This is a genomic window from Actinomadura darangshiensis, from assembly GCF_004349235.1.
Classification (GTDB): Bacteria; Actinomycetota; Actinomycetes; order Streptosporangiales; family Streptosporangiaceae; genus Spirillospora; species Spirillospora darangshiensis.
Window position 1 is genome coordinate 1 of sequence record NZ_SMKY01000050.1, and the last position, 40,831, is coordinate 40,831.

The 40,831-nt window shown below is 71.3% G+C and carries 38 protein-coding genes; 16 read left to right on the forward strand and 22 right to left on the reverse strand.

Going from position 1 to position 40,831, the window contains the following annotated elements; all coding sequences use genetic code 11:
• Window positions 1-393 precede the first annotated feature (393 nt).
• From E1293_RS13930 to E1293_RS13995, 14 genes are all read right to left on the reverse strand, one after another.
• Window positions 394-1,044, reverse strand: coding sequence for a GntR family transcriptional regulator (locus tag E1293_RS13930; protein WP_132197729.1), 651 nt, complete (start codon window positions 1,042-1,044; stop codon window positions 394-396).
• Window positions 1,041-3,236 (reverse strand): penicillin acylase family protein, encoded by a 2,196-nt coding sequence (locus E1293_RS13935; RefSeq protein ID WP_165978206.1) that lies wholly within the window; start codon window positions 3,234-3,236, stop codon window positions 1,041-1,043. The genes E1293_RS13930 and E1293_RS13935 overlap by 4 nt, the downstream gene beginning before the upstream one ends.
• Window positions 3,233-4,192: an ABC transporter ATP-binding protein gene (locus E1293_RS13940; protein WP_132197733.1), complete on the reverse strand. Its 960-nt coding sequence runs from the start codon at window positions 4,190-4,192 to the stop codon at window positions 3,233-3,235. Before E1293_RS13940 ends, E1293_RS13935 begins: the two co-directional genes overlap by 4 nt.
• Entirely contained in the window at window positions 4,189-5,157 is a 969-nt protein-coding gene (locus tag E1293_RS13945) for an ABC transporter ATP-binding protein (protein ID WP_132197735.1), read from the reverse strand. The genes E1293_RS13940 and E1293_RS13945 overlap by 4 nt, the downstream gene beginning before the upstream one ends.
• Entirely contained in the window at window positions 5,150-6,016 is an 867-nt protein-coding gene (locus E1293_RS13950) for a polysaccharide deacetylase family protein (RefSeq protein ID WP_132197737.1), read from the reverse strand. Before E1293_RS13950 ends, E1293_RS13945 begins: the two co-directional genes overlap by 8 nt.
• Window positions 6,013-6,789 carry an SDR family NAD(P)-dependent oxidoreductase gene (locus tag E1293_RS13955; protein WP_132197739.1) on the reverse strand — a complete coding sequence of 259 codons (777 nt, stop codon included), beginning with the start codon at window positions 6,787-6,789 and terminating at the stop codon, window positions 6,013-6,015. Before E1293_RS13955 ends, E1293_RS13950 begins: the two co-directional genes overlap by 4 nt.
• A complete protein-coding gene (locus tag E1293_RS13960; RefSeq protein ID WP_207938841.1) occupies window positions 6,786-7,646 on the reverse strand; it encodes an ABC transporter permease in 861 nt (286 codons plus the stop codon). The genes E1293_RS13955 and E1293_RS13960 overlap by 4 nt, the downstream gene beginning before the upstream one ends.
• Window positions 7,643-8,620, reverse strand: coding sequence for an ABC transporter permease (locus E1293_RS13965; RefSeq protein WP_132197741.1), 978 nt, complete (start codon window positions 8,618-8,620; stop codon window positions 7,643-7,645). The genes E1293_RS13960 and E1293_RS13965 overlap by 4 nt, the downstream gene beginning before the upstream one ends.
• 1 nt (window position 8,621) lies before the next feature.
• Entirely contained in the window at window positions 8,622-10,133 is a 1,512-nt protein-coding gene (locus tag E1293_RS13970; protein WP_132197743.1) for an ABC transporter substrate-binding protein, read from the reverse strand.
• A gap of 88 nt (window positions 10,134-10,221) precedes the next feature.
• On the reverse strand, window positions 10,222-11,439 hold the full coding sequence (locus E1293_RS13975; protein WP_132197745.1) for a threonine synthase: 1,218 nt from the start codon (window positions 11,437-11,439) through the stop codon (window positions 10,222-10,224).
• 614 nt (window positions 11,440-12,053) lie between these two features.
• Complete coding sequence (locus E1293_RS13980) at window positions 12,054-13,592, reverse strand: serine/threonine-protein kinase (RefSeq protein ID WP_132197747.1); 1,539 nt, start codon at window positions 13,590-13,592, stop codon at window positions 12,054-12,056.
• A gap of 91 nt (window positions 13,593-13,683) precedes the next feature.
• Window positions 13,684-14,160 (reverse strand): nuclear transport factor 2 family protein, encoded by a 477-nt coding sequence (locus tag E1293_RS13985; RefSeq protein WP_132197749.1) that lies wholly within the window; start codon window positions 14,158-14,160, stop codon window positions 13,684-13,686.
• Between the two features lie 77 nt (window positions 14,161-14,237).
• The gene (locus E1293_RS13990) at window positions 14,238-14,489 is read right to left on the reverse strand and encodes a DUF4873 domain-containing protein (protein ID WP_132197751.1); all 252 of its coding nucleotides are present in this window, start codon (window positions 14,487-14,489) and stop codon (window positions 14,238-14,240) included.
• An 88-nt stretch (window positions 14,490-14,577) separates the two neighbouring features.
• Window positions 14,578-15,798, reverse strand: a complete 1,221-nt coding sequence (locus tag E1293_RS13995) for a N(5)-(carboxyethyl)ornithine synthase (RefSeq protein ID WP_132197753.1) — start codon at window positions 15,796-15,798, stop codon at window positions 14,578-14,580.
• A 648-nt stretch (window positions 15,799-16,446) separates the two neighbouring features.
• On the opposite strand from E1293_RS13995, the gene E1293_RS14000 reads away from it, so the two are divergent.
• The 5 genes from E1293_RS14000 (at window position 16,447) to E1293_RS14015 (ending at window position 22,816) form a co-directional block, all read left to right on the forward strand.
• A complete protein-coding gene (locus tag E1293_RS14000) occupies window positions 16,447-18,894 on the forward strand; it encodes a hypothetical protein (RefSeq protein WP_132197755.1) in 2,448 nt (815 codons plus the stop codon).
• A 151-nt stretch (window positions 18,895-19,045) separates the two neighbouring features.
• Entirely contained in the window at window positions 19,046-20,074 is a 1,029-nt protein-coding gene (locus tag E1293_RS14005) for a permease (protein WP_243716214.1), read from the forward strand.
• Complete coding sequence (locus E1293_RS14010; RefSeq protein WP_132197757.1) at window positions 20,071-20,808, forward strand: TIGR03943 family putative permease subunit; 738 nt, start codon at window positions 20,071-20,073, stop codon at window positions 20,806-20,808. Before E1293_RS14005 ends, E1293_RS14010 begins: the two co-directional genes overlap by 4 nt.
• A 384-nt stretch (window positions 20,809-21,192) precedes the next feature.
• Entirely contained in the window at window positions 21,193-21,366 is a 174-nt protein-coding gene (locus tag E1293_RS47410; RefSeq protein ID WP_165978207.1) for a hypothetical protein, read from the forward strand.
• Complete coding sequence (locus tag E1293_RS14015; RefSeq protein ID WP_132197759.1) at window positions 21,356-22,816, forward strand: acyl-CoA dehydrogenase family protein; 1,461 nt, start codon at window positions 21,356-21,358, stop codon at window positions 22,814-22,816. Before E1293_RS47410 ends, E1293_RS14015 begins: the two co-directional genes overlap by 11 nt.
• 8 nt (window positions 22,817-22,824) lie before the next feature.
• On the opposite strand, the gene E1293_RS14020 is transcribed toward E1293_RS14015, so the two are convergent.
• The 5 genes from E1293_RS14020 to E1293_RS14040 form a co-directional block, all read right to left on the reverse strand.
• Entirely contained in the window at window positions 22,825-23,409 is a 585-nt protein-coding gene (locus E1293_RS14020; protein WP_243716215.1) for a GAF domain-containing protein, read from the reverse strand.
• A gap of 46 nt (window positions 23,410-23,455) precedes the next feature.
• On the reverse strand, window positions 23,456-24,040 hold the full coding sequence (locus E1293_RS14025) for a GTP-binding protein (RefSeq protein WP_132197761.1): 585 nt from the start codon (window positions 24,038-24,040) through the stop codon (window positions 23,456-23,458).
• Window positions 24,021-24,395: a DUF742 domain-containing protein gene (locus tag E1293_RS14030; RefSeq protein WP_132197763.1), complete on the reverse strand. Its 375-nt coding sequence runs from the start codon at window positions 24,393-24,395 to the stop codon at window positions 24,021-24,023. The genes E1293_RS14025 and E1293_RS14030 overlap by 20 nt, the downstream gene beginning before the upstream one ends.
• Window positions 24,392-24,781, reverse strand: a complete 390-nt coding sequence (locus tag E1293_RS14035; RefSeq protein WP_243716216.1) for a roadblock/LC7 domain-containing protein — start codon at window positions 24,779-24,781, stop codon at window positions 24,392-24,394. The genes E1293_RS14030 and E1293_RS14035 overlap by 4 nt, the downstream gene beginning before the upstream one ends.
• A 74-nt stretch (window positions 24,782-24,855) precedes the next feature.
• Window positions 24,856-26,298, reverse strand: coding sequence for a sensor histidine kinase (locus E1293_RS14040; protein WP_165978208.1), 1,443 nt, complete (start codon window positions 26,296-26,298; stop codon window positions 24,856-24,858).
• 729 nt (window positions 26,299-27,027) lie between these two features.
• Between E1293_RS14040 and E1293_RS14045 the strand changes: the two genes are divergently transcribed.
• Window positions 27,028-28,281: an alpha/beta hydrolase family protein gene (locus E1293_RS14045; RefSeq protein ID WP_207938843.1), complete on the forward strand. Its 1,254-nt coding sequence runs from the start codon at window positions 27,028-27,030 to the stop codon at window positions 28,279-28,281.
• Between the two features lie 27 nt (window positions 28,282-28,308).
• On the opposite strand, the gene E1293_RS14050 is transcribed toward E1293_RS14045, so the two are convergent.
• Window positions 28,309-29,073, reverse strand: coding sequence for an SDR family oxidoreductase (locus tag E1293_RS14050; RefSeq protein ID WP_132197769.1), 765 nt, complete (start codon window positions 29,071-29,073; stop codon window positions 28,309-28,311).
• Between the two features lie 196 nt (window positions 29,074-29,269).
• Between E1293_RS14050 and E1293_RS14055 the strand changes: the two genes are divergently transcribed.
• From E1293_RS14055 to E1293_RS14085, 7 genes are all read left to right on the forward strand, one after another.
• Window positions 29,270-29,863 carry a TetR/AcrR family transcriptional regulator gene (locus E1293_RS14055; protein ID WP_132197771.1) on the forward strand — a complete coding sequence of 198 codons (594 nt, stop codon included), beginning with the start codon at window positions 29,270-29,272 and terminating at the stop codon, window positions 29,861-29,863.
• A complete protein-coding gene (locus E1293_RS14060; protein ID WP_132197773.1) occupies window positions 29,860-31,044 on the forward strand; it encodes an FAD-dependent monooxygenase in 1,185 nt (394 codons plus the stop codon). The genes E1293_RS14055 and E1293_RS14060 overlap by 4 nt, the downstream gene beginning before the upstream one ends.
• A gap of 3 nt (window positions 31,045-31,047) precedes the next feature.
• Window positions 31,048-31,539, forward strand: coding sequence for a nitroreductase family deazaflavin-dependent oxidoreductase (locus E1293_RS14065; RefSeq protein ID WP_132197775.1), 492 nt, complete (start codon window positions 31,048-31,050; stop codon window positions 31,537-31,539).
• Between the two features lie 106 nt (window positions 31,540-31,645).
• On the forward strand, window positions 31,646-33,400 hold the full coding sequence (locus E1293_RS14070) for a SpoIIE family protein phosphatase (protein ID WP_165978209.1): 1,755 nt from the start codon (window positions 31,646-31,648) through the stop codon (window positions 33,398-33,400).
• A gap of 226 nt (window positions 33,401-33,626) precedes the next feature.
• Window positions 33,627-34,076 carry an STAS domain-containing protein gene (locus tag E1293_RS14075; protein ID WP_165978210.1) on the forward strand — a complete coding sequence of 150 codons (450 nt, stop codon included), beginning with the start codon at window positions 33,627-33,629 and terminating at the stop codon, window positions 34,074-34,076.
• Window positions 34,077-34,421: 345 nt separating this feature from the next.
• Entirely contained in the window at window positions 34,422-34,907 is a 486-nt protein-coding gene (locus tag E1293_RS14080; protein WP_132197781.1) for a DUF5994 family protein, read from the forward strand.
• A 125-nt stretch (window positions 34,908-35,032) separates the two neighbouring features.
• Entirely contained in the window at window positions 35,033-35,434 is a 402-nt protein-coding gene (locus tag E1293_RS14085) for an arsenate reductase ArsC (RefSeq protein WP_132197783.1), read from the forward strand.
• A gap of 306 nt (window positions 35,435-35,740) precedes the next feature.
• Here E1293_RS14085 and E1293_RS14095 read toward each other — a convergent pair whose 3' ends face one another.
• On the reverse strand, window positions 35,741-36,109 hold the full coding sequence (locus E1293_RS14095) for a metalloregulator ArsR/SmtB family transcription factor (RefSeq protein WP_165978211.1): 369 nt from the start codon (window positions 36,107-36,109) through the stop codon (window positions 35,741-35,743).
• 155 nt (window positions 36,110-36,264) lie between these two features.
• Here E1293_RS14095 and E1293_RS14100 point away from each other — a divergent pair, with 155 nt between their 5' ends.
• Entirely contained in the window at window positions 36,265-37,905 is a 1,641-nt protein-coding gene (locus E1293_RS14100) for an FAD-dependent oxidoreductase (RefSeq protein ID WP_243716217.1), read from the forward strand.
• Entirely contained in the window at window positions 37,898-39,232 is a 1,335-nt protein-coding gene (locus tag E1293_RS14105; protein WP_132197785.1) for an MFS transporter, read from the forward strand. Before E1293_RS14100 ends, E1293_RS14105 begins: the two co-directional genes overlap by 8 nt.
• A 37-nt stretch (window positions 39,233-39,269) precedes the next feature.
• On the opposite strand, the gene E1293_RS14110 is transcribed toward E1293_RS14105, so the two are convergent.
• Window positions 39,270-39,986, reverse strand: a complete 717-nt coding sequence (locus tag E1293_RS14110) for a TetR/AcrR family transcriptional regulator C-terminal domain-containing protein (protein ID WP_132197787.1) — start codon at window positions 39,984-39,986, stop codon at window positions 39,270-39,272.
• A gap of 127 nt (window positions 39,987-40,113) precedes the next feature.
• Here E1293_RS14110 and E1293_RS14115 point away from each other — a divergent pair.
• A partial coding sequence (locus E1293_RS14115) for a CPBP family intramembrane glutamic endopeptidase (RefSeq protein ID WP_132197789.1) occupies window positions 40,114-40,831 on the forward strand: 718 nt, incomplete at its 3' end.

Genomic DNA, 40,831 nt, shown 5'->3' on the forward strand with positions numbered 1-40,831 from the left:
TTGAGATCGCCGTAGCACAGCGTCCGCAGGGGCGTTTCGCGGCCGCGGAGCCCGAACTGCCGGAAGGCCACGGCCGAGACCTGGTTAGCGGCGGTGTTGACTCGGTGCAGGGTGTCGGTCAGCGCCGTCGCCTGGTCGGGCGTCGGCAGCAGCTTCACCTGCACCACCAGCTTCACAGTACGTGACCATATCATTACACTTCAAAGCGGGTCCGGAACCCGGCCCGGCGGCACTGACGCGCCGCGTAATCGGAGAAGCGATTCCTTCCAGCCTGAAGGACTGAGACTCCTTCACGCACGGTCCGGGGGAAAAGCACACGAGCGTAGGTGCTCCATCGTGGCGGACGAGTGACATTCCGCTACTTTTCCCCGATTTCTGACCCCGGCCCGGGTGTCAGGCGGGGAGTGCCGACTCCAAGGCGCGGATCACCTGGGCGACGTGGCGGCGGGTCGCCTGCTCGGCGGCGGCCGTGTCGCCGGCCGCCAGCGCGTCCAGGATCTCCGCGTGCTCGTCGAGGCTCGCCTCCGGCCTGCCCGGCACCGTTATGGTCACGTTCTGGCCCAGTTGCAGCTGGGCGCCGAGCAGGTCCGCGATCCCGAGGAGCCTGCGGTTCGCCGAGCCCTGCCAGATCGCCGTGTGGAACGCCCGGTCCAGGTCGGCGTACCGCGTGACATCGCCGGCCGCCAGGGCCGCCCGCTGCCCGGCCAGCGACGCGCCGAGCCGGTCCAGGAGCCCGGCCGGCCGGGTCCGGGCCACGTCGCGGGCGGCGAGCGCGTCCATCGCCGAGCGCAGCTCGTAGATGTCGCGCATGTCGGCGGCCGTCAGCTCCGCCACGAAGTACCCGGCGTGCTGGCGCCCCACCAGGAAGCCCTCGTGCTCCAGGATCGCCAGCGCGATCTTGATCGGGGTCGGCGAGATGCCGAGCTTCTCGGCGAAGGGGCGCACGGTGACCCGCTGCCCCGGGCGCAGCCGCCGGGTCAGCACGGACTCGCGGACGGCGTCGTAGGCGGAGCGGACGAGATTGTCGCCGGTCTGCTCGCTCACCTGCACGGGTCGCCCTCCGGATGCATCGGGACGAGCGCGTGCCGCTGCCAGGCGCTCAGCTGGTCAGCGTAATGGGCCGAGGCGGGCCGGCCGGACGCTCCGCCGGGAACGACCCAACCGGATCCGGCCAGGTCCGCGAAGTCGAGCACCTGCCGGTACACCGACAGGTTGGTGATGCCGAACGGCGTGCCCGGCGTCCAGCCGTAGGCGCCGTTCTGGATCGTCTCGTTGTCGCCGCCGATCCCGGCCGAGGGCGGGTCGAGCTCGGTGCCGGCCACGGGGTGCAGGGGATGCCGGGCGGCAGTACGGTGCACCTCGCCCCACGGCTTCCACCCGGCCTCCCCGGCCTGCCGCCAGGCGGCGGCGAGCGCCTCCGCGAGCAGCTCGTCCGGCAACCGCCGGGCGGGCCACTCGCCGTCGCGCGGCCAGGTCAGGGACGCGAACCAGCGGCGCAGCACGACCGGCGTTCCGGGCAGGCCGGACGCCATCAGCCACGCCCGGGTGCCGGAGCCGAACTCGCGGTCGAGCAGCCGGCGCGCCACCTCCCGCCGGAAGCCCGCGTGCACCAGGCCGACGGTGCCGCCGGGTCCGAGGTCTCCCTTGCCCGTGGCGAGCAGGAGGCGTGCCTCCTCGGCGTCCCCTTCGAACGGTCCTCGTTCGTCCAGCAGCCGCCCCCACCGCCTGGCCGCGACCGACACGGTGTCGCCCTGCCAGGCGCGCATGTCGGCGGCCGTGGCCGGGCCCGCCTCCGCCGCCAGCTCGTGGATGCGCTCCACCCGGTAGCAGTCGTTGAGCGCGTGCGAGACGAACGGCCGGTCGGCGGCGGTCACGGTGTTGTTGGCCGTGACGAACAGCCCTTCGGGCGGGTCCTCGCCGCGCGGCATCGCGGAGAAGGGCACCAGGCCCGTCCACTGGTGCTCGCGCCGCCATCCGGGCACCGGCACCTGGGTCGCGGCGAGGCTCGCGCGCTCGGGCAGCGTCCCGCGCAGCAGGTAGCCGATGTGCCCGGACGTGTCGGCGGCGACGATGTTGTTGAGCGGGTCGATCCAGCCGTCCTGCGCGTCGAGCAGGTCGCCCACACTGCTCGCGAGCAGCATCCGGCGCAGGACGCCGAACTGCTCGCACGGCCGGTCGGTGGCCGTCCAGCGCAGGGACAGGGCCATGCCGGTGGCGGGATCGCCGTGCACGACCGGGCCGTTCGGGGTCAGGTGGCAGGGTTCGAGGTGGTCTTCGGCACCGCGGACGACGATGCGCTCCTCGCGTACGTCCACGGGGGCCCAGCCGTCCGGGGTGCGCACCTCGCCACCACCGCTGCCACCGCGGAACCGCTCGACGAACAGGTCCTGGGCGTCGCCCGCCGCGTTCGTGATCGCCCAGCCCACCTGCCCGTTGTGGCCGAAGTGCGGGAAGCCGGGGAGCCCCGGGAAGGTGCCCCCGGCGACCGTGAACTCGGGGCAGCGCAGCCGCGCCTGCCAGTAGGCGTTCGGCGCGTCCAATGCGCGGTGCGAGTCGTTGACCAGCAGCGGCTTCCCGGTGGCGGTGCGGTCCGGGCCGAGCACCCAGGCGTTCGAGCCGCCCTCGGCCTCGGCGAGGAACCCGAGGTGCTCGGCCGCCGCCTCCACGTCGGCGCGGGCCGCTTCGAGCAGCCGGGCGCGCGGGTCGCCGTCCGGGATCCGGTCCAGCGGCGGCACCGTGACCCGCATGCCCGGCAGCGGCCGGGGGTCCAGCTTCGCGGCCGCCGCCGCGCCCGCGGTCGCGCGCAGCACCGCCCTGGCGATCTTGTACTGCCACACGCCCATCAGCACGTGCCGGATCTTGAACGCCAGGACGGAGTCCACCGGCGTCCAGCCCTGCCAGGACGTGCCGGCGTGCTCGAACTCGTCCGGGAGGCCGTGCTCGGCGACGTGGGCGTTCACGCCCGCCGCGTACCGGTCGAACGTGCGCCGGGTGCGGTCGTCCATCGCGGCGACGTCCCGCTCGGCGGCGTCGGTGAGCCGCAGGCGGCGGGCGAGCCGGTCCGCGGGCAGCGCGGACGGTCCCACGACCTCCGCCCACCGGCCGCTCGCGCGCCGCCGGTCGTACTCCATCTGCATCAGGCGGTCCTCGGCGCAGGCGCGGCCCAGCTCGAACCATGCCTCGTCCTCCGTCGGCGCCACCACCGACGGGATGCCGTACGCGTCGCGGGTGATCACGCGGGGACCGCCTCGGCCGTCTCGGCGTAGTGGCAGGCCGCGGACCGTCCCCCGGGCAGCGGGCGCAGCTTCGGGTCCTCGGTCCGGCACCGGTCGGTCGCCAGCGGGCAGCGCGGGGCGAACGCGCAGCCGGTGCGCTCCGCCAGCGCCCCGCCCGCCTCGCCGAGCCGCTGCAGCGGGGCTCGGTTCTCCCGCACCCGGGGACGGGGCGCGGCGGCCAGCAGCAGCTGCGTGTAGGGATGCCGCGGGTCCGCGAACAGCTCCGCGGTGTCGCCCTCCTCGACGATCCTGCCCAGGTACATCACCGCGACCCGGTGCGCCAGGTGCCGCACCAGCGCGAGGTCGTGGCTGATGAACAGGTACGTCAGGCCGCGCTCGTCCTGGAGGCGCCGCAGCAGGTTCACCACCTGCGCCTGCACCGAGACGTCCAGCGCGGACACCGGCTCGTCGCACACCAGGAACTCCGGCTCCAGCGCGATGGCCCGCGCGATCGCGACGCGCTGGCGCTGGCCGCCGGACAGCTCGTGCGGGTAGCGGCCGGCGAGGTCGGGGGAGAGCGTGACCGTCTTCAGCAGCTCCCGCACCTTCGCCTTGGCGTCGCCCTCGACCCGGTGGACGCGCAGCGGCTCCGCGATGATCTGCCCGACGGTCATCCGCCCGTTGAGGGAGTCGTACGGGTCCTGGAACACCGGCTGCATCCGGCGCCGCAGCGCCCGCAGCCCGCGCTTGCCCAGCGCGTGCACGGACTCCCCGCCGACCTCGACCGTGCCCTCGTCGGGACGCTCCAGCCCCAGCAGCAGCCGCCCCGTCGTCGACTTGCCGCAGCCGGACTCGCCCACCAGCGCCAGCGCGGTGCCCTGCTCGATGCGGAGCCCGGCGCCGTCCACGGCCGCGACCGTGCCGCCCCGTACCGCGTACCGCTTGACCAGTCCTTCGGCGACCACCAGTTCACTCATCGCGCGTCCTCCGCCCCTGCTTCGGTTTGTGCGTCGGTGTGCGGATGCCAGCACGCCACCCCTGCCTCCAAGACGGGCGCGGTGGTGCACGCGTCGTCGGCGCGCGGGCAGCGCGGCGAGAACGGGCAGCCCTCGACCACCTCTCCGACGGCGGGGACCTGGCCGGGGATCGACGGCAGCTCGCCGGAGACCGGCCGGTCCGGGTCGGGAACCGAGCGCAGCAGCGCCGCGGTGTAGGGGTGCTGCGGCTTTTCCAGCACCTCCCGGACGGTCCCGGTCTCGACCACCCGTCCCGCGTACATGACGGCGACCCGGTCGGCGATCTCCGCGACCACGCCCATGTCGTGGGTGATGAACAGCACGGCGGTGTCGCGGGTGCGCTCCCGCAGCAGCGCGAGCACCTGCGCCTGGACGGTGACGTCGAGCGCGGTCGTCGGCTCGTCCGCGATGAGCAGGTCCGGCCGCGCGGCCAGCGCCATCGAGATCATCACGCGCTGCCGCATGCCGCCCGACAGCTCGTGCGGCATCTGCCGCGCCCGCTCCGGCGCGTCGGTGATGCCCACCGACTCCATCAGCTCGACCGCCGCGCGGAACCTGGCGGAGCGGCGCATCGGCGTGTGGATCGCCAGCATCTCGGCGATCTGCGTGCCCACCCGGGTGGTCGGGTTCAGCGAGCTCATCGGGTCCTGGAAGATGATCGACACGCGGTCGCCGCGGATGCCGCGCAGCTCCCGCTCGCCGAGGCCGACCAGCTCGGCGCCGTCCAGGCGGGCGGAGCCGGACACCCGCGCCCCGTCCGGCGCGAGCCCCAGCAGGGCGAGCGCGGTCAGGCTCTTGCCGCAGCCGGATTCGCCGACCACGGCGACCGTCTCGCCGCGCCCGACGCGCAGGTCGACCCCGCGCACGGCCTCCCGGCCGGTCCCGAAGTCGACGCGCAGGTCCTCGATGTCCAGCAGTTCAGTCATGGTCCGGCCTGCCCAGGTCGTCGAGGGAGATGTCGAAGCCGTCGAGGGAGATGCCGGAGCCGCCGGCCCGCTCGCGGTGGTGCTCGGCGAGCGCGCCGGCGGTGGCCGTGCACAGCGCGGGATCCGCGACGACGGGGGCGAGCAGGGATTCCAGCGCGTCCACCCGCGCCGGCCGCCCGGACAGCCACGGATGCACGGTGATCATGCACAGGCTGCCGTGCCGCCCGGCGGCCTCGATCTCGGCGGCCCAGCCGCCCCGCAGCGCGGGCGCCGTCGCGGGCGGGCGCGGGTCGCCGCCGACGTAGCGGTAGTAGGGCGCGTCGTCGGTCGCCCAGTCCACCGGCACCTCGACCAGGCCGTCCACGAGGTAGGGACGGTCGTCGCCCATCAGCGAGCTGTCGTAGCCGATGCCCAGCTCGTGCAGCACGCCGAAGATCGTCTGGTTCATGTCCCAGCTCGGCGACCGGTACCCGGCCGGACGGACGCCGGAGATGCCGGCGAGCGTGTCGGCCGCCCTGCCGAGGGTCCGCGCGAGATCGGACCGGTCGAGCGTGGTCGGCGGCTCGTGGCACCAGCCGTGCAGGGCGAGTTCGTGGCCGCGCTCGGCGATCTCGCGGACCTGCCAGGGATAGCGGTCGGCGATCCAGCCGGGCACGAACACCGTCGCCCGCAGGTCCAGGTTGTCCATCATGGACAGCAGGTTCGCCAGGCCGCGCCGCGGACCGTACCGGCGCTGCTCCAGCTCGCCCACGGCCTCGCCCGGCTGGTTCCTGGTGCGCCACAGGTGCGGCGACTCACCGTCGAAGTCGATGGTGAAGCACACGGCCGCGCGTGCGCCCGCGGGCCAGGGGTAGCTCATGGCGTGCCTTTCGCCGGGGTGAAGTCGCCCGCCGTCCGGCCGCCGTCCACGTCCAGGGTCGTGCCGGTGACGAACGACGCCGCGCTCGAACACAGCCAGAGGATCGCCGACGGCGCGTCCCCCGGGCCCGAGGTGCGGTGCAGCGGGATCGCGGCGGTCATCTTCGCGACATGCTCCGCGGGCAGGGCGCTGACCTCGCTGCCCGGCGCGAACCCGGGGCCGACGGCGTTGACCCGGATGCCCGCCTCGCCGCTCTCCAGCGCGAGCCAGCGGGTCAGCATCTCCAGCGCCGCCTTGGTCGCCGAGTACACGCCGCCGGTGCGGGTGGGACGCTTCGCCGCGCCCGAGGAGAGGTTCACGACGCTCCCGGCCGCCCCGGCCGCGGTCATCGTGCCGATCACGTGCCGGGCGAGCTGGTACGGCGCGATGACGTTGACGTCGAACAGCCGCTCCACCTCGGCCCGCTCCGTCTCGGGCAGCGGGGTGCGCGGATAGATGCCCGCGTTGTTGACCAGGATGTCGGCGGTGGGCCAGCGGGCGTCGATCGCCTCGGTCAGGGCCGTCACGCCGTCCCCGGTGGACAGGTCGGCGGGGACGGCGTGCGCGTCCAGCCGTCCCGCCAGCTCGGCCACGGCGCCCGGCCGGCCGTCGGTCAGCAGCAGGTCGGCGCCCTCGGCGGCGAACGCCTCCGCGGTCCAGGTGCCGATGACGCCCGCCGCCCCGGTGATCACCACCCGCTTGCCGGCGAACTCGCCGCGATAGTCCGGAATCATGCCGGTTGCCTCCGTGCCTGCCGCCGCGTTCCGCGGCGGGCTTTCGGTATCTCGGTGCGTTTTGCCGGGTCCAGCCGGTCGCGCGCGGCGTCGCCGAGCAGGTTCGCCGCGAGGACCAGGACGAACAGTGCGATGCCGGGGAAGGCCGCCAGCCACCACGCCGAGGCGATGTACTGCTGCCCGTCCGACAGGATCGAGCCCCACGACGCGGTCGGCGGCTGCACGCCCAGCCCGAGGAACGACAGCGACGCCTCGTAGATGACCATCAGCCCGAGTTCCAGCGTGCCGACCACGATCGCCACCGGCAGCACCTCCGGCAGGACGTGCCGCAGCACGATCCACCACGCGGGCGCGCCGGTCGCGGTGGCGGCCGTGACGAACCCCCTGCCGCGCGCCTGCAGCGTCGCGGAGTGCGCGACCCGCGCGTAGCGCGGCCAGCGCACCAGCGCGAGGCAGACCACCACGTTCAGCAGGCTCGGCCCGAGGACCGCCACGACGAGGATCGCCAGCAGGAAGAACGGGACCGACAGCACGACGTCGACCAGCCGCATGATGACCGCGCCGATCCGGCCGCCGCGCCAGCCCGCGATGACGCCGACCGCGACGCCGAAGACGCCGCCGGTCAGCACCGCGCCCGCGGCGACGAGCAGCGAGATCCGGGTGCCGAAGATGACGCGGGAGAGCACGTCGCGGCCCAGCGCGTCGGTGCCGAGCAGATGGCCGCCGCCCGGTGGCAGCAGCCGCCGCGCCAGCGTGACCGCGTTCGGGTCGTCCGGTGCCAGCAGCGGCGCGAAGACCGCCGCGACCACGTACATCACCAGCACCGCCAGCGGGATGAGCATCGTTCGCCGGTTCACGCCGCACCTCCGACCGTCACGCGCCGGTCGATCACGCCGTAGAGCAGATCGGTCAGCAGGTTGATCCCGATATAGACGGCGGACGCGAACACCACGATCGCCTGCACGACGGGGAAGTCGCGCGCGGACACCGACTGGATGGTCAGCTGGCCGAGCCCCGGCCAGGCGAAGATCACCTCGGTGACCACCGCGCCGCCGAGCAGGTTCGCCAGCTCCAGGCCGGCCACGGTCAGGACGGGGATCGCGCTGTTGCGCGCCAGGTGGCGCAGCACGATCCGGCCGGTACCCGCGCCCTTCGCCCGGGCCGTCCGCACGTAGTCCCGCGACAGCTGCTCCAGGACCGACCCCCTGGTCACCCGGGCGATCGCCGCGGCCGACAGGGAGGCGAGCGTGACGCTCGGCAGCAGCAGCGACAGCGGCCCGTCGTAGCCGGTGGACGGCAGCCAGCGCAGGCCCACCGAGAACACCAGGATCAGCAGCAGGCCCGTCCAGAACGCCGGCATCGCCTGCCCGACCAGGACGACCGGCATCAGCGCCCGCTCCTGCCAGCGACCGCGTTTCAGCGCGGTGACCACGCCGACCGTCACCCCGAAGACGATCGACAGGAGCAGCGCCGCGACGGCGAGGTTCGCGGTGTAGGGCAGCCGTTCGGCGATGAGCTCGGTCGCGGGCCGGTTCTGCACGTAGGAGAAGCCGAGATCGCCGTGCACCGCGCCGCCGAGGAACGACAGGTACTGCCGCCACAGCGGATCGGTGAGGCCCAGCTGCTCGCGCACGCGCTCGATGTCCGCGGCGCTCGCGCCCTCCGGCACCAGCAGCCGGGCCGGGTCCCCGGACAGGCGCAGCGCGAAGAAGACGATCGTCGTCACACCGAACAGCGCGAGGACGGCCTGACCGAGGCGGCCCGCGAGGTAGCGGGGACCGGCCGGGAGGGCGCGGACCCGCCGCCGCGCGCTGATCGCGATGGCCGCCATCTCAGCTCACCTTCATCTGGTCGAGGAACAGGCTCTCCACCGCGTCGGGCGTCCACCGCAGCCGCGTGTTCGCGCCGTAGATCGCGTACGTCTGGAACAGCCCGACGCCCGGCAGGTCGCGGGCGAGCACGTCGAACGCCTGCCGGTACAGCGCCTTGCGCCGCTCGGGGTCGGTGGTCTCCCGGCCCTGCTGGACGATCCGGTCGAAGTCGCGGCTGCTGTAGGAGCTCCAGATCTCGCCGGTGTGGAACAGCGGATACAGGACGCCGTCGGCGTCCAGGCACGAGCACGACCATCTGCCGAACCGGATGGAGCCCCAGTCCCGCGACGGGTCCTGGACCTTCTTCAGATAGGTGGCCTGGTCGCTGTTCCGGATCTCCACGCGCAGGCCCACCGCGGACAGGTCGGCCTGGATGGCCTGCACGATCTGCGGGTCGAACGACGGCGAGGTGGCCATCACCAGCTTCGCCCCCGCGGCGTCCGCCTCGCGCAGCAGCTGCTTCGCGTGCGCCGGATCGTGCCGGTACCCGGGCCGGGACGTGTCGTAGCCGAAGGCCAGCGGGGTGACCAGCGAGTTGATCGGCTTGGCGTAGCCGCGCTGCAGGTTAGCGATGAGCGCGCGGTAGTCGATCGCTTCACTGATGGCCCGGCGCACCCGCGGGTCGTTGGACGGGCCGCCCTTGATGGTGTTGAACGCGAGGTAGGCGACGCGTTCGGTGGGCGTCGACCGGATGGCGAGGTTCTTGTCGCGCCGGATCTGGTCGGCCGCGTCCGGGGTCAGGCCGGTGGCCAGGTCGGCGCGGCGCGACTGCAGGTCGGCGACCCGGCTCGCCACGTTGGGGACGGACCGGAAGACGGCGGTCCGGATCTGCGTGCGCGGGCCCCACCAGCGCGGGTTGGCGCGCAGCACCACCTCCGACCCCGAGGTCGCCTCCTGCAGCGTGTACGCGCCGGAGCCGACCGGCTTGACCGCGAACTGCTTGTCCCCGACCCGCCGCACATAGGCCTCGGGGACGACCGACAGCGTCGTGAGGTAGCTGAGCAGCGTGGGGGAGGGGACCTTGGTGCGCACCACCAGGTCGCCGCCCTCCGCGGTGGCCTTGGTGATGACGGAGAAGTTCGCGTACTGCTGGCTGCCGTAGTCCTTGTCGAGGATGCGGTTGATCGAGTACGCCGCGTCCCCGGCCGTCAGCGGGCTGCCGTCGCTGAACGTCACGCCGCGCCGCATGGTGAACCGCCACGTGGTCGGCTCGGTCTGCTTCCAGTCCGTGGCCAGCCAGGGGACGACCTTGTTCGTCTTCGGGTCGCGGCGCAGCAGCTGGTCGAAGATGTTGCGGTACACCGAGTAGGTGTCGGTGTCGTACTGCTTGCCCGGGTCGAGGGTGGACGGGTAGTTGGCGGTGTCGATCACGATCGTGCCGGGGCCGCGCTGCGCGGTCGCCGGCTGGATGCCGCACGCGGTGGCGCCCAGGCACAGCGCGGCGGCCACGAGCGCCAGGCTTCGTTGAATCATGGTCACTCTCGTCCGTTCCACTCGATTGGACCGAGCCCAGCAGATCAGATCTAATCCGATCTGCCAAGGGGTGCGCGGCAGAGTTTGCTCAGTCGGACGGGATGGGCTCCGTCCTGGCGAGCAGCGGCGCGTCGAGGTCGACCGTCTCCGGGTACTTGATCCCGGCGCCGGTGTTGAGCACCACGACCTCGTCCTCTTCGCCCAGCCAGTTCGACTCGCGCAGCTTGCCGAGCGCGGCGAAGCAGGCCGCCCCCTCGGGGCAGATGAACGCGCCCTCCAGCCGCGCGAGCTCACGCTGAGCGTCCAGCAATTCCTCGTCGGTGACCGCCACCGCGGTGCCCTCGGTCGCGTAGACCGCGTCCAGGACGAGGAAGTCGCCCAGCGCCTTGGGGACCGTGATGCCGAAGGCGACCGTCCGGGCGTCCGCCGGCGGCACGCTCTCGCGGGCACCCCGCTCGAACGCGTCCACGATCGGGGCGCACCCCGTGGCCTGCACGGCGACCAGCCGCGGCAGCTTCGGGCCGAGCCAGCCCAGCTCCTGCATCTCCAGGATGGCCTTGTAGATCCCGATGATCCCGACGCCGCCGCCGGTCGGGTACAGGATCACGTCCGGGACGCGCCAGCCCAGCTGCTCGGCGATCTCGTAGCCCATGGTCTTCTTGCCCTCAAGGCGGTAGGGCTCCTTGAGGGTGGACACCTCCTGGTAGCCGTTCCGCTCCGGGACGGCGGCCGCGACGAGCTTGCCCGCGTCGCCGATCAGGCCGTCCACCCGGTACAGGTCGGCGCCGCTGACCTGGCATTCCTTCATCGTGATCGGCGGCGCGTCCGCGGGCATCGCGATGAGGCCGGCCAGCCCGGCGCGGGCCGCGTACAGCGCCCAGGCCGCCCCCGCGTTGCCGTTGGTGGGCATGGCGATGCCGCGCACGCCCAGCTCCGCGGCGCGCGAAACGCCGACGGCGGCGCCGCGCGCCTTGAACGAGCCGGTCGGGATCAGGCCCTCGTCCTTCATCAGCAGGCGCGGCACTCCCGCGCGCCCGCCGTAGTTCCGCATCGGCAGCAGCGGCGTCATGCCTTCGCCGAGGGTCACCACATGCTCCGGCGAGCGCACGGGCAGAACCTCGTGGTACCGCCAGAGGTCCGGCGGCCGCGCGGCGATGTCGCCGGGCGTCACCGCGCCCCGGACCCGCTCCAGGTCGTAGCGTGCCAGCAGGGGCGCACCTTCGGGCGACGTGCCCGACACCGCGTCGGCGTCGAACCGCGCCCCCGTCCGGGAGCACTCGAGATGGCTGAGGAACGAGAACGGCATGCGGCCTCCAGTTCGGGCTGACGAATGCCGCAATTTTGGATCCAAAATCCCCCGACCGTCAACCGCGCCTCCACTGGCCGGCGGCTGCCGAACGGGGCGCCCTGCTGCGCGCGGACACCTTCACCGGCCCCGCCGACTGGAGCCGCGTCCTCTCCCGCGACCCGGCGACGGCTACGGCCCTGCTGGCGCCCCTCTGCGCCGGCGCAGCCCTGCCAGGCCTGCTGCTCAGCCCTTCCACGGCGCAGCCGCCCGGTGACGTCCTGCCGGCCACGGCGCTGGGCAACGCCCTCCGCGCGGGGGAAATGCGCGCAGGGGAATCCTACGGTCTCAGCACGTCGGCCTCTGGCGGCCATCGCTTACAAGGGGGCGGTCATCTCGGCGGAGAAGGAGCTCTTCCGGCGCATGTCCACGCTGCTGGAGGGTGGCATGGTCCGCCTGCCCCAGGGAAACTCCGCGGCATTCTCGCCTTCGGTAAGCGTCCGACCTCGTCCCCAACGATGCCAATGGCCATGGCGACGCCTTCATCGCCACCCGAGGGTGAGGCCTGAGAGCGACTGACGAAGGCGGCCCGCACGCACACGATGTGCGGGCCGCCGGCGCCCGTGACCGTTCGCTCAGCGGCGGGAGAACTCGGCTCTGAGCCTGCTCGACCAGATGAACGCCTGGGTGCCGAGCCAGATCAGGCCCAGGAGCATGAGCGGGGCGATGAGGGGGCCGTTGTGGTCCGAGTCCAGGTCCAGGCCCGACCCTGCCAGCTCGTAGACGGGCACGACCCAGACCAGGGCCACCAGGCCTTCGACGAGGACGGCCATGGCGAGCAGGGCATGGCGGGCGGACGGGACCGCCACCCGGCCGGCGAGCGACGGGTTCGCCGCGGTGAAAGCGAACATCAACGCGAGCGCGCCCAGCACCCAGGAGATCTCGAATCCGACGTTGGGCTCGATGACCGGGATGCCGCCGGACCGGTGGTGCGCGTACACGCTGAGGGTTTCCAAGTGGAGGCCGCCGAGGATCGCGAACACGAGGATGAGGACGAGCGCCGGCCTGTGCGGCAGGAACCACAGCCCGCACATGACGATGAACGCCACGACCGCGGGCAGCAGCAGAATGATCGATTCTTCCGAGAGCAGCTCGATGGGAGGTGTCGTCTTGGTGTCCTTCCACGGCCCGGCCAGAAAGGCGACGACGGCGAGCGCGGCCCACAGGAGGGCGGCCCTGACCAGGGCCGTTCGGTGGCGCCGGAGCGGGATGTCGCTGGTGGGCGGATGAAGGAGCGCGGTGCGGGGCGGCCGGTGGGGGACGGGCGGCCCGACATCGGCCGCGGTCTCGGCGGTGGGATGCAGGACGGCGTTGAGCAGGTCGCGGACCTGGGCGGGGGAGAGCCGCTCGTCCGGGTCCTTGCGCAGCAGGCCGTTCAGGGCCTCCGCCAGCGGGCCGCCGCACCGGGGCGCGGGCGGCCGCCGGGTGGCGATCGCGACGAAGACGGCTCCATGGCTGGGCCCGTCGAACGGGCGGCGGCCCTCGACCGCCGCGTACAGGCTGGCGGCCAGTGACCACAGGTCCGAAGCCGGGGTGACGGACTTGCCCTCCACCTGTTCGGGCGACATGTAGGCGGGCGTGCCCAGCACCATGCCCGAACGGGTGATGGTGACGTCGCCCTCCAGTGCGGCGATGCCGAAGTCGGTGAGCAGGACCCGGTCGCCTTCGAGGAGCACGTTCGCGGGCTTGACGTCGCGGTGGACGATGCCCTGCGCGTGGGCGGCCGACAGGGCGTCCAGCATCGCGAGCCCGATCGCGGCGACCTGGCTCGGGGGAAGCGTCTTCCGCTCGGCCAGCAGCTGGTCGAGGGAACGGCCGCGGACCAGCTCCATGACGATCCAGGGACGGCCGTCGTCGCCCATCACCCGGTCGTAGATGGTGACGATGCCGGTGTGCCGCAGGCGGGCGGCCGCGCGGGCTTCGCGTTCCATCCGGGCGTACCAGACGCGCCGCTCCTGGTCGGCGACCTGTGCGGGCACCCGGAGCTCCTTGACGGCGACCTCGCGGTCGAGGTCGATGTCATGGGCCCGCCACACCGCGCCCATGCCGCCCTGGCCGATCAGGCCGAGATTCCGGTACCGGCCCGCCAGTACCCCGTCACCGTCCCAGCCCATGATCGAAATCTATCGGTGCCGACCCTCCGGAAGAAGGGGATCCGGACAACTGGCAGACATCCATGTCTGTTTGGTCGCCCGGTGCCGCAGGTCAGGTTGCCGGGGCCCAGCGGTCTGCCATCAGCCTGAAGCTGGGCACGTCATCGAGCGACACCGAGTACTCGTAGGTCCTTTCGTAGCCGATGCTGCTGATTCGCCACTTGCCGTCCGTACAGCGCCGGTACGCCTCCTCGTAGAAGGCCGATCCACGGATCATCACCCGGAACTCCTTGGCGATGACGGTGTCCTCCAGGCACCAGATGCCCTCGGCCTCGTCGCCGTCGACTCGGATCTCGGGCTGGCCCGCGAAATGCACGGTGATGATCTCGGGCCCGAGGTTGGTGCGCATGTAGTCGACGATGGCATCACGGCCGTCCAGGCGCAGTGGCTCGCCGACCGCACGGGTCCCGTAGGCGCCCACGGCGTCCTCGGTGAGGGTGTCGGCGAACTCGTCCCAGTCCTTCAGGTCCAGGCAGCGCAGGTAGCGGTACTTGGCCTGACGGATCTCTTCCAGGGCGTCCAGGTCCATGCGACGTAGCTTGCTCGCCGCCGCCCCCAATGACAAGAACGTGTTCTAATTTCTCTGGCGAGAGGCCGGGGGTCTGCTCAGGCGAAGGGCGGTGGACCGCTTCCGACCAGCGTGATGACGTCGGACCAGACCGCCGAATCACCGAGCGTGACCTGCGCCTCGCGCCCGTCCGGAAGTCGCAGCGTCCGGTCGTGGGGGCCGTCGGCATCGAAGTCGCCGACGGTCACGGTCCCGGACCACTCCCGCTGCTTGGCGCGCAGATCGACGTAGACCTCGGCTTCGGCTCCGCCGCTGCTGATCAGGGTGGCGGGTCCCCGGTAGCGGCTCACGCCTGGGCCTTCTCAGCAGTGCCGGCATGGAGTGTGCTCATGAAGACGCACCATAGCGTCCAGGTCGGACGGCGCAGCCGGGCGCTGGTCACCGCAGATCGCGGGGGACGGCCGTCGTCGTGTGCGGATGCTCGGGGGAGCGGTGCTGGAACGACAGGACGGCGGGGTTCTGGACGACGCCGTCGCGGATCTCGACGGCCCGCCGGACCGTGTTGTCGGTGTCCCAGGCGGCGGGGCCCGTGAGGACCGTCGACAGGTGCGGTATCAGGGCTTGGCCGATCTCCCAGGTCGCGGAGTCCCACAGGTAGGAGGGGCTGTGGTCGACACCGTAGTGGTGGATGTTGTGGCCGACGGTGAACATGGGGTGGGTGAACGTGGTCGGACGCGCCCATTCGAAGCCCATTCCAGCGTCGCATGAGACGTCGACGATGAGGGTGCCGGGGGAGAAGCGCCGCAGGTCGTCGTTCGTGGCGAACATCAGCGGTGCGGCGGTGTCCTGCAGGACGCAGTTGACGACGATGTCGTGCCGGGCGAGGAAGGCGGCCGTCGTGATCGGGCCGTCATCGGTGAGGACGCGGGTCTGAGCGGGGGCCCCGGGGTCACGTTCGAAGTGGACGATCTGTGCCGAGTGGATGGGCGAGCCAACGGCGCTGACGCCCCGGTGGGTCAGGACGTGGACGTCGTGGATCCCATGGGCGTTGAGGGCGGTGACCGCTCCGCGTGCGGTGGCCCCGAAGCTGATGACGGCGGCGCTGCGCCGCCGCCCGTAGGCGCCGGTGGATCCGGTGAGGGCGAGCGCGTGCAGGACGGAGCAGTAGCCGGCGAGCTCGTTGTTCTTGTGGAAGACGTGCAGGTTGAACCCGCCGTCCGCAGCCCAGTGGTTCATCGCCTCGAACGCGATCAGTGTGAGCCGCCCGTCGATGGCGGCCTGGGTGAGTTCCCGGTCCTGGACGCAGTGGGGCCAGCCCCACAGGATCTGGCCGGGGTGCAGCTCCTTGAGGTCGTGGGGCTGCGGCTTGAGCAGCAGGACGACATCGCAGCGGGCGATGAGCCGGTCGCGGGGGAGCAGCCCGGCGACCTGGGGGGCGAGTTCCTCGTCCGGGATGCCGAAGCGTTCGCCGTAGCCCTGTTCGAGGTAGATGCGCGACCGCAGGCCAGGGGCGATCCGCTGGAGGTGCAGCGGATGTATCGGCTGCCGCTGCTCGTTCTCCTTGGCCGTATGCGCCAGGACGCCGAGGGTCAGGCGGGGCTCGGGGTTCGGTTGCGCGGCGGTGGCGCCGGAACGATGAGGTTCATTAAAGACCGACAAGATGTCCCCTCTCGGGGGGAGATGCCGGTGGGGCGGGTCAGCCTCGGGGCTGGATATCGCAGTTCCCCGGCTTATACGACCCTACTCTGGAGATGTCCTCCAAAAGCCTCTGGGGACAGCCGGACGTCGGACCACCTGGAGCACGGGCTCGCGGTACGTGGTTCCGTACGGAGGAGGATGATGGACCCGCGGCGCATCGCCCTCAACCGGCGGCACAGCCAGGAGATGGGTTCGCTGTTCGCGAGATTCCTGGACGCTCGTCCAGATGTCGAGTCCGAAGTTCACGGGGCCCGGATGACCGACGAGCAGGAGGCCGCGTGGACGCGGTTCAGTGCCGGACTCCTTCGTCGTCATCAGTCCGAGCGCTCGGCTCTCGCGGATGTACTCGAAGCCGAACGGCGCCTACGCGAGGTCCGCGACCCCGTTCACGGTCAATGACGCGGCGGCGCAGCAGGTCTGGGTGGTCCATCGGGCTGGGCGCCGCCGGATCGGCCGGGGGGTTGACGGTGCCGATGGGGCCTTTTACGCTCCAGAAAGCGCTCTCTGGAAGCGCTTTCTGAGGAGGTTCGCGGAGGAAAGCGCACTGTTCGGCCTCTCGATGATCACAGCACCGGATCGAGTCTCGATCGGCAGCAAAGGAGCAAGGACATGGAGACGGGACGGCGCGCGTTCCTCGCGGGGACGCTGGGAGCGGCGGTGGCGGGCGCGGTGCCCGTATGGGCGGCGCCCGCATGGGCCGCGCAAGGACGGACGACCGGAACGCTCCGGCTGGACTTCGGCGGGGCGACACCGGCACCGGCGCCGGGCTACGTGCGGGCGGGGACCGAGACCTACACCGAGGCGCGAGGATACGGCTGGGTCTCGGCGGCCGGGCTTAAAGTCCGCGACCGGGGCGGCGATGCTCCGCAGCGCGACTTCGTGTTCGGCACCGATGCGCGCGTGTTCCGGATCGGGGGACTGGCACCGGGCCGCCACCGCCTGCGCGTCCTGTCCGGCGACCTGACGTTCGCCGACCACTTCACCCGGCTGACGGTGCCAGGGGTGGACGGCGGCGAGCCGCTGCCGGTGCTGCATCCGAGCTACGCGCAGTTCGCCGAGCTCACCGCGACACTCGTCGTGCCGGAGGGCGGCACGAGGATCGACGTCACCTTGGACTCGCCCGCGGGCAACTGGGTCGTCAACGCGCTGGTCCTGGAGCCGGCGCCGGATCCGGAGCCGGTCCGGGTCGCCTTCACTGATGCCCCGATCCGGAGCACCTGGGGGCCGATCCTGGACTCGCCGGATCCGACGGCGCCGCTGCTCGACGGCCACCGGTCGCGGTCCGCGGGCGGTCGGGTCCGCCCCACCGGTCTCCGCCGGAGCGACTACCTGCGGCTGATCACGAGCGAGGTGGACTTCTGGAAGGCCGAGCAGGACGCCGACGGCGCGATCATCGATCCCTACCGGAACCGCGAGTTCCAGTACAGCACGCCCGCCTTCGCCCACGCCGCGGCGGCCCTGGTCGCCTACGCCGGACGCAGGGACCTCCTGAAAGCGGCCGCGCTCGCGCTGGACTGGTCGGCCCGGGAACTCGCGGAGCGCACCGCAGCGGACTCTCACGAGGACTTCTACGCGCCGATGCTCGCCCATGCGATCCGGCTCCTGGAGCCGCATGTACCCGCGACGCGCTCGGCAGCCTGGAAGCATGACATCGGCCGGTTCGAGCCGTTCCTCACCTACCGTTCGGCCGTCGGGAACAACAACTGGAACATCGTCGCCGCTAGTGGCGAGGCGCTGTTCCAGAAGATGGGTCTTCGGGTGGCGTCCGACCGTTATCCCGAGGCGAGCTTCGCCGCGCAGGGCAGGCATTTCGACACCTCCTACGGGCTTTACCTGGAAGGCCCGATGCCCTACGACCACTTCCCCCGCCTCTGGCTCGGAGACCTCATCGCGCGGGGTTACACCGGGCCGTACCGCGCCGAACTGGCCGAGGCACTGCGCCGTGCCGCCATCACCAGCCTGTTCATGCAGTCGCCGAACGGCGAACTGCCCGCCGGTGGCAGGTCGGCGCACCACCAGTGGAACGAGGCGGAGCAGTGCGTGACGTACGAGGTCTTCGCGGCACGCGCGCTGGCCGCCGGTGACAGGGAAATGGCGGCGTTCTTCAAGCGGGGTGCGCACCTCGCGTTGCGCTCCATGTTCCGCTGGGTACGTCCGAGCGGGGAGATGCAGGTCGTCAAGAACTGGATGGATCCGGCGCAGAGTTTCGGATACGAGTCCTACTCCGGCCATTCCCAGTACAACCTGCTGCCGATGTCGATGCTCGCCATCGCGTACGAACACGCCGCCACGACCGAGGACGTCAAGGAACGTCCCGCCCCCGCGGACACCGGCGGCTACCTCCTGCACATCGAGCCGCTGCACAAGGTCTTCGCGAACGCCGGCGGCGGTTACGTGGAGATCGACACCGCCGGCGACCACCACTACGACGCGACCGGCTTCATCCGGGCGCACTTCTCGGGCCACTCACCGCAGCTCGGGTCGAGCGACTCGTTGCTGGCCGCACCGAGTTATCGGGTGCCGGACGGCCCCAAACCGCCGACGACCGGAATGGGCGTGGCGTGGTTGGTCGGCCCCGGCCAATGGCGCCACTTCGGTGAGCTCGAACCGAGCCTGACCCAGGACGTCGTCGTACATCCGACACGGCTGCGCGGCGACGACGTCAGGTTCACGGTCCGCTACGACGGCGATTTCGGCGGCGGCGTCACGGCGGTCGAGGAGCGCTTCACCGTCACGCCGCGCGAGACCCGGGTCACCACGATCCTCCACGGCTACGACGGGCCGGTGCGGCGCGTGGTGCCGGTGCTGTCCCACGACGGACGCACTCCCGGCACGATCCAGGTCCAGCGGAACGAGGTGCGTGTCTGGCAGCAGGGCGAGCACGGCACCTCCAAGCTCGCCTACGGCATGCCCGGCGCCACGTCATTGCAGGTCGGCAGCGACGAGTACGGCAACCACAACGGCCTGATGCGACTCGCCGCCGGCGAATATCCCGAAGGCGCCGGCACCGCAGGCGTCACCCTCGTCGTCGCCCCGCACGGCGACGGACGGCTCTAACGCCGGCCGCCGATGACCTGACCGTCGAACTTCAGCAGCGGGCGTACCGCGTAGCGGTTGTGTCGACGGGCGGCACGGGCTTGCAGGATGGAGACCGCGCCGAGGGGCGCGGCCACGTCCGGCGGCCCGGGTTCTCTGGGACGATGTCGGCGTGAGTGACCACGCCGGCCTCCGGGAGGCCGAGGACGATCTGCTGCCTCCGGCCGAGTGGGGGCGGGAGCCCGCCTCACCGGGGAGCCGCGCCGCCTGGATGTTCGGTGTGCTGGCGGTCGTGCTCGTCGGCGGACGGATCTGGCTGGCGCCGCACGTGAGCGCACGCGCGCTGGACGCCTGGTCGACGATCTTCGTTGCGGTGTGCGTGCAGGCGTTGCCGTTCCTGGTGTTCGGCGTCGCGCTGTCGGCGGCGATCACCGTGTTCGTCCCGGCGTCGGTGTGGCGGCGGGTGCTGCCGCGCAGGACCGGGGCCGCGGTGCCGGTCGCGGGGATGATGGGGGCCGTCCTGCCGGGTTGCGAGTGCGCGTCCGTGCCGGTCGCGGGCGGGCTGATGGCCCGCGGGGTGGCGCCCGCCGCCGCGCTCACCTTCCTGCTCGCCGCCCCGGCGATCAACCCGGTCGTGCTGGTCGCCACGGCGGTGGCGTTTCCCGGCAGCCCGGAGATGGTGGCCGGCCGGTTCGCCGCCTCACTGATCGTGGCCGTGCTGGCCGGGTGGACGTGGCTGCTGGTGGGCAAGGGCGAATGGATCAAGGCCCCGTCCCGGCCGCGGGCCGACCCGGCCGCCGGGCGGCTGGAGGCGTTCGGCCAGGCGATGCGGCACGACGTCATGCACGCCGGCGGGTTCCTGGTGGTGGGCGCTGCCGCGGCCGCCACGATCAACGTGGCGATCCCCGCGGACCGGGTCGACGCCGTCGCCGGGATCCCCGTGGCGTCGGTGCTGCTGCTGGCACTGCTGGCGGTGCTGATGTCGATCTGCTCGGAGGCCGACGCCTTCGTCGCGGCCAGCCTGTCGCAGTTCTCGACCACGGCGCGGCTGGCGTTCCTGGTGGTCGGCCCGATGGTCGACCTGAAGCTCATCGCGCTGCAGGCGGGGTTCTTCGGGCGCCGGTTCGCCGTCCGGTTCGTCCCGCTGACGTTCGTCCTCGCGGTCTCGGTCAGCGCACTGGTGGGAGGGGTGCTGTCGTGAGCAGGGCCGCGCAGAGCATGCTGCTGGTGCTCATCGGCGCCGCGGTGCTGTGGATCACTGTGGGCAGTGGCGAGTACGTCAACTACGTGCGGCCCGGCTTCCGGTACCTGCTGGCTCCCGCCGCGATCGTGCTGCTGGTGCTCGGTGCCGCCGGTGTCCGCCGGGAGTGGCGCGGCACCCGGGATGACGATCACCCCGCCGAGCACGGCCATGATCACTCGCGCGGGCCGCGGGTGGCCTGGCTGCTGTGCCTGCCGGTGCTGGCGCTGTTCCTGATCGCTCCTCCCGCGCTCGGCTCGTTCACCGCCGCACGCGGCACCGGGCGGACGGCGCCGCCCCCGGCCGCGCCGACGGAGGGATTCCGCCCCCTGCCCCGGACCGGGGCGCCGGTGGCGATGAGCATGGGGGAGTTCATCGGCCGCGGGTACCTGGCGCAGACCGGTGACCCGGCGAGTCTGCAGGGCGTCCCGGTGCGCCTCACCGGGTTCGTCGCCCCCGGCGTGAAGGGGGAGGGCGGCTGGCGGATCGTCCGCCTCAAGATCGCCTGCTGCGCGGGCGACGCGGTCCCGTTCCCGGTGACGGTGCGCGGGCTGCCCCGGCCGCCGTCCGACACCTGGGTCCAGGTCGTGGGCGTCTGGACGCCGCCGGCGACCGGACGCTCCAGGACGGTCGTCCAGGCGGTGCGCGGCCGGTCCCTGCAAAAGATCGAGAAACCCCGCACCCCCTACGAATGATCAGGCGTCCGACCGGTCTTATGCTCAGGTCGGCATCGGCATCTTACGATTGGGCCATGATTTCTGCGGCCGGCCCGCTTTGTTTTCGGGCATCAGGACACGTGGGCCGCGACCGTCCGTGACCACGGGGATCAGATGAAATGGTCCAAGGGGCTGACCTTGTTTTCCTGGGAATGAACGGCCGATTCGGCGATCTCGTCGGTGTAGATCAGGGCGCTGTCCGGCGACCGGGCCTCCGTGCGCGGTAGCCTTGATCGGTATTACGATCGGTTCGGGTGCATGATCCGTCGGCGGCGCAAGCTTGCTGTCCGTAACTGTGTGCAGGTCACAAAGGCGTGAACGCTTTCGCGTCCAATACGGTAAGCATGATGTTCCTTGCGCTTGATGACCGACCGGCTGACCATGACGTATGCCCCGGATCCGGATGATTTGAAAGGCGGTACGTGGCCTGCTGTTTCAGCAGAAGTGAATACCAGCGTGCTCTTGATCGCCGGAACCTGGCAGCGTCCCCCCTTGCCCCTGGCAGGCCGACCCGTGAGCGGACACCATGACGAATGATCTCCTGCCAACGAATGATCTGCTGTCCTTGTCGACGGACGAGTTCATCGCCGGCATCGACACGGTCGCGTCCAAGTTCGACTCCGCGACCTATCCGCAGCAGATCCTTCCCCCCGACAGCTGGGCGCTTCTGGTGCGGGCCGGGGTTCGGCTTCCGACTCTGCCCAAGCAGTACGGCGGACGCGACAGCAGCGTCGAGATGTGCCGGATCGTCGAGACCACATCCGAGTGGAACCTGGCGCTCGGCGTACACGTGATAGTCAACACGGCACTCGCGCTCTTACCCGTCGTGAAGTGGGCCGGAGAAGAGGCCAAACGGGAGATGCTGCCGCGGTTCGCAGGCGGCGATCCGCTGATGGCCGGCCTCGCCGCCACCGAACCAGGTGCCGGCTCGGCCCTGTCGGCCATGGCGACCACGTTCGAGGAGGTGGACGGAGGCTACCGGATCCGCGGGCGCAAGCACTGGCAGGCACTCAGCTCCTCCGCACACTGGTGGCTGGTCCTCGCGAAGAACGCCCACCGCCGTCGCGAGTACGGTTACTTCGTCGTCAAGCGCAGCGAGGGATTCCGCACCGTCGAACTGTACGAGGCGCTCGGCCTTAAGCTGATCGACTACGGAGTCAACGACATCGATGTGACCGTCCCCCGGCACCGGCGGATCAACGCCGAGGAACCGGGCCTGAACTCGGTGGACATGTTCCTGGCGTCGCGGGCGCTGCTCGCGGCGGCGGGATCTGGATTCCTGCGCCGCATCAGCCGCGAGGCCCACACGTACGCCGATGGCCGCCAGATCGGGCGGAAGCCGCAATCCAAGATCGGGTTCGTCAGATACAGGCTCGCGGCCATCGACACCTCCGCCACCATCTGCGAGGCGCTCAACCACTACCTGCAGACGATGCTGGACTTCAAGCGCGACATGACCCCCGCGTTTCCGGCCGTGCAGGCCCTCAAGACCGTCGCCACCGAGCGGGTGATCAGCGCGGCGCAGCACTACCAGCAGCTGACCGGCGCCGAAGGGTACCGCTGCGGATCGCCCACCAATATCGCCGGTCAGGCGTTCCTGGACACCCGGGTCTTCAGCATTTTCGACGGCAACAACGACATGCTCAGCCAGCAGCTCGCCGCCTACTGCCTGACCCGGCGGTCCGGCCGGCCCCTCAGCCGGTTCCTGGCCGACTGGCCGCTCACGGCGCCCGCCGTCAGGGCGCTCCAGGCCGACCTGAGCTTCCTCGACCAGCGCCTGGGCCAGGCACATCAGGTCCTGGCCGGCCGCGTCGTCGGCTACCTGTTCGCGATCGCCCAGGTCGTCAAGTGGGCCGCCGAGACGGGTGCCGACCCGAGACGGGCCCGGCCCGCCATCGAGTTCCTCAGAAATGACATCGCCGGTGTCGCCGCGGAATTCCGCCTGCTGGCCACCGGAGTACTCGACGCCTATGGAGCAGGGCGGTAGGCCGGCGATCAGCCTGGCCGGCCCTCGCGGCGCTGGATCCGGCCGACCAGGTCGGCCGCCCGCTGCTTCATGAGATCCAGTCCGGCCTTGCCCCACGGGCGCGGCTCGTTGTCCACGACGCAGACCGTGCCGAGAACCGTGCCCGTGCGGTCCGTCAGCGGAGCTCCGGCGTAGCTCCGGACCATGAGCTTGTCGACGATCGGATTGCCGGCGAAACGCGGATAGTCGAGAACGTCGTCCAGAATCAGCGCCTTGCGCCGGACGACGACGTGCGGGCAGTAGCCGGCATTGAGGGGTATTCTCGCCCCGAGAATACCGTCCACGATTTCGGCGGCGGCCGGCGGTGTGTAGACACCGCACACGAACTGATCGTCGCCGACGAGGTTCACGAAGGCCACCGGTGTGCTGGGAAGCCCCACGAGCTTTTGTGCGTCCATCGCGACCTGGTGAGCGAACTCATCGAATTCGCTCTCCCGTGCCTGCCCCAGGCCGAGTTCCCGCAGCCGCGCCACGCGCTGGGACGCTTCATGGTCAGGCGGTATCAAGGGACGGGTCGGGAGTTCGTATGCCTGGTCATTGGGCGGATACGTCACGGGGACCTCCAGGTATGGCCGGGTGTGAAAGTCGGCATGAGTATTGTCAGATGGAGACGGCAGGGGCGGCTGTCAGCAGATGCCGGATCAGGGCACGCAGGGCCGCAAGGGCGGAGGAATGGTCCCGCGCGTCGCATACGACGATGGGGACGCGCGGGTCGAGGTTGAGGGCCGTCCGGACCTCGTCGGATCCGTAACGGAACGCGTTGTCGAACTCGTTGACCGCGACGAGGAACCGGGTCCCCCGATTCTCGAAGAAGTCGACGGCCTCGAAGCAGTCCTCCAGGCGGCGGGTGTCGGCGAGCACGATGGCGCCCAGCGCCCCGGCGCACAACTCGTCCCACAGGAACCAGAAGCGTCGCTGGCCCGGCGTCCCGAACAGGTAGAGGACGATCCCGTGCTGCTCGATCGTGATTCTTCCGAAGTCGAGCGCCACGGTGGTGGTGGACTTGCGCTCCACCCCGTCGAGGTCGTCGATGCCGACGCTGGCCGAGGTGATGAGTTCCTCGGTGCTCAGCGGCTCGATCTCGCTCACCGCACCGACGAATGTCGTCTTCCCCACGCCGAAACCGCCCGCAATGAGGATCTTGACCTGGGTGGGGAGCGCCTCGTCAGGCTCGTTGTAGGCCATCGAGCAGCTTCTCCAAAAGGGCTCGGTCGGTGGGATCGGCCGCTGTTCGCGGCGCGTGCGCGTTCATCGCCCGGCCGTCCACCAGATCGGAGATGAGGACCTTGGTGACCACCACGGGAAGCCGCAGATGCGCCGCGACCTCCGCGACCGAGGTCGGCGTGCGGCACAACTCGAGTGCCTTCGCATGCTCCAGATCCAGGGCGGGGGGACGCCGGCCGGCCGCCACCACCAGGGACAGCAGGTCGAGGTCGACGGTCGGATGGGTGCGGCCGGCGGTCACCGTGTACGGGCGCACGAGCAGTCCGGCGTCGTCGTCGAGCCAGACCTCGTCGTCTCCATCGCCTGCGGTGGTCAAGTCGCTGGGTCTCGCTTGCTCGTCGCGGCCGCCGGCCGTGCCGCGGTGTGCAGGAAGGGCCGGACGGCCTTGATCAGCCGGGCCGTCTCGAAGCCGACCACGGCCGGATCGGCCTCCGCCCGCGCCAGCACCGCGAGCACGGAATTGGAACCGGCCCAGGAGATGTACAACTGGCTGGACCTGAGTTCCGCGACGACCTGCCGCACGTCGTTGCTGTCGTCGAACTTCGTCCCGGCGCTGCGGGCCATGGAGAAGAGACCCGAGGCGAGCGCGGCGAGCTGCTCCGCACTGGTGCGGTCGAATCCGTCGGAGGCTTTCAGCATGCCGTCGGACGACAGCAGCACGCTGCCGCGAATGTCTGGAACCTCCTCGCTCAGCGCCCGCAACAGCCAAGCCAGGTCCTGAGGTCGGTTCGGGGAGACGCCACTCAATGGACACTCCTAATCATGGGTAAGTCCCCTCAGTTCGCACTGTCGGGATCATCAGCGGGGGCGTCGTCCTCGTCGGCACGGCGCAGACCCTGCTGGAATGCCGCCATGAAGCCGGGATCGTGTTCGACGTCCTGAACGTCCTGCTGGGGAGCGGGCGCATTGGCCAGTTCGGGCGCCAGGCTGGCCTGGGCCTGGCGTTGCGGCAATGGCGGCCGCTCACCGGCACCGTCCGGAAGGCCGGGCCCGGAGCCGGAGACACGTGCCGGTGGCGGAGCCGGAACGCTGACGGCCGGTGGCGGCGCGGGAAGGCTCACGTCCGGTGGTGCCGCGACGGCGTTCACCGGTTCCGCCCGCGGCGGCGTCTCGGCCGCCTCCGCTTCCATGCCGTCCAGTTCCTCCGGTACGACGACGATGGCCTGCGTACCGCCGTAGACATTGCCCTGGAGTTGGACGCGGACTTTGTGACGGCGAGCGAGCGCTGAGACCACGACGAGCCCGATGCGCCCGTCCTTCAGCAGCTCCTCGGTGTCGGCCCGCTCGGTGTCGGTGAGCAGCTCGTTCAGCCGCCGCTGGTCTCCCCGCGGGATACCGAGGCCGCGGTCTTCGACCTCGATGACCATGCCCGCGGTGACCCTCTCGAAGCGAATGAGCACCTGCGTGTGCGGCGGGGAGAACTTGGTGGCGTTCTCGATGAGCTCGGCCAGCAGGTGGACGATGTCCGCGACCGCGCCGCCGTGCAGGCTCCCGTCGACCGGCGGCACCACCTTGACCCGTTTGTAGTGCTCCACCTCGGCGATGGCCGAGCGCAGCACCTCGTACAGGGTCACCGGCCTGGTCCACCGGCGGCGCGGCGCGGCGCCGCCGATCACGGCGAGGCTCTCGGCCTGGCGGCGCATGCGGGTGCTGAGGTGGTCGACCCTGAACAGCCCCTTGAGGAGGTCCGGATCCTCGACCTGGTTCTCCAGCTCGTCGAGCCCCAGGATGGCCCGGTGGGACAGTGACTGCATTCGCCGGGCCAGGTTGACGAAGACGGCGACCCGCTGGCTGCCGCCACCGGCTTCGCGGCTCGCGGCGCCGATCATGGCGTTCCAGGCCGCGCTCTGCGCCTTGCGTAGTTCGTGGGCGAGCCGCAGGTAGGGGTCGGCGGTGTCGGGGGCCGGAAAGTCCTTCCTGCTCGGGGCGGCGGTCTCACCGGTACCGAGCCTCTCGGCCAGCCGCTGCAGGTCCCGCTGGCCGCGGGCGACCAGGAGCCCGAGCTCACCGAGCCGCCGCTGCGCGTTCTCCTGATCGTGGACGGCCGACTCGGTGCGCTGCCGGTGCATCCGGCGGGTCGCCACGTCCGCCGCCAGGATGGCGGCTCCGAGAGTGATCGCGACCCCGAACGCCGCCGTGGCCAGCACCAGCCGCGCCCCCTGGGACGCGGCGTCGCCGCTGTACAGGACCGCGGCGGCGGCGAACCCGAGAACCGCCACTATGGCCGTGGGGAGCACGGAAATGGACAGGTGGAGAGCGCGTATTTCGCTTTTCCGATGCATACCACGGGTCGCTGGCCTGCCGATTCGCCGAACATCCTGGTATTCGGCGCCGGCAGCGGATTCGAAGGAGTCAGGCATCGGCGTCCTCTGTGGATCAACAGCAGATCACGATGGTGAGTAATACGTGCCCTCGTATGGGCACACCCATATATAGGCTGGCACAACGCCTTGAGAAGGAGGCAAGGATTGCCGAGATTGCTGCGGGTCCGGGTCTGCTATCGAGGCGTCTATCCTAGGATGTCCACTTTTTCATAAAATGTAATATTTTCGCGAATCGACCCGCGTTCACCAGCACAGCCGCCGCGCTTTTCGTGGAGCGGACGGCTGAAAAGTCGAAAACGGGCGGCCGATAACCCGGGCCTTGCGTTGAGAGCGGCGATCGCTACTTCTGATCCGTGATCATATGGCCTGTCGAGTACCCGATGGTGGTGAGGGAAATAAGCACTTCCCCGGTGAACAGCGCAAGTCCGGGACGCCAAGAAGTGCGCCATGAGCGGTTCCGGCATGGTGCCGGCCAGATAACCCCTGCCGCGGTCGATCGGGTTTCGGTATGACCCGGTCATACCGAGGTGCCAGCCGAAAACGGCTACCGGTGTGGGACGCGGGACGAGCCGTCGGGTCACCAGTCTGGAGACGCGACGCCCGCCGAGCGACCGAGGAGCCCTGTTGCGTTTCCGCCGTTCCAGCCTGCCCGTCCTTCTGCTGGCCGCGACGGCCGCGGGAGGATGCGCCACCACGTCGGTCGCCCGGGAGGTGTCCGGCGGCCGGCCGGCGGCCGGGCAGGTGTCGCTGCCGCGTCCGACCGGGCCCTTCAAGGTCGGCACGACGTCCCTGCATCTGGTCGACCAGAGCCGCCGCGACCCGTGGACGCCGTCGCGGGCCCGCGAGCTGATGGTCAGCGTCTGGTATCCCGCGAGCGCCCCGGGGAAAGAGGACGTCCCGCACATGACGGCGAAGGCCGCGGCGCACTTCGGTTCGGAGCAGGGCGCGGCGACGCTCAACCTGGGGATGCCGCCCGGCAGGGCGGACTGGGGCGCCGTGCGCACGCACGCCACGGCGGACGCGCCCGTCGCCCGGAAGGCCGGACGGCTGCCCGTCGTGCTCTACTCGTCCGGGCTCGCCGACCCGCGGACGTGGAACACCACCCTGGTGGAGGACCTGGCCAGCCGCGGCTACGCCGTGATCACCGTCGACCACACCGGCGAGGCGTCCGAGGTGGAGTTCCCCGGCGGGAGGCTCGTCACCGGCCGGTTGGCCGAAGGCACTCCGCCGACCTCCCCCGCCGAGGTCACCGCCCTGCTGAAGAAGGCCATGGCCGCGCGCGTCGCCGACGCCCGGTTCGTCCTGGACCGGCTGCCCGGCATCGGCCGGGGCCGCTTCGGCGGAGCCCTCGACGCCGGCCGCGTGGGCATGGTGGGGCAGTCGGCCGGCGGGTTCACGGCCGCGCAGACGATGCACGACGACCGCCGTGTCCGCGCGGGCGTCAACATGGACGGCCAGATGGACTACACGGGCGGCAAGCCTGACGGCAGCGAGCTCAGCACCGTCGCACGTGACGGCCTCGACCGTCCGCTGCTGCTCATGGGCACCGAGTCGGAAGGCTCCGGCGACCACACCGAGCAGCCGTCCTGGGACGCCTTCTGGCGCAACACCCGGGGCTGGAAGGGCGACGTGACGCTGGCGGGCTCACGGCACGCCACCTACACCGACGCCGAAGCGCTGCTCCCGCCGCTGGCCGAGCAGGGCATCGCCCCGAAGGGCGGCCTGACCGGCGCGGTCGGCACCGTCCGGCCCGCGCGGGCGATCGCGGCGGAACGCGCCTACGTCACCTCCTTCTTCGACCGCTGGCTGCGTGGACGAGACGACCACCTGCTGGACGGCCCGTCCTCACGCTTCCCCGAAATGCGCTTCACCGCCTGACACATCCGCGTCGATGCCGGCCGATCGCTACCAGGGCAGTGGGCCTTCCTCGCTGAAGAACCCGCCGGTCGGGCCGTCCTCGCCGAGGGTGGCCAGGTGCACCACCACGGCCGCGCCCTGCGCCGGGGTGAGGAAGCCGCTGTGGCCGTTGATGTCGGTATCGACGTAACCGGGGGCGGCGGCGTTGACCAGGATGCCCTCTTTGCGTAGCTCGTTCGCGTACTGCAGGGTCAGCGCGTTCAACGCGGTCTTGGACGGTGAGTAGGCCGCCGACGTCAGCCCCGACAGGGGCCCGTCGACCTCGGCGGTCATCGCCAGCGAAGCGGCGTGGCTGGAGAGGTTGACGATCCGGGCGGCCGGGGACCGCCGCAGCAGCGGGAGCACCGCGTTGGTCATGGTGATCACTCCGAAGACGTTGGTTTCGAACACTTCGCGGACCAGTTCCACGTCGACGGCGCTGGGGATGCGGTCGAGGGCGTCCTGGGGTGCGGCCTGTCCTGATCCGGTGATGCCGGCGTTGTTGACCAGTACGTCCAGGCGGCCGAGGCGGTCGTCGATCCAGGAGGCGGCCGCCTGGACGGTGGACGGGTCGGTGACGTCCAGTGCGACCGCATGCGCGTCGCCTCCGGTGGCGCGTATCGCCGCCGCGGTCTCCTCGCCGCGCCGCGGGTCACGGGCGCCGATCAGGACGGTCGCCCCCTGTGCGGCCAGTAGTTCGGCGACCGCGCGGCCGATCCCCTTGTTCGCGCCGGTGATCAGGACCGTCCTCGGCTGCGACGTGTACTCGTTCATGGGTTGGATTCCCCTTCCGTTCAGGGCGTGTGATGTATCGCGAGCGTTTGCGCACGGTGTGCATGCCGCGCCCGTCCATGAAGATGCAGGTCCCGCGGTTTCTGTGACCGGTATGCCCTGTGGTGCGCGTCACCTAGGCGGGGACGGCGGTGGCTCGGAGAGCCGGTCCCGCGTGGCCCTGTGCTAACTTGGTCGTATGACCAACTTGGCCAATCGACCAACTTCGCCGCGCGGCGATCGGCGACGGCAGCAACTGGTGGACGCCGGGGTCGCGCTGCTGGGCCGGGAGGGGTGGCCGGGCGTGTCCACCCGTGCCGTGGCTGAGCACGCCGGCACCAACCCAGGCTTGATCCATTACCACTTCGGGGGCCTGGCCGGGCTGCATGCGGCGATCTTCCGGCAGGCCACGGACCTCATCCTCGGCCCCATGATCACCGAGCTCCTGGCGGCGCCGGACGAGCGGGCGGCGCTGGAGATGATGCGACGCCAGCTGGCCCGGACCCCGGCCGACGAGCAGGCGACCCGGCTGGCCGCCGAGCTGATCATGGGCGCGATGCGCGATCCCGCCCTGGGGGTGGTGCTGCGCGACGAGCTTCGCCACGCCCGCACGCAGATCGCGGAGCGTCTCCGGGAGCTGCATCCCGGCTGGCCGCGGGCCCGGCCGACCGGGGTGGCCACCCTGATCGCCGCGTCGATCGACGGGCTGATGCTGCACTACATGATCGACGGCGAGCTCCCGGTCGGCGACGCCCTGTCCGCGGTGGGGGAACTGCTGGAGGGGGAGGCGTGAAAGTCCTCATCAGCGGAGGCGGCGTCGCCGGGCTCACCCTGGCCTACTGGCTGCGCCGCCGCGGCGTCGAGGCGGTGATCGTGGAACGCGCCGCGCACGGCCGCCTGGGCGGGTACGGCATCGACTTCTTCGGCACCGGGTACGACGTCGCCGGCCGCATGGGCATCGTCGACCGGCTGGCGCCGCACCGGCTGCCGGTCGACTCCATCGACTTCGTCGATGCCGCCGGCCGCGTCGGCGCCCGGCTGACGACACCGCTGCTGGACAAGATCATTCAGGGGCCGCATCTCGCGCTGATGCACACCACCCTCGAAGGCGCGCTGCTGGACGCCGTCGAAGGCGAGGTGGAGATCCGCTTCGGGGAGACCGTCACCGCCGTGCGCGACACCGGCTCGGCGGTCGAGGCCGACTTCGCCGGCGGCGGCACGCAGCGGTTCGACCTGATGGTGGGCGCGGACGGGATCCACTCCCGGACACGGGAACTGGTCTTCGGGCCGGAGCCGGAGTTCGCCCGGTATCTCGGCTGCCGGCTGGCGTGCTTCCCGGTCGCCGACCGGTACGGCTGGGGCCGGGCCAGGGTCCACTGCACCGAGCCCGGCCGGCAGGTGGTGGTCTACCCCACCGGCCGGGCGGGCGAGCTGATCGCCCTCTTCCTGTTCAGGTCATCGCGCACCGGAAACGTGCCGCGCGATGAGCGCCCCGGCCTGCTCCGCTCGACCTTCGGCGGCATGGGCTGGCTCACGCCCTCGCTCCTGGCCGAGGCCCCCGCGGATGAGCCGATCTTCATGGACACGATGACCCAGATCGTGATGCCCGCCTGGCATCGCGGCCGGGTGGCGCTGGTCGGCGACGCGTGCGGCTGCATGACCATGGTGTCGGCGCAGGGCGTGTCCATGGCGATGGCGGGCGCTTACGTCCTCGCCGAGGAACTGGCGACCCGCGGCGACCACCGGCTCGCGTTCGCCCACTACCAGGAGCGGATGCGTGCGGAGGTCTCCCGCCGGCAGCGCAACGCGCAGATGTTCACCCGGTCCCTGGTGCCCGGCACCCGCCCCGGCCTGGTCGCACAGAGCCTCGCCCAGCGGCTGGTCATGCGCGAAGCGTTCGCACCGGTGCTGCGCCGCCGGTTCGGCGCGGACAGCATCCTGCCTCCGCAGACTTCCCAACCCGTCAAGGAGTGACCCATGGAGATCGTTGAGAGGCCCGCCCCGCCGACCGGCCTGCGCCGCCTGCTGTGGCGGTTGCCGATCCGGCTGTACCGCATGGGGCTGGGGCCGCTGCTGGGCCGCCGCATCATGCTGCTCACCCACACCGGCCGCGTCTCCGGCCGGCCGCGGCAGGTCGTCGTCGAGGTCGTCCAGAAGGACGGGGACGGCTACGTGGCGGCTTCCGGATTCGGTCCCCGAGCGGACTGGTACCGCAACGTCATGGCCACCCCCGGCGTCACTCTCCAGATAGCCGGGAAGAAGATCCAGGCGACCGCCGCCCCCATCGCGACCGACGAGGGCGCCGAGATCATGGCCCGGTACGCCCCCCGCCATCCGGCCGCCGCCCGGCAGCTGTGCAAGCTCATGGGCTTCGCCGTCGACGGCAGCGTCGAGGACTACCGCCAGGTCGGACGGCAGATCCCCTTCGTGCGATTCACGCCGGGGACATCGTCCGAGAACCCTGGCTGAGCCGTTAGAGCACCGGTGCATGTGGTGGCAGCCGATGGACGGCGCGCGCGGGTGTCCGGGGTGTGCCGAGGGGAATGGGTCTGGTGTCCGATCGGAGGGGATGAGTATGACCGGGCAGGTGGAGGACCGGCCGGGCACCATTCATGATCGTTTGGTGGAGGCGATGCACTCCGGGGTTCTGGCCACCGACGAGCGCGGCCGGATCACGGCATGGAACCCGCGGGCCCGGGAACTGCTCGGCTACACCCGCGACGAGGTGCTGGGAAAGCCGATGCACCGGCTTCTGCACCGGGACGCCGACGGGCACGTCCCGCCCGAACGGGACTGCCGCCTCATCCGCGCGCTGCGCACCGGCGTCCCCGATCACGGGGAGGACCAGCGGTTCGCCCACCGGGACGGGCGGATGGTGATGTGCTCCTGGTCGTCCGCGCCGATCTCCACCGGAGACCAGGACGGGACCGGACCCGCGGGCGGGGCGGTGGCCGGGCTGGTCATCGTCTTCCAGGACGCCGCCGACCGGGTCGCGGTCGAGCACGAGCGGCGCGACCAGATGTCGCGGGTGCGGCGGGCCAATTCCCGGTTGAGGCTGGTCGCCGAGGTCACGACGGTGCTGTCGTCCACGCTGAACGAGCAGGAGGTGCTGCGGCGGCTGGTCCGGCTCGTGGTTCCCGCGCTGGGGGATTGGGCCGAGGTCGATCTGCTGGTTCCCGACGGCCGCGTCGAGCGGGTGGCCGCGACGCACCACGAACTCTCCGCCGCCGACATCGCCGGGCTTGAGGGGCCCCTTCCGCCGCTCCCGCGGGTGCCGCGCGGACCGCTGGCCCAGGTACTGCGCGGCGGCACCGCGGTCGTGGTCAGCGGGGAGGCCGACGTGCGGTCCGACGAACCGCTGGACGCCGCCCAGCGCGAACTCTTCCAGGTCATGGACGCCCAGAGTGCGATCATCGCCCCGCTGGCCGCCCGAGGTGAGACCTATGGCGCGCTGACGCTGGGCTACTCCCGTCCAGGACACGGCTACGGGCCGGACGACCGGCTCGTCGTCGAGGACGTCGCGCGCCGCACCGGCCTGGTCCTGGCCAACACCCGCCTGTACGCCGAGCAGCGCGACACGGCCGAGGCGATGCAGCGCAACCTGCTCACACCCCTGCCGCAGCCGGGCGATCTGCGGCTGGAGGCGCGGTACGTGCCCGCAGCCCAGGTCAGCTGGGTCGGCGGCGACTGGTACGACGCGTTCGCGCTGCCCGACGGCGCCATCGGAGTGGTCATCGGGGACATCGTTGGCCACGACCTCCAGGCGGCGGCCCGCATGGCCCAGGTCCGCAACATGCTCAGAGCCCTGGCCTGGGACATGGCCGCGCCGTCCAGTACCCCGCCGCCCAGTGCCGAGCCGTCCAGTGCCGCGCCGCCCAGCGGCGTGCTGGCCCGCCTCGACGGCGTCATGGCCGCCGTCAGCGACGCCGATCTCGCCACCGCCGTGTTCGGCCGCGTCGAGGAAGCCGCCGATGGGCGATGGCATCTCCGCTGGTGCAACGCCGGCCATCCACCGCCGCTCCTGATCACCGGCGACGGCGGCACGCATTTCCTGGACGAGCACGGAATGCTCCTCGGCGACCCCGACCTGACCGGGAATCGCCCTGACGGAGCCCGTGTCCTTCCGCCCCTGTCCACACTGCTGCTCTACACCGACGGCCTTATCGAGACCCGCGACACCGACCTGTCCGACCGCCTCACCAGCCTTCGCCGCCACGGCTCCCATCTGGCCCAGCTGCCCCTGCCCGACCTGTGCGACCAGATCCTGGAGCGCATCGAGCCCAGCGGCGAGGACGACGTCGCGCTTCTCGCTCTCCGCATTCCCGGCTGACGGCCGCGGTCGCGCGCACTCCCCGCCGTCCCGTGATCGAGCCGCGGGATGAGCGGGTCGCAGGAATGGACCGGGAGCGGTGGGCCAGCTTATGCTACGTGCAACGGCGGCAATCGCCTGCCGGCCGCTCCAGACCCTGGCGGCATAGCGCATGCGCTCCAGGGAAGGGGCTGTCATGAGAGCGAGCGAGTCGTTGCCCCCGTCCTTCGTTCTGCCCGCGGCGCCGATGCGGCATGACGACACGGCAGGCGAACGCGTTTCAGGCGGGGCACGGATCAGTCTTCGGCGCACGGACGTCGTCCGCGGTGCCGGGTCGGCGGCGATGCTGATAGCGCTCGCCGGGGAGATCGACGCCTCCAACAGCGGCTGGCTGACCGCCCAGCTCACCACGACGATCACCGGCGTCTCCGCCGGCAACGCCGCCGCGGGATACGACCGGGGTGAGTTGAGCGGCGTGATCCTGGATCTCACCGGCATCAGGTTCTGCGACGCCAGCGGCATCGCCGCCCTGGTCAAGGCATTCAGGCACGCCCAGGACCGGCGCCTGGGCCTGGAGTTGACCGGCGCCCACGGCCGCGTTGCCCGCGTCCTCCAGATCACCAAGGTCGATGAGGCTCTCACCCTTCATCCACGGCTCGAAGGCGCGTTGGCGGCGTTGACCGCCCCACGGAAATAGGCCCCCGCGCGGGCGGCGTCACCGTGCCGACGGACGCCCTGAAACAATGAGCATAGGAAAGGGCAATCGAATTTTACGTCATGCCCCGGTACTATCGGAAATTTACGAGCATAATGTAGATATGCGGTAAACGATGACATCCGCTCTTTCGGAGCGGCCTTCCCGGTTCATCTCGGAAAATCGGGTTTCTTTCCCAGGTTTTTGTTCGACCACCCGAGATGGCGCCCCTGGCGGCTTGTCCCGACCGACAACACACCCCGGGCCCGCCATCAGCGGACCCTGGTGAAAGGGATTCAGATGCGAACCACTGCTGAACGACGAACGACCATCGGTTTCTCGCCGTCTATGACTCCCCGGCTTGCGCTGCGGTCATCGGCCCCGGCCGGCCGCAGCGGCCCGAGGCAGGACGGCTCGGGCCGCACACTGCTGGACGGCGGCTGGTGGCCTCGCTCGGCCGATCCGGCCGTCGAACTGCCCGGGCTGGTTCTGGCCTTGCAGGCCCACGGTCCACCGGACGACCACCGGCCCATCGCCCACATCCTGCTGCGGACGGCCGACTGGGACACCCACCCCCGCCGGCTACGCGTCGACGCCGCCCATGAAACCCGGGAGGTCCGGCTCAGCTGGTTCGACAACCTCCCCGCCGGGCAGCTCACCGCGATCTACGCCGACGGCCGCCGTATCGACCTGCTCACGATCCCGGCGTCCACTGATGACGCGACGGCCCGAGCGGTCCTGGGAACGGTCGCCCAGCCCGCCACCGGCCTGCTCGCCGCGCCGGCCGCCCCGCACGACCCGGCCTGGACCGAGCCGGCGGCGCAGAACGTCTAAGAATGGAGGGTGGACGGCTGCGCGAAAGCCCGGCAGCACGCTGAACCGCATCCGGGACGAACTCGACCTGCTCAACAATGAGCTTCTGGCGGTCTCCCCTTGTCCATCGATGCTCAAGGAGTCTGATGTCGCAGAAGCCGAGCGTGCTGTTCGTGTGCGTGCACAATGCCGGCCGTTCGCAGATGGCCGCCGCCTACCTCACTCATTTGGCGGGGGAGAGGGTGGAGGTGCGGTCGGCCGGTTCGGCGCCCGCCGATGCGGTGAATCCGGCCGTGGTCGAGGCGATGGCCGAGGAGGGCATCGACGTCTCGGCCGAAGTCCCCAAGGTGCTCACGGTCGACGCGGTGCAGGCGTCCGACGTGGTGATCACGATGGGCTGCGGCGACACCTGCCCGGTCTTCCCGGGCAAGCGGTATCTGGACTGGACGCTGGACGATCCGGCGGGGCAGGGCGTGGCGGCGGTGCGCCCGATCCGCGACGAGATCCGCAAACGTATCGAGGGCCTGATCGCCGAACTTCTGCGCTGACTTCCAGAGACGCGGCCGGGCTACGTTCCCGCCTCGTCCGATCCCGGTGGCGGGCAGCAGGTATTGGCGTAGCTCGGTGAGCGAGCGGTCGACGGCGGCGGAGTCGATGCGGTAGTAGACCTGCTTGCCGTCCCGGCGCGAGGTGAGAAGCCCACCCCGGGCGGAGCAGGGCGAGTTGCTGTGAGGCGTTGGACTGGCCCACGCCGAGGCGCTGGGCGACGGTGAGTTCGATGCCTCCGGCGAACAGTTCGAGCATCTGCTGCCGCTGCTCACTGGCCAGCGCCCGCAGGAACTCGGCCGCTGGACTCAGGCCGGTGCCAGGGCGGGGAGGGCGAACAGGCCCGACAGGCGGGTCAGCCGCTCCGGCACTACGCGGTAGTACACCCAGGTGCCGCGCCGCTCACCATCGATCAGGCCGGTCTGGCGCAGCACTTTCAGGTGGTGGGAGATCGTCGGCCCGGTCAGCTCGAACGCGCCCGTCAGGTCGCACACGCAGGCCTCGCCGCCGTCCGCCGAGGCGATCATGTTCAGCAGGCGCAACCGCACCGGATCCGACAGCGCCTTGAACACCTTCGCCAGCTCGGACGCCTCTGACTCGTCCAATGCCGGGCCGCTCAGAGGTGCGCAGCAGGTGCCCGTGGCGGACACGTCGTCGAGCTCCATCACCTTAGACATGCATCTAATTTGACATCCATCTATCCAGCAAGGCAAACTGGCGCCTGCTTAGACAAGTATCTAAGTAAGGACCGCGTCACCACCGCCGCCTACCGCGCTCGCCTCTGATCGCCTCACGTGAGGCAGGATTCGTTACGAGCCACCGAGGAGCCATCGTGAACGACAACACCGGACACCAGGCCACCGCCGGCGAGGGAAGCTGCTGTGGTGTCGGGGCCTGCTGCACCGATGCCGAGCGGGCCGTGAATCCCGAGAAGACGGTCCAAGAGGCCAAGGCCGACGCCGGTTGCGGCTGCGTCGCCGACGGCCGGCAGGACGGACTGCCGGTCGTGGTGATCGGTGCCGGACCCGTCGGGCTGGCCGCGGCCGCGCAGTTGGCCGGACGCGACCAGGACTTCCTCGTCCTGGAGGCCGGGGAAAAGGTCGGCGCGGCGATGGCCGAGTGGGGGCACGTCCGGTTGTTCTCGCCCTGGCGGTACGACACCGACGCCGCCGCCCGGCGCCTGCTGGAGCCGACCGGCTGGCGCCTGCCCGACGCCGAGACGCTGCCGACCGGTGCCGAACTGGTGCGCGACTACCTCGCTCCGCTGGCGAAGGTGCCCGCGCTGGCCGGACGGATCCGTACCGGCACCCGTGTGGTGGCCGTCGCCCGCCAGGGGATGGACGTCACCCGGACGGCCGGTCGTGAGGAGCGTCCGCTGCTGGTCCGCGCGGTCGCCCGGGACGGAGCCGTCCACGACATCACCGCCCGCGCGGTCATCGACGCCTCCGGCACCTGGGGCCGCGGCAACCCGCTGGGCCATTCCGGCCTCCCCGCACCCGGCGAGCAGGACGCCGCGCCGTATCTGACCGGGCCGCTGCCCGACGTCCTGGGCCGCGACCGGGACCGCTTCACCGGCCGCCACACCCTGGTCGTCGGCATGGGCCACTCGGCCGCAAACACATTGCTCGCCCTGGCCGAACTCGCCAGGACCGAACCCGGCACCAGCATCACCTGGGCGGTGCGCGGGGCATCGGTGGCGCGGCTGTACGGCGGCGGCGACGCCGACGGCCTCCCCGCGCGCGGTGCCCTGGGCACCCGCCTCAAGCAGGCGGTGGACAACGGCGAGATCGACCTGGTCCGCGGCTTCACCATCACCGGCTTCCGCACCCCCGAAGGCGGCCCCGCGGCCGGCCCCGTCCAGGTCACCGGCCAGACCCCGGACGGCGCACGCACACTCCCGGCGGACGCCGTCGTCGCGGCCACCGGATTCCGCCCCGACCTGGACATGCTGCGCGAGGTCCGCGTCGACCTCGACCCCGCCACCGAGGCCCCGGCCAAGCTCGCCCCGATGATCGACCCCAACTTCCACAGTTGCGGGACCGTCCCGCCGCACGGCGAACGCGACCTCGCCCACCCCGAGACCGGCTTCTACCTTGTCGGCATGAAGAGCTACGGCCGCGCGCCCACGTTCCTCATGGCCACCGGGTACGAGCAGGTCCGCTCCGTCGTCGCCGCGCTCGCCGGAGACCGCGAAGCCGCCGACGCCGTCCAGCTCGACCTCCCCGAGACCGGCGTCTGCTCCACCAGCCTGGTCACCGAAGACCTCCTGCCCGGCACCACGGGACAGGACGGCGGCTGCGGGACGTCCTGCTCCACCGAACCGGCCACCGCCGGCGAGCCCGCGAGCGCCTCGTGCTGCGGCCCCTCGGCCCCCGAGCCGATCAGCATCGGGCTCGGCGCCCCGGCGGGACTGGGCTTCGCGACCGGAAGCGTCCACGGCTACTCCGGCGAGGCCGAACGCGACGATGCCTGACGCGGCCGACCCCGCCTCGCGCATCCGGGCACCGGCCGGCAGGGCCGCCGGTGCCCAGGGGCCGGCCCGGTACGTCTCGCGGGCCGCGGGCAGCCCGCTCGCGGCGCTGTGCGTCACCGAGATCACCAGCTGGGGTGTGCTGTACTACGCCTTCCCCGTCCTCGCCCCGGCCATCACCCATGACACCGGCTGGTCCACCTCGGCCATCATGGCCGGATTCTCCGCCGCCCTGATCGTCGCGGCGCTGGGCGGCATCCCGGTCGGCCGGGCACTGGACCGGCGCGGCCCCCGGGCCCTGATGACCGGCGGCTCGGTGCTGGCCGTCCTGGCGATACTCGGCGTGGCCGCCGCCCCGAACCTGTGGTGCTTCACCGCCGCCTGGCTGCTGGCCGGCGTCGCGATGTCGGCCGTGCTCTACCAGCCCGCCTTCGCCGCACTCACCCGCTACTACGCGCCCCACCACCTCGGTGCCCTGACCACCGTCACCCTGGTCGCGGGGCTGGCCAGCACGGTCTTCGCACCGCTCACCGACGCCCTTTCGGCCCATCTGCCGTGGCGCGGCGTCTACGTGGTGCTGGCGGTGGTGCTGGCCGTCGTCACCGTCCCGCTCCACCTGTTCGCGCTGCGCCGTCCCTGGCCGTCACCCGAAGCCGTGATGGACGGACAACGTGGCCGGTCCCGCGATCGCGGCGCGATGTCGGCCACGGTAAGGAGCCGGCCGTTCCTCCTGCTGGCCGCCGCGCTCACCCTGTCGGCGTTCGCCATGTTCGCCGTGACGATCAATCTCATCCCGCTGCTCATCTCCCGTGGAGCCGACGCCAGCATCGCGGCCTGGGCCCTCGGCCTCGGCGGCGTCGGCCAGGTCACCGGACGCCTGGGCTACCGTGCGCTCGCGCGCCGCACCAGTGTCCGGGTGCGCACCGTCTGGATCCTGGCGATGTCGGCCGCCACCACGGCCGCGCTCGCCACCATTCCCGGCCCCATCGCGCTGCTCATCACCGTGGCCTTCCTCGCCGGAATGATGCGGGGGATCGGCACGCTCCTGCAGGCCACCGCCGTCTCCGACCGCTGGGGCACCGCCTCCTACGGCGCCCTGTCCGGGATCCTCGCCGCCCCCATCACCACCGCCACCGCGATCTCGCCCTTCGCCGGCGCAGCCCTGGCCGCCGCGCTCGGCGGATACCCCCACATGTTCCTGGTGCTGACCGCCGCCGCCGTATTCGCCGCCGTTCTCGCCGCCGGCACCGCACCGGGGCACGGCGGCGCCGGCAGGAACCGGGCCGCCGCATTGGAGGCACGCCCGGCACGGCACCGAGACCGGGAATGACGCCCTGGTAGTCGGAGGATTCGCCGTAAAAGATCATTCAGGGCTTACCGGGGTGAGATCCTGCGTTGCCGTCTGCCGGGACTTCGGAGCCGGGCTGCGCGTCGATGCCCGCGATCAGCAGGTCGAGTACCTGGTCGAAGTACTCGTTGTCGGTGGCGAGGGCGTCGGATTCCGATACCGCCGCGGCGCGGGCCTCTTCGTGCCTGTCCGTGTCGCTTTGGCGCATCTGGCGCATCGCGACGGCGATGGCGGCCGCGCCGAGGATCTGGTTGGAGAACGCCCGGATCGCGACGGCCTGGAACTCCTCGCTCTTGTTGCATTCGTGGAGCGCGGTGACGATTCGCCGTGACAGGGCGATCGCGTTCGGGCCGATCAGGGGCCGGGAGCCGGCGAACTCCGCCGCCCAGGCATGACCGGTCAGCGCCGCGTAGAACAGGCCGGCGGTCTGCTTGACGGCGGTGCGCCAGGGCACCTCTGGGCCCGGCAGCGCCGCTGCGGCCTCGGTCAGGATCTCGTCCACGGCCAGGTCCACCAGGTCTTCTCGGCGTTGGACGTACCAGTAGAGGCTGGTGGCGTGGACGCCGAGTTCGGCGGCGAGTTTGCGCATCGTCAGCGCGGGGGCGCCGTCGCGGTCCAGCAGCGCGATCGTGGCGGCGACGATGCGGTCGCGGCTGAGCGCGGGCTGGGAGCGCCGGCCGCGCGGCGGGCGGGTGAAGACGCTGTCGAAGTGCTGGTCAGGGTGCGAATCAGCCATGCCCGACACTGTACTTGCTATCAAACGTTGTCGGATTCAATCCTACACTGTAGGTTTGGCGTCGCAAGATCGCTTCCTCCGCTCCACCAGAGGACGCGGCCGCCACCTGACCAGAGGGAATCCCGGCATGACCACCGCACCCGCACGCCCCGCCACCCCCGTCGGCTTCCGCGGCGACCTGACCCTGTTCACCGCCATCGCCTTCACCGTCAGCTGGGCCTCCTGGGCTGCGGCGATCGGGCTGAGCGGTTCGTCGAGCCCGCTGACGGGCGCGTTCCACATGTTCGGCGCCTTCGGCCCGCTGATCGGCGCCCTGGTGATCCGCATCCGCCGCGGCCGCAGCGGCAGGCCCGCTCCCGAGCACGCGGTCCGCTTCCGCCCCGCCGCCCTCGCCTGGGCCCCGCTGCTGCTCGTGGCGGCCTCCGGCATCGTGCTGGCCGCCGCCTTCATCGCCCACGCCGCCGGCGCTCCCGCCCCCAGCCTGGACGGCGCGATGGACATCATGGAGGACTTCGGCGGACCCGCGGCGTTCCTGGTCGGCCTGCTCATCGGAGGACCGCTGTCGGAAGAGCCCGGCTGGCGCGGCACCGCCTACCCCAGGATGCGCGCCACCCTGGGCCGCTTCCAGGTGTCCCTGATCCTCGGCGCCATCTGGGCCGTCTGGCACCTGCCGCTGTTCTTCATCGACGACACCGTCCAGAACGACCTCGGCGCGACCACCCCCAGCGGCGTGCTCTTCACCGTCAGCGCCATCCCCATGGCCATGCTCTGCTGCTACGCCTACGAGCGCGGCGGCATCCTGGCCTCCATCGCCGTGCACTTCGCCACCAACGCCACCATGGTCC

Bases quoted from the DNA above. Each gene is read 5' to 3' on its own strand.
- E1293_RS13940 (WP_132197733.1), bottom strand. From the start codon at position 4,192: ATGAGTGAACTGGTGGTCGCCGAAGGACTGGTCAAGCGGTACGCGGTA.
- E1293_RS13945 (WP_132197735.1), bottom strand. From the start codon at position 5,157: ATGACTGAACTGCTGGACATCGAGGACCTGCGCGTCGACTTCGGGACC.
- E1293_RS13950 (WP_132197737.1), bottom strand. From the start codon at position 6,016: ATGAGCTACCCCTGGCCCGCGGGCGCACGCGCGGCCGTGTGCTTCACC.
- E1293_RS13955 (WP_132197739.1), bottom strand. From the start codon at position 6,789: ATGATTCCGGACTATCGCGGCGAGTTCGCCGGCAAGCGGGTGGTGATC.
- E1293_RS13965 (WP_132197741.1), bottom strand. From the start codon at position 8,620: ATGGCGGCCATCGCGATCAGCGCGCGGCGGCGGGTCCGCGCCCTCCCG.
- E1293_RS13970 (WP_132197743.1), bottom strand. From the start codon at position 10,133: ATGATTCAACGAAGCCTGGCGCTCGTGGCCGCCGCGCTGTGCCTGGGC.
- E1293_RS13975 (WP_132197745.1), bottom strand. From the start codon at position 11,439: ATGCCGTTCTCGTTCCTCAGCCATCTCGAGTGCTCCCGGACGGGGGCG.
- E1293_RS13980 (WP_132197747.1), bottom strand. From the start codon at position 13,592: ATGGGCTGGGACGGTGACGGGGTACTGGCGGGCCGGTACCGGAATCTC.
- E1293_RS13985 (WP_132197749.1), bottom strand. From the start codon at position 14,160: ATGGACCTGGACGCCCTGGAAGAGATCCGTCAGGCCAAGTACCGCTAC.
- E1293_RS14000 (WP_132197755.1), top strand. From the start codon at position 16,447: ATGGAGACGGGACGGCGCGCGTTCCTCGCGGGGACGCTGGGAGCGGCG.
- E1293_RS47410 (WP_165978207.1), top strand. From the start codon at position 21,193: ATGACCGACCGGCTGACCATGACGTATGCCCCGGATCCGGATGATTTG.
- E1293_RS14015 (WP_132197759.1), top strand. From the start codon at position 21,356: ATGACGAATGATCTCCTGCCAACGAATGATCTGCTGTCCTTGTCGACG.
- E1293_RS14025 (WP_132197761.1), bottom strand. From the start codon at position 24,040: ATGGCCTACAACGAGCCTGACGAGGCGCTCCCCACCCAGGTCAAGATC.
- E1293_RS14050 (WP_132197769.1), bottom strand. From the start codon at position 29,073: ATGAACGAGTACACGTCGCAGCCGAGGACGGTCCTGATCACCGGCGCG.
- E1293_RS14055 (WP_132197771.1), top strand. From the start codon at position 29,270: ATGACCAACTTGGCCAATCGACCAACTTCGCCGCGCGGCGATCGGCGA.
- E1293_RS14065 (WP_132197775.1), top strand. From the start codon at position 31,048: ATGGAGATCGTTGAGAGGCCCGCCCCGCCGACCGGCCTGCGCCGCCTG.
- E1293_RS14070 (WP_165978209.1), top strand. From the start codon at position 31,646: ATGACCGGGCAGGTGGAGGACCGGCCGGGCACCATTCATGATCGTTTG.
- E1293_RS14075 (WP_165978210.1), top strand. From the start codon at position 33,627: ATGCGGCATGACGACACGGCAGGCGAACGCGTTTCAGGCGGGGCACGG.
- E1293_RS14080 (WP_132197781.1), top strand. From the start codon at position 34,422: ATGACTCCCCGGCTTGCGCTGCGGTCATCGGCCCCGGCCGGCCGCAGC.
- E1293_RS14085 (WP_132197783.1), top strand. From the start codon at position 35,033: ATGTCGCAGAAGCCGAGCGTGCTGTTCGTGTGCGTGCACAATGCCGGC.
- E1293_RS14095 (WP_165978211.1), bottom strand. From the start codon at position 36,109: ATGTCTAAGGTGATGGAGCTCGACGACGTGTCCGCCACGGGCACCTGC.
- E1293_RS14105 (WP_132197785.1), top strand. From the start codon at position 37,898: ATGCCTGACGCGGCCGACCCCGCCTCGCGCATCCGGGCACCGGCCGGC.
- E1293_RS14110 (WP_132197787.1), bottom strand. From the start codon at position 39,986: ATGGCTGATTCGCACCCTGACCAGCACTTCGACAGCGTCTTCACCCGC.